General features: G+C 38.5%; 57 protein-coding genes and 1 tRNA gene (1 of these 58 running past the window's edge). 26 read left to right on the top strand and 32 right to left on the bottom strand.

The features are described from left to right. The 5 genes from B9N66_RS09295 to B9N66_RS09275 form a co-directional block, all read left to right on the top strand. Positions 1 to 499, top strand: the 3' portion of a protein-coding gene (locus B9N66_RS09295) for a phospholipase A (protein WP_087580797.1). Its footprint begins 467 nt before the window's first position; the window shows 499 of its 966 coding nt (coding positions 468-966); the start codon falls outside the window, past its left edge; it ends in the stop codon at positions 497 to 499. A 166-nt stretch (positions 500 to 665) separates the two neighbouring features. After that, positions 666 to 2,060, top strand: coding sequence for a GntP family permease (locus B9N66_RS09290; RefSeq protein ID WP_087580788.1), 1,395 nt, complete (start codon positions 666 to 668; stop codon positions 2,058 to 2,060). Then, positions 2,057 to 3,190, top strand: a complete 1,134-nt coding sequence (locus B9N66_RS09285; protein ID WP_087580787.1) for a glycerate kinase family protein — start codon at positions 2,057 to 2,059, stop codon at positions 3,188 to 3,190. The genes B9N66_RS09290 and B9N66_RS09285 overlap by 4 nt, the downstream gene beginning before the upstream one ends. A 193-nt stretch (positions 3,191 to 3,383) precedes the next feature. Next, positions 3,384 to 4,121, top strand: coding sequence for a 4Fe-4S dicluster domain-containing protein (locus tag B9N66_RS09280; protein ID WP_087580786.1), 738 nt, complete (start codon positions 3,384 to 3,386; stop codon positions 4,119 to 4,121). 13 nt (positions 4,122 to 4,134) lie between these two features. Beyond that, the gene (locus B9N66_RS09275) at positions 4,135 to 7,125 is read left to right on the top strand and encodes a molybdopterin-dependent oxidoreductase (protein ID WP_087580785.1); all 2,991 of its coding nucleotides are present in this window, start codon (positions 4,135 to 4,137) and stop codon (positions 7,123 to 7,125) included. Between the two features lie 222 nt (positions 7,126 to 7,347). Here the strand turns inward: B9N66_RS09275 and B9N66_RS09270 are convergent, their stop codons facing one another. The 11 genes from B9N66_RS09270 to B9N66_RS09220 form a co-directional block, all read right to left on the bottom strand. Beyond that, positions 7,348 to 8,409, bottom strand: coding sequence for a tyrosine-type recombinase/integrase (locus tag B9N66_RS09270; protein ID WP_087580784.1), 1,062 nt, complete (start codon positions 8,407 to 8,409; stop codon positions 7,348 to 7,350). Between the two features lie 76 nt (positions 8,410 to 8,485). Further along, entirely contained in the window at positions 8,486 to 9,346 is an 861-nt protein-coding gene (locus B9N66_RS09265) for an AMIN domain-containing protein (RefSeq protein WP_087580783.1), read from the bottom strand. A 5-nt stretch (positions 9,347 to 9,351) separates the two neighbouring features. Next, positions 9,352 to 9,642, bottom strand: coding sequence for a septum formation initiator (locus B9N66_RS09260; protein WP_141083442.1), 291 nt, complete (start codon positions 9,640 to 9,642; stop codon positions 9,352 to 9,354). Beyond that, positions 9,639 to 10,889, bottom strand: coding sequence for a phosphopyruvate hydratase (gene eno, locus B9N66_RS09255; RefSeq protein WP_087580782.1), 1,251 nt, complete (start codon positions 10,887 to 10,889; stop codon positions 9,639 to 9,641). Before eno ends, B9N66_RS09260 begins: the two co-directional genes overlap by 4 nt. Continuing rightward, positions 10,889 to 11,986: a recombinase RecA gene (recA, locus tag B9N66_RS09250; protein WP_087580781.1), complete on the bottom strand. Its 1,098-nt coding sequence runs from the start codon at positions 11,984 to 11,986 to the stop codon at positions 10,889 to 10,891. Before recA ends, eno begins: the two co-directional genes overlap by 1 nt. Before the next feature lie 62 nt (positions 11,987 to 12,048). Further along, positions 12,049 to 12,537 (bottom strand): addiction module antitoxin, encoded by a 489-nt coding sequence (locus tag B9N66_RS09245; protein ID WP_087580780.1) that lies wholly within the window; start codon positions 12,535 to 12,537, stop codon positions 12,049 to 12,051. 8 nt (positions 12,538 to 12,545) lie between these two features. Continuing rightward, positions 12,546 to 13,343, bottom strand: a complete 798-nt coding sequence (locus tag B9N66_RS09240; protein ID WP_087580779.1) for a UDP-N-acetylmuramate dehydrogenase — start codon at positions 13,341 to 13,343, stop codon at positions 12,546 to 12,548. Further along, positions 13,340 to 13,609: a flagellar biosynthesis protein FliQ gene (fliQ, locus tag B9N66_RS09235; protein WP_223154533.1), complete on the bottom strand. Its 270-nt coding sequence runs from the start codon at positions 13,607 to 13,609 to the stop codon at positions 13,340 to 13,342. Before fliQ ends, B9N66_RS09240 begins: the two co-directional genes overlap by 4 nt. Continuing rightward, a complete protein-coding gene (locus B9N66_RS09230; RefSeq protein ID WP_374057424.1) occupies positions 13,606 to 14,421 on the bottom strand; it encodes a menaquinone biosynthesis family protein in 816 nt (271 codons plus the stop codon). The genes fliQ and B9N66_RS09230 overlap by 4 nt, the downstream gene beginning before the upstream one ends. 111 nt (positions 14,422 to 14,532) lie before the next feature. Next, the gene (locus B9N66_RS09225; RefSeq protein ID WP_087580777.1) at positions 14,533 to 15,030 is read right to left on the bottom strand and encodes a chemotaxis protein; all 498 of its coding nucleotides are present in this window, start codon (positions 15,028 to 15,030) and stop codon (positions 14,533 to 14,535) included. Positions 15,031 to 15,038: 8 nt separating this feature from the next. Next, positions 15,039 to 16,127 carry a nicotinate phosphoribosyltransferase gene (locus B9N66_RS09220; protein WP_087580776.1) on the bottom strand — a complete coding sequence of 363 codons (1,089 nt, stop codon included), beginning with the start codon at positions 16,125 to 16,127 and terminating at the stop codon, positions 15,039 to 15,041. A 124-nt stretch (positions 16,128 to 16,251) separates the two neighbouring features. Here B9N66_RS09220 and modA (B9N66_RS09215) point away from each other — a divergent pair, with 124 nt between their 5' ends. Beyond that, a complete protein-coding gene (gene modA, locus B9N66_RS09215) occupies positions 16,252 to 16,950 on the top strand; it encodes a molybdate ABC transporter substrate-binding protein (protein WP_087580775.1) in 699 nt (232 codons plus the stop codon). 8 nt (positions 16,951 to 16,958) lie between these two features. Further along, positions 16,959 to 17,618 (top strand): molybdate ABC transporter permease subunit, encoded by a 660-nt coding sequence (locus tag B9N66_RS09210; RefSeq protein WP_087580774.1) that lies wholly within the window; start codon positions 16,959 to 16,961, stop codon positions 17,616 to 17,618. 8 nt (positions 17,619 to 17,626) lie between these two features. On the opposite strand, the gene B9N66_RS09760 is transcribed toward B9N66_RS09210, so the two are convergent. Beyond that, positions 17,627 to 17,724, bottom strand: a tRNA-Sec gene (locus B9N66_RS09760). A gap of 76 nt (positions 17,725 to 17,800) precedes the next feature. Between B9N66_RS09760 and B9N66_RS09205 the strand changes: the two genes are divergently transcribed. Beyond that, positions 17,801 to 18,376 carry a BON domain-containing protein gene (locus B9N66_RS09205; RefSeq protein ID WP_087580773.1) on the top strand — a complete coding sequence of 192 codons (576 nt, stop codon included), beginning with the start codon at positions 17,801 to 17,803 and terminating at the stop codon, positions 18,374 to 18,376. Between the two features lie 7 nt (positions 18,377 to 18,383). On the opposite strand, the gene B9N66_RS09200 is transcribed toward B9N66_RS09205, so the two are convergent. The 3 genes from B9N66_RS09200 to B9N66_RS09190 are packed head-to-tail and all read right to left on the bottom strand — an operon-like array spanning position 18,384 to position 22,143. Beyond that, a complete protein-coding gene (locus B9N66_RS09200) occupies positions 18,384 to 20,828 on the bottom strand; it encodes an efflux RND transporter permease subunit (RefSeq protein WP_087580772.1) in 2,445 nt (814 codons plus the stop codon). Then, a complete protein-coding gene (locus B9N66_RS09195) occupies positions 20,828 to 21,430 on the bottom strand; it encodes a Tgt2/MlaC family protein (RefSeq protein WP_087580771.1) in 603 nt (200 codons plus the stop codon). Before B9N66_RS09195 ends, B9N66_RS09200 begins: the two co-directional genes overlap by 1 nt. 2 nt (positions 21,431 to 21,432) lie before the next feature. Then, positions 21,433 to 22,143: an MlaA family lipoprotein gene (locus B9N66_RS09190; RefSeq protein WP_087580770.1), complete on the bottom strand. Its 711-nt coding sequence runs from the start codon at positions 22,141 to 22,143 to the stop codon at positions 21,433 to 21,435. A gap of 165 nt (positions 22,144 to 22,308) precedes the next feature. On the opposite strand from B9N66_RS09190, the gene B9N66_RS09185 reads away from it, so the two are divergent. Genes B9N66_RS09185 through B9N66_RS09155 form a run of 7 tightly spaced genes read left to right on the top strand, consistent with a single transcriptional unit; the run spans position 22,309 to position 27,878 of the window. Further along, positions 22,309 to 23,091 (top strand): TOBE domain-containing protein, encoded by a 783-nt coding sequence (locus B9N66_RS09185; protein WP_054197213.1) that lies wholly within the window; start codon positions 22,309 to 22,311, stop codon positions 23,089 to 23,091. Continuing rightward, positions 23,092 to 23,847: a molybdate ABC transporter substrate-binding protein gene (gene modA / locus B9N66_RS09180; protein WP_087580769.1), complete on the top strand. Its 756-nt coding sequence runs from the start codon at positions 23,092 to 23,094 to the stop codon at positions 23,845 to 23,847. Continuing rightward, complete coding sequence (locus tag B9N66_RS09175; RefSeq protein WP_087580768.1) at positions 23,844 to 24,239, top strand: TOBE domain-containing protein; 396 nt, start codon at positions 23,844 to 23,846, stop codon at positions 24,237 to 24,239. The genes modA (B9N66_RS09180) and B9N66_RS09175 overlap by 4 nt, the downstream gene beginning before the upstream one ends. Next, on the top strand, positions 24,236 to 25,093 hold the full coding sequence (locus B9N66_RS09170) for a sulfate/molybdate ABC transporter ATP-binding protein (RefSeq protein ID WP_087580767.1): 858 nt from the start codon (positions 24,236 to 24,238) through the stop codon (positions 25,091 to 25,093). Before B9N66_RS09175 ends, B9N66_RS09170 begins: the two co-directional genes overlap by 4 nt. Next, positions 25,090 to 25,767 carry a molybdate ABC transporter permease subunit gene (modB, locus tag B9N66_RS09165; protein WP_087580766.1) on the top strand — a complete coding sequence of 226 codons (678 nt, stop codon included), beginning with the start codon at positions 25,090 to 25,092 and terminating at the stop codon, positions 25,765 to 25,767. Before B9N66_RS09170 ends, modB begins: the two co-directional genes overlap by 4 nt. Before the next feature lie 48 nt (positions 25,768 to 25,815). Beyond that, the gene (locus tag B9N66_RS09160) at positions 25,816 to 26,313 is read left to right on the top strand and encodes a redoxin family protein (RefSeq protein WP_087580765.1); all 498 of its coding nucleotides are present in this window, start codon (positions 25,816 to 25,818) and stop codon (positions 26,311 to 26,313) included. An 8-nt stretch (positions 26,314 to 26,321) separates the two neighbouring features. Continuing rightward, entirely contained in the window at positions 26,322 to 27,878 is a 1,557-nt protein-coding gene (locus tag B9N66_RS09155; protein WP_087580764.1) for a class I SAM-dependent methyltransferase, read from the top strand. Positions 27,879 to 27,881: 3 nt separating this feature from the next. Here B9N66_RS09155 and B9N66_RS09150 read toward each other — a convergent pair whose 3' ends face one another. The 3 genes from B9N66_RS09150 to B9N66_RS09140 are packed head-to-tail and all read right to left on the bottom strand — an operon-like array spanning position 27,882 to position 31,128. Beyond that, the gene (locus B9N66_RS09150) at positions 27,882 to 28,688 is read right to left on the bottom strand and encodes a 3'(2'),5'-bisphosphate nucleotidase CysQ family protein (protein WP_087580763.1); all 807 of its coding nucleotides are present in this window, start codon (positions 28,686 to 28,688) and stop codon (positions 27,882 to 27,884) included. Then, entirely contained in the window at positions 28,685 to 29,962 is a 1,278-nt protein-coding gene (locus B9N66_RS09145) for a citrate synthase (protein ID WP_085658676.1), read from the bottom strand. Before B9N66_RS09145 ends, B9N66_RS09150 begins: the two co-directional genes overlap by 4 nt. Positions 29,963 to 29,964: 2 nt before the next feature. Beyond that, the gene (locus B9N66_RS09140; RefSeq protein ID WP_072595383.1) at positions 29,965 to 31,128 is read right to left on the bottom strand and encodes a cation:proton antiporter; all 1,164 of its coding nucleotides are present in this window, start codon (positions 31,126 to 31,128) and stop codon (positions 29,965 to 29,967) included. 117 nt (positions 31,129 to 31,245) lie between these two features. Between B9N66_RS09140 and B9N66_RS09135 the strand changes: the two genes are divergently transcribed. Further along, entirely contained in the window at positions 31,246 to 31,728 is a 483-nt protein-coding gene (locus B9N66_RS09135) for a hypothetical protein (RefSeq protein WP_087580795.1), read from the top strand. A 443-nt stretch (positions 31,729 to 32,171) separates the two neighbouring features. Here B9N66_RS09135 and crcB read toward each other — a convergent pair whose 3' ends face one another. From crcB to topA, 3 genes are all read right to left on the bottom strand, one after another. Next, the gene (gene crcB / locus B9N66_RS09130; RefSeq protein ID WP_087580762.1) at positions 32,172 to 32,525 is read right to left on the bottom strand and encodes a fluoride efflux transporter CrcB; all 354 of its coding nucleotides are present in this window, start codon (positions 32,523 to 32,525) and stop codon (positions 32,172 to 32,174) included. Next, on the bottom strand, positions 32,525 to 33,364 hold the full coding sequence (locus B9N66_RS09125) for a biotin synthase (RefSeq protein ID WP_087580761.1): 840 nt from the start codon (positions 33,362 to 33,364) through the stop codon (positions 32,525 to 32,527). Before B9N66_RS09125 ends, crcB begins: the two co-directional genes overlap by 1 nt. Before the next feature lie 687 nt (positions 33,365 to 34,051). Further along, positions 34,052 to 36,169 carry a type I DNA topoisomerase gene (gene topA, locus B9N66_RS09120; RefSeq protein ID WP_180382098.1) on the bottom strand — a complete coding sequence of 706 codons (2,118 nt, stop codon included), beginning with the start codon at positions 36,167 to 36,169 and terminating at the stop codon, positions 34,052 to 34,054. 188 nt (positions 36,170 to 36,357) lie between these two features. On the opposite strand from topA, the gene B9N66_RS09115 reads away from it, so the two are divergent. After that, entirely contained in the window at positions 36,358 to 37,863 is a 1,506-nt protein-coding gene (locus B9N66_RS09115; protein ID WP_021091720.1) for a flagellin B, read from the top strand. 314 nt (positions 37,864 to 38,177) lie between these two features. On the opposite strand, the gene B9N66_RS09110 is transcribed toward B9N66_RS09115, so the two are convergent. From B9N66_RS09110 to dcd, 8 genes are all read right to left on the bottom strand, one after another. Next, on the bottom strand, positions 38,178 to 40,199 hold the full coding sequence (locus B9N66_RS09110) for a motility associated factor glycosyltransferase family protein (RefSeq protein ID WP_087580759.1): 2,022 nt from the start codon (positions 40,197 to 40,199) through the stop codon (positions 38,178 to 38,180). Beyond that, positions 40,196 to 41,227, bottom strand: a complete 1,032-nt coding sequence (gene pseI, locus B9N66_RS09105; protein WP_087580758.1) for a pseudaminic acid synthase — start codon at positions 41,225 to 41,227, stop codon at positions 40,196 to 40,198. The genes B9N66_RS09110 and pseI overlap by 4 nt, the downstream gene beginning before the upstream one ends. Before the next feature lie 3 nt (positions 41,228 to 41,230). Continuing rightward, positions 41,231 to 41,689 carry a UDP-4-amino-4,6-dideoxy-N-acetyl-beta-L-altrosamine N-acetyltransferase gene (pseH, locus tag B9N66_RS09100; protein WP_087580757.1) on the bottom strand — a complete coding sequence of 153 codons (459 nt, stop codon included), beginning with the start codon at positions 41,687 to 41,689 and terminating at the stop codon, positions 41,231 to 41,233. Next, positions 41,674 to 42,546, bottom strand: coding sequence for a UDP-2,4-diacetamido-2,4,6-trideoxy-beta-L-altropyranose hydrolase (gene pseG / locus B9N66_RS09095; RefSeq protein ID WP_087580756.1), 873 nt, complete (start codon positions 42,544 to 42,546; stop codon positions 41,674 to 41,676). The genes pseH and pseG overlap by 16 nt, the downstream gene beginning before the upstream one ends. After that, positions 42,547 to 43,227 carry a pseudaminic acid cytidylyltransferase gene (pseF, locus tag B9N66_RS09090; protein WP_087580755.1) on the bottom strand — a complete coding sequence of 227 codons (681 nt, stop codon included), beginning with the start codon at positions 43,225 to 43,227 and terminating at the stop codon, positions 42,547 to 42,549. It abuts the gene before it with no gap. A 2-nt stretch (positions 43,228 to 43,229) separates the two neighbouring features. Next, a complete protein-coding gene (pseC, locus tag B9N66_RS09085) occupies positions 43,230 to 44,342 on the bottom strand; it encodes a UDP-4-amino-4,6-dideoxy-N-acetyl-beta-L-altrosamine transaminase (RefSeq protein WP_087580754.1) in 1,113 nt (370 codons plus the stop codon). Further along, positions 44,339 to 45,334 carry a UDP-N-acetylglucosamine 4,6-dehydratase (inverting) gene (gene pseB, locus B9N66_RS09080; protein ID WP_087580753.1) on the bottom strand — a complete coding sequence of 332 codons (996 nt, stop codon included), beginning with the start codon at positions 45,332 to 45,334 and terminating at the stop codon, positions 44,339 to 44,341. Before pseB ends, pseC begins: the two co-directional genes overlap by 4 nt. Before the next feature lie 217 nt (positions 45,335 to 45,551). Further along, the gene (gene dcd / locus B9N66_RS09075; protein WP_021091674.1) at positions 45,552 to 46,112 is read right to left on the bottom strand and encodes a dCTP deaminase; all 561 of its coding nucleotides are present in this window, start codon (positions 46,110 to 46,112) and stop codon (positions 45,552 to 45,554) included. Between the two features lie 119 nt (positions 46,113 to 46,231). Here dcd and B9N66_RS09070 point away from each other — a divergent pair, with 119 nt between their 5' ends. The 9 genes from B9N66_RS09070 (at position 46,232) to B9N66_RS09030 (ending at position 53,482) form a co-directional block, all read left to right on the top strand. Beyond that, entirely contained in the window at positions 46,232 to 47,074 is an 843-nt protein-coding gene (locus B9N66_RS09070) for a DUF3737 family protein (protein WP_087580752.1), read from the top strand. A gap of 109 nt (positions 47,075 to 47,183) precedes the next feature. Next, positions 47,184 to 47,630, top strand: coding sequence for an acetyl-CoA carboxylase biotin carboxyl carrier protein (gene accB, locus B9N66_RS09065; protein ID WP_087580751.1), 447 nt, complete (start codon positions 47,184 to 47,186; stop codon positions 47,628 to 47,630). Next, entirely contained in the window at positions 47,630 to 48,961 is a 1,332-nt protein-coding gene (locus tag B9N66_RS09060) for an acetyl-CoA carboxylase biotin carboxylase subunit (RefSeq protein ID WP_087580750.1), read from the top strand. Before accB ends, B9N66_RS09060 begins: the two co-directional genes overlap by 1 nt. A gap of 78 nt (positions 48,962 to 49,039) precedes the next feature. Then, complete coding sequence (locus tag B9N66_RS09055) at positions 49,040 to 50,398, top strand: MATE family efflux transporter (RefSeq protein WP_087580749.1); 1,359 nt, start codon at positions 49,040 to 49,042, stop codon at positions 50,396 to 50,398. Positions 50,399 to 50,445: 47 nt separating this feature from the next. Beyond that, positions 50,446 to 51,114 carry a CsgG/HfaB family protein gene (locus B9N66_RS09050; protein ID WP_087580748.1) on the top strand — a complete coding sequence of 223 codons (669 nt, stop codon included), beginning with the start codon at positions 50,446 to 50,448 and terminating at the stop codon, positions 51,112 to 51,114. After that, positions 51,099 to 51,503: a DUF4810 domain-containing protein gene (locus B9N66_RS09045; RefSeq protein WP_087580747.1), complete on the top strand. Its 405-nt coding sequence runs from the start codon at positions 51,099 to 51,101 to the stop codon at positions 51,501 to 51,503. The genes B9N66_RS09050 and B9N66_RS09045 overlap by 16 nt, the downstream gene beginning before the upstream one ends. Then, on the top strand, positions 51,493 to 52,170 hold the full coding sequence (locus tag B9N66_RS09040; RefSeq protein ID WP_087580746.1) for a DUF799 domain-containing protein: 678 nt from the start codon (positions 51,493 to 51,495) through the stop codon (positions 52,168 to 52,170). The genes B9N66_RS09045 and B9N66_RS09040 overlap by 11 nt, the downstream gene beginning before the upstream one ends. Before the next feature lie 5 nt (positions 52,171 to 52,175). Next, on the top strand, positions 52,176 to 53,063 hold the full coding sequence (locus B9N66_RS09035) for a DMT family transporter (RefSeq protein ID WP_087580745.1): 888 nt from the start codon (positions 52,176 to 52,178) through the stop codon (positions 53,061 to 53,063). Then, positions 53,060 to 53,482: a Sua5 YciO YrdC YwlC family protein gene (locus B9N66_RS09030; RefSeq protein WP_087580744.1), complete on the top strand. Its 423-nt coding sequence runs from the start codon at positions 53,060 to 53,062 to the stop codon at positions 53,480 to 53,482. The genes B9N66_RS09035 and B9N66_RS09030 overlap by 4 nt, the downstream gene beginning before the upstream one ends. A 9-nt stretch (positions 53,483 to 53,491) precedes the next feature. On the opposite strand, the gene B9N66_RS09025 is transcribed toward B9N66_RS09030, so the two are convergent. From B9N66_RS09025 to B9N66_RS09015, 3 genes are all read right to left on the bottom strand, one after another. Further along, positions 53,492 to 55,219 (bottom strand): peptidase M3, encoded by a 1,728-nt coding sequence (locus B9N66_RS09025; protein ID WP_087580743.1) that lies wholly within the window; start codon positions 55,217 to 55,219, stop codon positions 53,492 to 53,494. Between the two features lie 9 nt (positions 55,220 to 55,228). After that, a complete protein-coding gene (gene dcuC, locus B9N66_RS09020; protein WP_087580742.1) occupies positions 55,229 to 56,623 on the bottom strand; it encodes a C4-dicarboxylate transporter DcuC in 1,395 nt (464 codons plus the stop codon). A gap of 324 nt (positions 56,624 to 56,947) precedes the next feature. Further along, the coding region (locus B9N66_RS09015; RefSeq protein ID WP_141083441.1) for a toxin-antitoxin system YwqK family antitoxin at positions 56,948 to 57,671 on the bottom strand (724 nt) is incomplete at its 5' end.

Below are 57,671 nucleotides of genomic sequence, written 5' to 3'. Positions count from 1 at the left end.
AGCCCCGTTTCGTGAGACGAACTATCAGCCAGAAATTTTTCTAAATTTTGCTTCGCCAAAATATTTGGAGCAAATAGGTGTAAAAAACCTAAAATTTGGACTTTTGCATGAGTCAAATGGACGAGATGGTAGCAATTCAAGAAGCTGGAATAGAGCTTATTTGCAAAGTGATTTTGTTTTTGGCAAGCTTAGCATTTCGCCAAGAGCTTGGATAATAGTAGGCAATAAGGGTGATAATAAAGATATATTAAAATACATCGGGCACGGCGATGTAAGACTTAGCTACAACCTTAATGAACACATTTTTAGCCTAATGCTAAGAAATAACTTACATTTTGATAAAACAAATAAAGGTGCTGCTGAAATTTCATATATGTTTCCTATCTTCTCAACCGGAGTTTATGGCTATTTGCAGTATTTTACGGGATATGGTGAGAGTTTGATTGATTATAATAGGCATACTGATAAATTTGGTCTTGGTTTTGTTGTTTTAAAATAAGCTAAAAATTTTAAACTTATAAAATGGCTAAATTTAGGCAAATAATCATAAATTTACTCAAATATGTCAAAAAAATTTAATTAATCAAAAAACTTAAAAATATTAGAAAAAATACAAGCAAATTTTGCTAAAATCTTAAGCAAAATCTCAGAGCAAAGGAGTTTTTATGAGCGGAATCTCACTAATTGTCTGTTTTGTTGTAGCCATCATACTTATGATCGTTATGATCTCTAAGCTAAAAGTGCATCCATTCTTGGCACTTATGAGCATTTCTTTGGTTCTTGCGATCGTCGCAGGCATTGATCTGTCCAAGATCCCAGCGATGATAGGTGTCGGCTTTAGTGGCACATTTAAGAGCATCGGTATCGTTATTATCTTTGGAACGATCATCGGCACCGTGCTTGAAAAAACCGGAGCTGCTTTAAAGCTAGCGGATATGGTTGTAAAGCTAGTCGGACAAAAGCGTCCAGAGCTTGCTATGCTCATCATGGGCTGGGTTGTCGGCATTCCGGTATTTTGCGATAGTGGATTTGTCGTTTTAAACTCTATTCGCGAGGCACTTTATAAGAAAATTTCAGCAAGCCCAGTCGCGATGTCAGTCGCACTTAGTGGCGGTCTATACGCATCTCACGTCTTTATCCCGCCAACCCCTGGTCCAATAGCAGCAGCCGGCACACTTGGTCTTGGCGGAAATTTACTCCTTGTTATCATCATGGGAACAGTTGTTTCTATCCCAGTTTTACTAGCTGTCTATTTCTTTTCAAAGAGTATTGGCAAAAGCGTAACAATAAGCGACAAAGATGCTGACGCTACCATCATAGCTACCTACGAAGAGCTTTTAAAGAAATTTGGCACACTACCTAGCGGATTTTTGAGCCTTGCTCCTATTATCATGCCTATTATTTTTATGGCAATCGGCTCGATCGTTGATGTACTAGCAAAACAAGGTATGCTTGATAAGGCTTCTTTTTTACCAAAAGTACTTTTATTTTTAGGCAACCCTATTATTGCTCTTGCTATTGGTGTGATCTTTTGTGTATTTTTACTGGCCGAGTCTAAAAAGATAAAAGAATTTGACCATATCACGAATGAGTCTTTAAAGATCGCTGGTCCTATACTTTTCATCACCGCAGCTGGCGGTGTTTTGGGTAACGTTATCACGGAGGCTGGCTTTGTAAATTTCATAAAAGAAAATGCCTCTACTATAAAAGCGATAGGAATTTTCTTCCCATTCATCATCTCAGCCGTGTTAAAAACCGCTCAAGGAAGCTCAACTGTGGCAATCATCACAACAGCATCTATCATGGGTGCATTTAGTGCTGATAACTCACTTATGCAAACACTTGGCTTTACGAGTGAAATTTCAGCTGCACTTTGTGTCATGGCGATAGCATCTGGTGCGATGTGCGTATCTCACGCAAATGACAGCTACTTCTGGGTTGTGACAAATTTTAGCAAGATGAGCGCAGATCAAGGATATCGCACACAAACGGCTATGACATTTATAATGGGTATAGTTGGTATGATTAGCGTTTACATATTATCTTTGGTGCTTTTATGAGAATTTTAGTCGCGATTGATTCGTTAAAAGGCTCGCTTAGCTCACTGGAAGCGGGCCTTGCCATAAAAGAAGGACTAGAAGAGATTGGCTGCGAGGTCGTTGTCAAGCCCATCGCTGATGGCGGTGAAGGTAGTGTAGAGGCGATGGCTGATGCACTTGGTGCGAAATTTATAGATACGATAGTTAAAAATCCACTTGGTACTGAAATACTAGCCAGATACGCCCTAAAAGATGATCTTGCCATACTTGAGATGTCAAGTGCTTCAGGTCTCACACTAATAAATCCAGACGAGAGAAATCCACTAAAAACTAGTACATTTGGTTTTGGACAAATGATAAAAGATGCCATTAGCAAGGGTGCTAGAAAATTTATCATTGGCATTGGCGGAAGTGCGACAAATGATGCTGGTACAGGTATGCTTAGTGCACTTGGGTTTAATTTTTATGATAAAAACGGTATTTTGCTTGAAGGAAAAGGCGAGGATTTAGCCAAAATTTGTGAGTTTTCGGACGAGAATGTCTCAAAAGAGCTAAGAGAATGTGAGTTTTTGATAGCTTGTGACGTGGACAATCCACTTTATGGCACAAACGGAGCAGCTCACGTTTATGCTCCTCAAAAGGGTGCAAATGGCCGCATGGTAAAAGAGCTTGACGATGGACTAAAACACTTTGCAAGCCTCGTAAAAGAAAAAAATGGTACCAAATTTCACACACAAAAAGGTGCTGGTGCGGCCGGCGGACTTGGCTTTGCATTTGTGGCATTTTTAGGAGCAAAACTTCGACCAGGCATTGAGATCATCACGCAGACCATCGCACTTGAGGATGAGATCAAAAAGGCTGATCTGGTCATCACTGGCGAAGGCCGTATGGACTTTCAAAGCTCAATGGGCAAGACACCAACTGGAGTTGCAAAACTAGCCAAAAAGCATAATAAGCCAGTGGTTGCACTTGCTGGATGTGTACAAAAATGTGCCAAAGATTGCTACAAAAATGGGATTGATGCCTATTTTTGTATATTAAATGAGCCAGTAAGTCTTGAAGAAGCGATGAGAAAAGATGTCGCGATTAGAAATTTAAAGATGACAGCAGAGCAAGTCATTCGCCTTTATATACTAAACCACAAAGTATAAATTTAAGAAGATAGAAGTTTATTTTCTATCTTTTTCCTACTTCTTCCTAAATTTTACTATCCAAATTTTATCTTTTAAGTGCTACAAAAATTCTCAAAATTTAATACATTTTGCAAAAATATAAAATAAACTTTAGAAAAAATATTTACTATGTTAAAATAAGAAAAAATTCTAAAAAGAAAGGAGAATTTTTATGCAACAGACCTTAAATTCTCGTCGCAGTTTCATTGCAGCTGCAGGATTATTTTTTGCTACGACCGCACTAAAGGCTGCACCAAAGGACTTTAGTAGTAGTGGTGTTCGCTACGGCATGGCGATAGATCTAACAAGATGTGTTGGATGTCAGTCATGTACTATGAGCTGTATGTTAGAAAACGACGTTCAGCCAGGTGCTTTTAGAACCATTGTTTCCGAGTATGAGGCAAGAGATAAAAACGGTAAAATGGCAGTCATTGCGTCACTTCCAAGGCTTTGCAACCACTGCAACAATCCAGCCTGTATTAGCGTTTGTCCAACTGGTGCTAGCCATCAAAGAAGTAATGGCATAGTAAAGATTGATACAAAAGAGTGCATAGGCTGTGCGCTTTGCGTAGAGGCCTGTCCATATCATGCAAGATATCTTAGCCTGCATACCTACAAGGCCGATAAATGCACCTTCTGCGACCACAGACTAAGAGCGGGACTTCAGCCAGCATGCGTAGAGAGCTGTGTGGGCGGTAGCCGTATAATAGGCGATCTTAACGATCCTAACTCAAATATCAGAAAATTTCTAGCCACACACGAGACTATGGTTATAGATAGCCCTAAAAATACAAATCCACAGGTGTTCTACCACGGTGTTAGTAAAATTTTGGCTAAAAACAATAAAAAACTCGAGCTTGATAATGGATATAAAAAGGTTATCAGCTGGAACGAAGAGATAGCACAGTAAAAGGAAATAAGTAATGCAAAGAAGAGAATTTTTAAAAAGATCAGCCGTGCTCTCAACACTAACCACGAGTGCTATGCTGGCAGATGGAGATAAGGACGACTATAAACCGCAGGCAAACTCACTAGAGCCTGAATTTCGAGTAAAGGACGGCAAAATTTCACTTAGTGATGGACATAGCGTTATTTTTTCGATGTGCCATGGCTGTACGACGAAGTGCGGCATAAGACTCCACATAGACGACAAAAACGACCGAGTTTTAAGATGTAGTGGCAATCCATACCACCCACTTTCAAACGTACACTGGGCAAATTTTGACACATCGATAAATGACGCACTTCTTGCCACAACGGCAAGTGGTGAAGATGAAAAGCGAGCCACAGTTTGCGCTAGAGGAGCGATATTGCCTGAGATGATAGACTCACCTGCAAGGATACTAACGCCACTAAAAAGAGTTGGTAAAAGAGGCGAGGGTAAGTGGAAGAGCATAAGCTTTGAGCAGCTAGTAGAAGAGGTAGTGGAGGGCGGAGATCTCTTTGGTGAGGGGCATGTTGATGGGCTAAGAGCAATATATAGCGACGAGCTAATCGATAGCGAAAACCCAGAGTACGGTACCAAACGCAATCAATTTTTAAGTTTTTATCTATATGACGGACGCTCTGACATCGTTGATCGCTTTGTTAAAAAGTCATTTGGCACTATAAATCACTACTCTCACGGCGGAATTTGCGGTGGTGGCTTTAGGGTCGGCGGCAAGATCGCGCACAACGCAAAGGGCTTTGCACACACCAAGCCAGACTATGAAAATTCTAAATTTATCATCTACTGGGGCACTTCGCCGTCAAATGGTGGCAACCCTTTCCAAAAGCAAGCAAAAATGCTCTCTTACACAAGAGGCACTAGAGATGACTTTAGCTATGCGGTAGTCGATCCAAGCGTTACAAACGCAGTAAAATACGCCTCTTCGGACAAAGGCCGCTGGATAGCGATAAAGCCAGGCACCGACTCAGCTCTAGCTATGGCTATGATACGCTGGATCATAGAAAATGAAAAGTACGCCACGAACTATCTTATGCAGCCAAATTTAGATCAGGCAAAGCTAGCAGGCGAGATACACTGGTGCAACGCTACGCATCTAGTCATCACCGAAAAAGACCACAAAGACTATGGTAAATTTGCACTTATCAACAATGAATGGCAGGTCTGCTCGCAAGATGGCAAGATACAAAGCTACAAGGCAAATGAACCAGCCAAGCTCTACTACAAAGGTAAAATTTTAATAGACGGCAAAAAGGTCGAGGTAAAAAGCTCAATGCAGCTTTTAAAAGAATCAGCTTACAAGCATAGCTTAGAGGAGTACTCAAAAATTTGTGGTGTAAGCATTGAAGATATCATCTGGCTTTGTGAAAATTTCACCAAAAATGGCAGACAGGTGAGCACAAACGTGCATGGCGGTATGATGCATACGCAAGCTGGTATGACTACTTTTGCGATACTTTGTCTAAACACACTAATGGGCACTTACGGCTACAAAGGCGGCAACGTCAATGCAAGTGCCGGCACACACGAGTTTTTAAAAGGCAGATATGACCTTGAGAGCTTTGAGGGCGCTTATAAGCCAAATGGTCTAAATTTATCAAGATCAGGCAAATACTACGAAACAAGCTCCGAGTATAAGCGCAAAGTAGCAGCTGGCGGCAGCGGCTATCCATCAACTCAGCCATGGTATCCTATCTCTATGCCACTTGTAAACGAAACGCTTACAAGTCACAAGGCCGGCTATCCATACAAAGTAAAAGTTTTCATAAACTACATGACAAACGTACTTTACGGACAAGCAGGACTTGAAAGAGCGGTCTTAGACGTGCTAAAAGATAGTAAAAATTTACCACTTTTTGTGGGCATCGACGCCTTTATGAACGAGACAAACGCCTATGCTGACTACATCGTGCCAGACGGAGTAAATTTAGAAAACTGGGCACTTCCAAACTCTCTTTGGGGAACGATCGCTAAAACTTCAGTCGTGCGCTATCCGGCTGTTAGCTCAAAGCAGGCAAAGGATAAAAACGGCGGCACGATCGACGTTGAGGCATTTTATATAGCCGTGGCAAAGAAGCTTGGACTAAAAGGCTTTGGCAAAAATGCCTTCAAAGACAAAGATGGAAATTTCATGGACCTTGACGTAAAAGAGCAGTATTATGCGGCTGCACTAGCAAATTTAGCCTTTGACGGCGAGGGTGTGAAAGATATAAGTGACGAGGATAAAAAGCTTAGTAAGATATCAAGAGTGATGACAAAACTCGATCCTTATCTAAAAGACGAAGAGAAGCCAAAAGTAGCGCACATACTAGCAAAAGGCGGCAGATACGATAGCTACGAGAGCGCATATAATGGCGATAAAGCAACCGTAAAAGTGCCAGCGCCTACGCCAGCTTCGATCTACTATGAGCCACTCGGTGGGCATAGACACTCAATAACAGGCGAATATATGCCAGGAGTGCCAAGTCTGATGCTACCAGTAGCAAGTGACGGTACGCCGCTTGAGAAATTTTTCCCACGCTCTGAGTGGAAATACACAGTAAGCTCAAGAAAGTCAAATATCCAGCACTTCTACACCTTTGTTAGCCCAAGGCTAAGATCTGTTCATCCTAAGAATTTCATAAGGATATCGACAGATGTGGCTAGCGAGCAAGGCATACACTCAGGCGATAAGGTCAAAGTGACTACTCCTTATGGTGCGCAAGTTGGTGAGGCGTTTGTGACGGATGGCGTTGCTAGCGGAGTTATTAGTATCGAGCATGGATTTGGCCATGATGAGTTTGGTATAAGAACGCACACTGTCGATGGAAAGCCAGCTTTTGGGATCGCAAATTTAGAAAAAGGGGTCAATCATAATAAGCTTGGACTTCTTGATCCAAAAAGAAATGGCGAATTTAGTTTAAATGACTGGTTGGTTGGCACTTGCGCTAGACAAGCACTTCCTGCAAAGATAAGAAAGATCGGCTAGTTTGATATAAATTTGGCGAGTAGAGTAAAATTTGCTTGCCAAATTTCACTTTTTGTAAGAGCTTTTGACTGGTGGATTGTAAATTTAGATACAGAGCAAGCTTTTAGGCTGCTTGCAAGCTAAAATTTCCTCATATATTTATAGGGTTTCATAGTTAAATAATGTTTTAAATTTTGCATGAGTTAAATTTAGTATTGCTAGTTTGCTTTGGCTTTAAGTGCTCTAGTTTGCTAGATCCTCAGCTACTTTTGCAGCAAGTTTTAGCTTATCGCTATCAAAGTGAGTATAAATTCTTGAGGTATTTAAGCTTGCATGACCTAGAGCTTCTTGCACCAAAACAAGGTCCTTTTGCTTTTTGTAAAGCATTGTTGCAAAGGTGTGGCGCAGCATGTGGGCACCATTTTTCTCTTTTCTGATGCCAGCTTTAAATAAAATTTGCTCAACTATGCGGCTAACATAAGCCTGCGTAAGCCTGGTGCCTTTTTTATTGATGAAAAGATAGCCCTCTTTGTTGATGTAGTTTATTGCAATCGCATTTAGATGAGCTTCTATTAGGTGGCGTTTTATCATAACGATGCGGTATTTGTTACCTTTGCCCCGGATCCTAATGATAAAAAGATCGCCATCTTCAGTGATATCCTTTCGCTTTAAATTTAGAGCCTCGCTCACACGAATGCCAGTAAAAATTATCGTTTTTATTATGAGCTTATTGCGATTTGAGTTTTGCTTAAAGTCACTTTCTTCGATCACATCTAGAAATTTTTTGACCTCATCTTCGCCCATAAACTCAGGCAACTTTTGCCCTTTGTTGCCACTAACTCCGCCCCAGTTTTTTAAATTTATATCAAAAACATGGGCCTTGCCGTCCTCTTCGTTTTGTTTGTCTAAAAATGCAAAGAAATTTATCACCGAGATGCGGTAATTTTTCTTACTAGCGTCGCTTAGTCCGCCAGTCGTGCTAGCTAGTATTTCGCTTAACAGCTCTTCATCGATCTGTTTTAGGCTGCTAAGCTCGTAAAATTTCATCGTTTCATATATTTTTTTAAGCGGATTAAAGTAGGTATTTATGCCAGTAAGCCCCGCGTTTCTCGCATTTTTTACTAAGCCATCAAGCTGGTCTATGTTTTTTATCTCGCGGCTTAGAGCGAAATTTACACTTGCAAGTGCCTTTGGATCCCTAAGCTCTTTATTTGAAAGTGAGCTAAGTTTAAATTTGACATAGCGAGTGAGCCAAAAAATAAATGAGTTTTCAAAATTATCTTTGCAATCAAGTGGATATTTCAAACCAATAGCCTTAAATTTTTATTTTGAAAAGTATTATATTTGAAATTTTATAAAATCTACTCTTTTTAAAATTCAACTATAAAAGCTTAAGCAAATATCCATTTTCAACGGCTTCAAGCTTATATTTATGCATCTTATCAAGCTCTAAAACCACTCTGAAATATCTATCATGCCAGCCTATGATCACATTCTTAAAATGTTCATTTTCAAGTTTTAAGCTCTTGGTTTTAAAGCTTCTTGGCGGCCTTGCAAAGTCAAGAACGATCTTATTTTTCTCATAAGTAAAATGCTTTAAATTTTTAGTTTTTGTAGCGATTTTTAGCTCTTTGTTGTTGGCTAGAAAGCTTATAAAACCTAGAAATTTAACATCTTTTCCATTTTTGACACTATCAACGGGTTTTGCACTAGGCTCAATCTTTATCTCGACCACCTTTTGTTCAGGTTTTATGTTAGTTTCTTTTGCTTTATCTGTGCTAAGATCGATCACTACAACATTTGGAGTTGGCATATCTGAAGTTTTATTTCTATCTTTATTTGAAATTTTAGTTTCATTTTTTTCTATTATCACAGGAGTGCTTACTTTTTGGCTAGGCATATTTGCCATTGTGACCGAAACATCTAGCTTTTTTGCCACAACTGGTTCTGGATTTTTTACCTTATTTAAAGCAAATTCATCGCTGTAATCGATAGTTTTATTTATATCAGCTAGTCTTTTTTCCTTTATAGTGCCGTCATTTGCTCTATATCTTATAGTAACATCTAGTAAAAGTGCCGCATCGCTTGGAAATTTAAACGAAAGAGAATCAAATCTATCAAATTTTTCTATGATATTTGTTGTCATAACGCTTGTGTTTAGCTCGCTAATAGGCATAAATGGGTTCTCTCTAGCAAAGACGCTTGTTGCAAATATAGATAAAACTAACCAAAATTTTTTCATCATTCCTACTTTTTATTAAAGTCTGGCTCAAGGCCTTGTAATTCAAAATAATCTTTTTGCAGACGCGCATTCATTTTTTTTAAAATTTCCACGTCTTCGCTAAGTCTCTCTTTTTTACTCTGAAGGCTTAGCATAACATCAAGTGAGCGTTTGCCAAACATTATATTGCCCACATAAAAGGCAAACATAGCCACACAAATTGTGGCTATGATATATCGCAATGTTGGTCTAATATATTTTACAATTTTATGAAATATGCCATCAGTGCTGCCATATTCGTCTAAAATTTCGCTCAAATATTATCCCCCAAAAACTCTCCAGCCTCAAGTTCGATCTCAAGCAAGCGATTATATTTTGCATTGCGCTCGCTTCTTGAAGTGGCACCTGTCTTTATCTCGCCAGTGTTTAGAGCAACTGCGAAGTCAGCGATAAACGCATCTTCGCTCTCGCCGCTTCTATGGCTCATAACGCAGCGGTAGCCGTTTCTCTGAGCAAGTCGGACGGTTTGCATAGTTTGAGTGACTGAGCCTATTTGATTTGGCTTAATTAATATTGCATTTGCGATAGTTTTTTCAATGCCTTCGCGTAAAATTTTCTCATTTGTAACGAAAAGATCGTCACCTACTAGCTGCACCTTGCTTCCAAGCCTTTTTGTAAGCTCAGCCCAGCCGCTCCAGTCGTCCTCGCTAAGGCCATCCTCGATAGAGAATATCGGATATTTTTCGCAAAGTTTTTCGTAGTAGCTAATGAGTTCGTCGCTGCTAAATTTCTTGCCCTCAAGCTCGTATTTGCCGTCTTTATAAAGCTCGCTTGAAGCAACGTCAAGGGCTAGCTTTATCTGGCTGCCTAGCTCATATCCAGCCTCTTTTACAGCCTGTGAGATAAGTTTTAATGGCTCTTCATTGTCTTTTAAATTTGGAGCAAAGCCACCCTCGTCACCGACAGCTGTGCTGTGTCCGGCTGCGTTTAGGATAGATTTTAGCTTGTGGTAAATTTCAGTTGCAGCCCTTAGCGCCTCGCTAAATGTGCTAAAGCCAAATGGCATGATCATAAATTCTTGAAAATCGACGCTGTTGTTTGCGTGTGCGCCACCATTTATGATGTTAAACATCGGCACAGGCAAGATGCTAGCGTTTGCACCGCCAAGATAGCGGTAGAGCGGGATATTTAGGCTCTTTGCAGCTGCGCGAGCTACCGCCATAGATACGCCAAGTACTGCGTTTGCGCCTAAATTTGAGTAGTTGTGTGTGCCGTCAAGCTCAAGCATCTCTTCATCAACTGCTTTTTGATTATAAGCGTCAAGGCCAATGATCGCCTCGGCTATCTTTTCATTTACGTTTGAAACGGCCTTTAAAACGCCTTTGCCAGCGTATCTCTCGTCTTTGTCACGAAGCTCGAGCGCTTCACGCTTGCCAGTGCTTGCGCCGCTTGGTACGATCGCGCTTGCCTCAGTCCCGTCGCTAAGTCTAACTGTCGCACGAACTGTTGGGTTGCCTCTACTATCTAAAACCTCGTGAGCTTCTACATCTTCAATAAATACCATTATTCATCTCCTGCTTCGTTTGTTTCGTCATCTTCGTCTTTTGCGCCGCTGCTTATTAGGTGATCTATACCCATTGAGCCTTTGATCGCCGCTACTATCTCGTCAGAAATTTCTGGGTGCTCTTTTAGGTAGGCTTTGGCGTTTTCTCTGCCTTGACCTAGTTTTTCGGCTTTGTAGCTAAACCACGCACCTGATTTGTCGATGATGTCGAGTTTTACACCATAGTCGATGATCTCGCCCTCTTTGCTCACACCCTCGCCAAACATAATGTCAAATTCAGCCACTTTAAATGGAGGCGCGACCTTGTTTTTCACTACTTTTGCTTTTGTGCGGTTGCCGATAGGCTCGTCGTTTTGTTTAAGTGTGGCTATCTTTCTAACGTCTATTCTTACTGATGAGTAAAATTTAAGCGCATTACCGCCAGTTGTGGTCTCTGGCGTGCCATATCCCATCATACCGATCTTCATACGAATTTGGTTGATGAAGATAACAGTTGTCTTCATCTTGCTTAAAATTCCAGTTAGCTTTCTAAGCGCCTGACTCATTAGTCTTGCTTGCAGGCCAACGTGCTGATCGCCCATATCGCCGTCTATCTCGCTCTTTGGAGTAAGAGCAGCGACGCTATCAACTACGATAAGATCGATCGCTCCACTTCTTGCAAGTGTCTCAACGATCTCAAGTGCCTGCTCGCCAAAGTCTGGCTGAGAGACATAAAGGTTGTCGGTATTTACGCCTAAATTTGAAGCGTATTTTACGTCTAGTGCGTGCTCTGCATCGACAAATGCACAAATTCCGCCAGCTTTTTGCGCTTCAGCGATGATGTGAAGTGTGAGTGTGGTCTTACCAGAGCTCTCTGGCCCATAGATCTCGATGATCCTACCTTTTGGAACGCCACCTATTCCAAGAGCTAGGTCAAGCCCTAGCGAGCCAGTCGGTATCGACTCGATAGCCTCAACCTCTTTGTCGCCAAGTCTTAAAAGCGTGCCTTTGCCAAAAGCTTTATCGATCTGCTTTAGCGCAAGCTCAAGCGCCTTTTTCTTGTCCGCTTCGCTCTCTGGGATAGCTATCTTTTTGTCACTATCTTTTTCTTTTGCCATTTTTTACCTTATAGTTGAAATTTGGCTTGATTTTATCTAAAAAGAGATGAATTTTACTTGATTTACTCGCAAATTATAATATTTTCGCCAAGCAGCGCAGCGCTATCAATAAGAGCAAAAAGATGCTCTTTTTCAAACAAAAATCCATAAATTTGATCTTCGTTTTTTAGTATCGCAAAATTTAGCGGCTCTACAAGCGAGCTAGCACAAAGTGTAAGAAAGGCTTCATCGATATTATTTTGTGAAATTTGGGGTTTGGTTTTGAAATTCTCATCTTTTATAAAAGATATAAATTCCTCTTGTGAGGTTAATTTATTAAATTTAAAAATTAGTTTTTCTTTTAAGGCCTGGGCTAAAATTTCATCAAATTTAACTAGATCGATGTGATTTTGAACACCTAAAATTTTGGCAAAATTTAGCAGATTTTTATCGTAATCAGCCATATTTTTCTCATGCTCGCTTTGCGCCTTTTTAGCCCTATAAATGGCGTAAAACCCAATAGCTATAAATAAAAATGAAAGGGTAAAAACTTCGCTCAAAAACTCACTCATCATCATCCTTATAAAATGCAAACTTCAGTCTTAAGCTCTACTCCAAATTTCTCTAAAACTCTAGCCTTTGCCAAATTTATAAGGCTAGTGGCGTCCTCAAAGCTTGCGTGGTTAAAATTTATCAAAAAATTTGCGTGCTCCTCGCTAAATTTCGCTCCGCCTATCACGTATCCTTTTAGCCCAACTGCCTCAAGCAATGCCCCTGCAAAGTGACCATCAGGATTTACAAAGCAGCTACCAAAGCTAGCTCCTTTTGGCTGATTTGCCCTTTTTGCGCTGATAGCTTCAGAAATGCTTACGTCAAAGCCACTAGAAAGCTTAAATTTAGCCCCCAAAATGGCCTCATCTATGCCGCTGTGGCGGTAGCTAAAGTTTATCTCATCCTTGCTCACCCAGCCACGAGCCAGACGCACATGCGTGAGGTTGTCGCTTATGCTAAATTTAAGCAGCCCAGCGTTCATTTTTATAAGTCCGCCAAGCGTGCCTGGGATATTTTTTAAAAACTCAAGGTTCGCGATGTTATTTTGTTTGCAGAAGTTATAAATTTTAGCTGATTTTGTCGCAGCACCTATCTCAAGGTAAATTTTTTCATCACAAATTTCTAAATTTATATAGTCAAAACTTTTGCCGAACATCGCCATTTTTGGGGGATTTGGCGAGATAAGAAGGTTATTGCCTCCGCCTATCATCACAGCGCCTAAAAAGTAAGGTGAGCTTAGATCTTCAAGGCTAGTTACCTCAAAAACTTCATGCACGCCGCCTATCCTAACCGAGGTAAATTTAGAAAAATCAACAAGCCTCGTCACTGGATAAATTCCGGTATAAACTCAAACATGCGAGTGGTAAATTCAACCATCATCGAGATCATCCAAGGCATCAAAAATATGATAACAACGACGACTAGCAAAATTTTTGGCACAAAGCTTAGCGTGGTTTCGTTTATCTGTGTGGTCGCTTGAAAAATGGAGATGATAAGACCTGCGATTAGGCCGCTTAGCAGCATCGGAAGGCTGATGTAAAGGGCGATCTTAAAGGTTTCAACTCCAAGCGAGACAAGCGTACTTTGCATCAGCTAAACCTTACTTCGTTGTATTCAGTTGGGATTAGGTAGTCGTTTACGTCGATTGGCTTTTCAAAAAAGCCTTTGTCATAGCCTATTTGATAGAGCTTATTTAGCGCTTTTAGCTGCGTTTCGTTCATGCTTATTGACTCGTCATTTGCGTATAAATTTAGATACGCTTTAAGATCCTCTTTGCCAACTCTGATGAGGTTTCGCTCCATTAGCATGTGAGATAAAAATGGCTTGTGCGAAGTGGCGATCCTGACAGCCTCGCTAAGCACTCTCTCGCACTCGATCGCGTCGGTTATGGGCAGGCTTCGTCTAAGCGCCATGCCACCAAGTGGAAGTGGTAAATTTTCGCCGTTTAGCTCGCTCCAGATGTCCCAAATTTCACGCTCTACGCAGAGCTCGCCTGAGAAATTTAAGATACTTTCATGTATGAGCACGCCAGCATCGACTTCGCCGCTAAGTACAGCATTTTCGATCTCAAGGAAATTTTTATAAACGATCCTTGCCTCTGGGTAGGCTATGCGAAAGAGCAGTGCATTTGTCGTGTTTTTGCCAGAGAGTGCGACCTTGAAATTTCGCTTTAGCTGCTTGCCTTTTAGCTTGATAAGCTTTGGGCCATATCCATTGCCAAAGCTCACGGCGCAGCGTAAAAGTGCATACTCGTCGCAAATTTTTGGATAGAGTGCAAAGCTGATTGCTGTGGCCTCATAAGTACCTTTTAGCGCCTCTTCGTTTAGTGTTTCTATATCAAGTGCCTTTGATGTGAAGGCTAAATTTTTACTGCTAACCCAGCCAAATTTGACCGCGGCATACATGAAAATATCGTCAGCATCAGGCGAGTGAGCGACGTTTATATTCTTGAAATTTTGCAAAGATGATCCTTTTTTGATTACGCCATTTTAATGAAATTTATTTAAAATAAAGTTTTAAGGGCGACTTTGAAACGATTTTACCAGCTTTGCCTCTTTGAAATTTAGCACGTATTTCACGTCTATGGCGTCTTTAGCCCCTTTTCTTCGAGCTTGGAGCGTTGAGTAAAACGGATGTTTAAGCTCTAACATCTTAAGTAGCTTTTGATCGCTATCTTCTTTTTTTATATTTTCAACGATTATTGTCGTTAAAAATTTGCCCTCAAACTCGTAAAATGGCCACACTATTGCGCCAGCATCGCTTGTTTTAAAGTTATTTATTTTAGATTTTTTAGGGATATTTAGCATCGAGATGATCTTTTTGTGAGGAATTTCTGCGTTTTGCACAGAGATCACCTTTACAAGCAGGTCTTTTTTGACGCCAAGTCCATTTTTGCTAAAACGATAAACTCCGTCTTCAAAGATGCCAATCTTTTCAAAGGCATTAGCGTAGTTTGCGGCAGTGCAAGTAGTCAGCAAAAGTGACAGAAATATTAAAATTTTTATAAATTTCATCTTTTCTCTTAAAATTTCACTCTCTTTAGCTTATCTGAAGCGAAATTTTTCCTGCCAAATTTAGCCTCATTTTTGCCGTTTAGCTCGACTAGATCGCCAGTAAAGCCACAAATGTCATTTTTAACAAGATAACTTCCAACGCCATAAGTATCAACCGGCGTGTTATGAGCTTCAAAATCTTCTATAATCTTAGGACTAAAGCCTGAGCTAACGACGATTTTAACGTATTTAAAGCCAGCTTTATCAAGCGCCTCTCTTAGAGCAAATATAAGCTCCTTGCAAACGCCATGTGGGTCAAACCCGCTAGTATCCTTATCATCAAAATATTTATCAATCAAATTTTTACTAGTATCGACTCTAACCGCGCCAAGCCTCTCTTTTAAGGCATTTGCAGCCTTTAATGCATCTATGATCACGTCGTTGTTATAGTCCACCAATGCCGTGATCTTCTCATTTTCAAAGGTTTTAGCATAAATTTCTGAGGCTTTTACTATATCTCCACCGCACATTTGAATAAGCGCATGAGGCATGGTGCCACCACCTTTTAGCCCAGTAAGCTCGCCCTGAGCATCTGTAGCGACCTTTTTGATGCCGCCTACAAATGATGCATAGCCGTCGCCTGGTTGCGTGCAGATGTCATCTTGCCTGTCTGCCATGCTAAAGACGTCCTTGCCATTTGCCGCTCTTATCACGTCTCTTGAATTTGTCGCCACGCAGCTTCTTCTAGTAAGGGTCGCGTCGATCACGTTTTCTAAAAAGCCAAAATTTTCATACTTGCCGCTTATCTTTAAAACTGGCTCGTTTGCATTTATTATATCGCCATCATTAAGTGCATAAATTTCAAGCTCGCTTGGGTCTTTGGCAAATTTATTAATGACGGCTAAAACCTCGTCAATGCCGCAAAGCACGATATCATCGCGCCTTTGGAAAAACTGCATCGTCACATGCTGATCGGGTAAATTTTGCTTAATTATCTCATTTACTTTTAGAAAATATTTCGCCGTGAAATAACCCTCACCGATCCTTGGATCTAGCCTAAAGGTCTTGTCTGTTAGCCTATCTATCTTGCCTTGCAACTTTAGCTCAAGTTCGTTCATATTTGTCCTTTTTTGGTGTGATTATAGCATTTTGGTAGAAAAGTAAAAATTATAAAAATATATTTTAAGAATGTATAAGAGTATATTTTATAAAATCTTGAAATTTTACTTTTAAAGGAAAAATATGAAAAAGTTCTTACTTTTAATGGTTGCAATTTTTGCATTTGGTAATGAAAATTTGCTAGTAAGTGCGGGCGGCGGATATAAAAAGATAGTTGAGGCAGTCGCGCAAAATCTCAAAAAAGATGGCGTAAATATCGACACTTCTTTTGCAAACATCACAGCTATCATGGCTCAGGCAAAAGAGGGCAAAACTGACGTGATCGTGGGCGATGAGGACTTTTTGAAAAAGTCTGATCTAAAGATCGCCGAGTATGTAAATTTAGGCTCAGGTGCTTTGGTGCTGGCTACCAAAAAAGGTGTGAAAATTGAAAAAGTTGAAGAGCTAAAAGCGCTTTCTAAGATCGCTATGCCAGATGCTGTAAAGACGGTTTATGGCAAAAGAGCGAATGAATTTATGCAAAAAGCAAATTTAAGTGGCGAGCTAAAGGATAAAATTTTAGCGGTTGCCGGCGTGCCACAAGTCGTTACTTATGTATTAAACGGCGAAGTTGATGCTGGATTTATTAATCAGACCGAACTAAATGCGCACAAAGATGAATTTGGTAGTTTTATCTTGATAGACAAAGCGCTTTACGCTCCAGCAAACATCGTAGCGGCAAAGCTTGAAGGATGCGACAAAAAGGCTGATTGTGAGAAATTTTTAAATGAGCTAAAAAGTGAGAGATCAAAAGAAATTTACACTAAATTTGGCATAAGATAAGGCTAAGCTTGCAAGAGCTCTCTTGGCTTTTTGATCCGCTATTTTTAAGCATAAAGGTCGTTTTGTGCCAAGGGGCTTTGCTTATCGTTTTTGGGCTGGCTCTGGCTTATTATTTAGCTTTTAGTAAGGCTAAATTTAAAGCTATTTTAGAGGTGATCGTAACTTTTCCGCTCATCTTTCCGCCCATTGCTACTGGATTTTTACTGCTTTATCTGCTTGGCAAAAATGGTATCGTCGGCAAGGCTTTAAATTTAGAAATTATTTTTAGTTTTAAGGCTCTTGTGCTAGCTGCTTTTATAGCCTCTTTACCACTATTTGTAAAGCCTGTCGCTTCTGCTCTTGGCTCACTTTCAAAAAGCCTAAGTGAAGCAGCATACAGCCTTGGGAAAGATAAATTTCAAACAGCTATTTTCGTGCTCTTTCCATGCGTTGCGAAAAGCGTAGCATCAGCTTTTATTTTAGCGATCTCGCGTGGACTTGGCGAGGTTGGCATAACACTAATTTTGGGTGGCAATATCATAGGCAAAACAGACACTATTTCGCTTGCTATTTATAATGCCGTATACGATGGTAAAAGCGATGAAGCACTAGTTTTAAGCCTTGTTTTGGTTGTATTAAGTTTTATTTTGTTTGGGATTATAAATTTGCTTGATAAAAGCAAAATCTAAAATGAGAGTGGCGAGAGGATGAGAGAATCGAACTCCCCACCAGACAGTCAACCGCCCAGTCATCGGGTTTGAAGCCCGTGAGCATCACCAGATTACTTTATCCTCCGTGCGCGTTATTTTAGCAGATTTAGATAAATTTTAGCCCATTTTATATAAACTTTTTTGAAATTACAAAAGGATTTCTGATTTTAAAATTTAGCGTTTTTGCATTTTTGGCTCTATTTTTTTGCTCTTGTTCCTCGGTTCTTTCTCCAGCAACTGCGCCGCTAAATGTATATGATGCGTACTCTATTTCGCGTGATAAACGTGGTATTTACTCGATCACAAGAGATAAATTTATACAAAGCAAATTGCAAAGCAAAATTTTATTTTCAAAAGGTCTTAGTAATATCGACATCGAGATAGAGGTTTTTTACGGAGATGCTTATCTTATCGGACTCGTTGATAGTAAAGAGCTTGAAGATAAGCTAGTAGAATTAGCCAAAAGCACAGATGGAGTGCGGAAAATTTATACCTATCTTCGTATCAAAAAGCCAGAGTATCCATGCGATAGTCTAAAAATTCTTGCAAACTTAAAGCAAAATCTTTTTAAAGATAGTATAGTTGAGGGCACAAATGTGCGTGTTAGCATAGTTGGCTGCGATGTTGTATTTAGCGGCGTAGTTGATAGCATTGAACAAGAAAAACATGCTATTTGGTATGCTAAGCATATTGATGGCGTGGCCGATGTCTACTCGTTCATCAAAGTTATCAAATAAATTTAGTTTAAATATCGCTCTTTTTTACAAAGCTTGCTATTAGGCTTGGTAAGATGATTAGCGCGCCAAGAAGCATAAAAACCATAACAAGATCGGTTAGTAAGCCAAAATATATAGTTGGAATAAAATTGCTAGTTATCATCACACTAAAGCCAAGAAAAATGGTGAACGATGTGTAATACATCGCATATCCGATGCTTGCATGAGCAGCTTTAATACTCTCAAAAACACTTTTTGTAAGCATTTCTTCTTTAAAGCGGTGTATGTAGTGAATGATATCATCAACACCGATACCAATACTAATGGCTGCGATCGTTATACTCATCACATCAAGCGGAATGCCAAAAAATCCCATCACGCCAAAGAGTGTGCAAAGTGGGATTAAATTTGAAACTATCGCAATGGTTGCTAGCTTTATGCTTCTAAAAATAAAGCAAAATATGACAAAAAGTATAGCGACAGTTAGCCCAAAAGTATCAACTTGCGAGCTAAGTAAATTTTGAAGCATATTGTTATAAAGCACCATCATGCCGGCAACTTCTATGCTTACATTGTCATTTTTAGTAAGCTCTAAAAGCCCTTCTCTAAGCTCTTTTAGAAATAAATTTCGTCTAAGCTCAGAGTCACTATCGACGATCCTTATACTAAATCTAAGTTCATCATTTTCAACGCTTACATAAGGGCTTAATAAGATATTTTTATAATTTTGTGGTAATTTCTCATACATCGCAGCTAATAAAAAATCATCACTCGCGCCGTTATTTAGCTCTTTTATGGCTTTTATAAGGGTTGCTAGTGAGCTTACATGTCCGACAAATTTTTGCTCTTTTAGATAATCGTGAATCTTCTCAGCAACCCTTGTGTGATAGCTATTAAACCAGTATTTTGCATCCTTAGCGTTGCTTTCAAACTCATTTTCAAACTCATCTTGCTCAGCATTTTTATCTTGTTTTTGTTCTTTAAATTTCACTATCACATCAACTGGTATCGTGCCACCAAGCTTAGTATCAATGACTTGCATTCCTTGGCGAATTTCTGTGCTTTCTTTAAAATAGCCAATGAAGCTATTTTCAACCTTTATCTTACTGATACCATAAATGCCAAAACAGACAACTAGCACACAAACTACGTAGATGATCTTTCTTGAGTTTAAGGCTAAATTTGCGCAGTATTTTGTAAATTTAAAGCTATTTTCAAAGGTTCTAATGGGAGCTAATTTTTCTAAATTTACATTTATCGCGCCAAATAGCAAAAACGCAAGCACAAGCGAAACGCTAATGCCAGTACTCATCATAACGCCAAGCATGATAACTGGCTTTATGTTAGCACTCATAAGCGAGCTAAAGCCAATAACCGTGGTAAATATCGCCCAAAAAGATGGAGAGAATTTATCACGAAGCGTTAGATAAATTAGCTGATTTTGGCTATATTTTGGATGCTTTGCGAAAAATTCTCTATAGCTAACGACTAGATGGATGACTGTTGAAATAGTAATGATGAGCTGAAGTGCGATGTAGTTTGAGCTAATGACCGTCACTTCCCAGTCAAATATACCAAAAACTCCGGTCGTAAAAATAGCACTTACGGCACATATAAACATCGGTAAAACTATCCATCTAACCTGCCTGAAAAATAGCCACAAACTAAAGCTAAGAAGAGCAAGTACGCTTAAGCCATAGACCAAAAGATCGCTCTTTATAAAGCCTATCATATCATCAGCAATCATATTTGCACCGCCTAAGAATAGCTCGTCATTTGCGTTAAATTTAGCTATGGTTGCTTTTATGGCCTCAAGGTTTTCGTGATCGCTCTTTCTAAGCTCGTCTCGGTAGGCTTTAAACTCATAGGCAAGAGCCTCTAGTTTAAGTCGCTCAGCTTGTGTGATAGTACCGTTTGACTCTTTTTGGCTAAGTAAATTTCTTTCATTTACAAGCTCATTAAATTTCTCATCTTGCTTTAAATTTAGAGCAATAGCTGTGGTTTTTAGATCTTTGCTTATCAAATTTCCGCTGTAAATCGGGCTTTTGGCAAACTCGAGCTTTGCTTTTGAAATATTTATATCTTTATCTTGCAGCGTTGGGGTATGATCTAAGATACCAGTAATCCCGCCTTTTACACTATTTAAAAGCGGAATATTTATTATAGAGATGACGCTATTTACCATATCGTTTTTAGCTAGTTCATCACCTAAATTTTTGATAAGTTCTAAATTTTTAGGTGAAAAAAGATCATCTTTTGGAGTAAAAGCAACCACTAAAAATCCAGGTGAGTCGTAGCGTTTGGCTATCTCTCTATAAGCTTTTAAGTCAGGATCATGCTCAAGCAGTAGCGTTTCAGCTGATGCATCAACACTAAGCTTGGTACTAAGATAGCCAAAAACTACGCTTAAAGCTAAAATTAGAGCAATAATAAGCTTGTTTTTAGCAATGATAAATTTAAAAATTTGTCGCATTAAGGGTTAGTTTTATTTTGATCAGGCAAAACAGCTTCGTTTAGCTTTTGTAAAAGAGTATTGAAATCAGCGTTATTTAGCACATCGCCAAACTGACTTCTATAAGTTTGAATGATGCTTACACCAACGATATCAAGATCGTAAATGAGCCAACCACGCTCTTTAGCGTCATAAAATTTATAGACAAATTCGTAGCTCTTGCCATCATTTATAAGCTCAGATGTGAGCCAGTATCTATTTTTCTGAGGCTCACTTTCTCCAGTGATGTGGATCTGTTGGTCTTTGTAGCCTAAAAGTTTATCTATGTATGAGCTTTTTAGTTTTTGCTCAAATGCTGCGTCAAATTTAGCTTGCTCGTCGCTACTTAAGCTGTTGTAGCGTTTGCCAAGGCTTATCTTTGCCATTTGTTTATAGTCAAAAAATGGATCAAGAAGAGCAAAAATTTCTTTTGTCTTTGCATTATTGTCTAAATTTGTATCTTTTAAAATTTCAATAACCTTTGTTGTTTTCATCTCTACTTCAGGCTTGATCTGCTCTTTTGAAATAGCAAAAAGGCTAGTTGTAAAAAGTAGAATCATAGTTAGAATTTTTAAAATTTTCATATTTACTCCTTGATAAGCTTGTCGCGTCTTTGCTCGTAAGCATCGCGTAAAAATGGATAAAGATCAATAGCATCTTTTCTTAGTTTTTCATAAGCAGTTGGATCTTGTGAAAAGCTATTAAACGCTCTATATGACTTGATACCAGTTGATAAAAGTATAGGATCAATGTAGCTAATAGGATCAGCAAAATAATCTCCGACCATGCCACCAGTATCTCTTAAATTTGATGGTCCAATAAGTGGCCAAACGATATGAAAACCACCGCCAAGCCCCCAATATCCAAGCGTTTGTCCAAAATCTTCATCGTGAGCTTTGAGATTGTAGTATTTTGCTCCGTCTGTTAGTCCGCCAAAGCCTATTATCGTATTTGCTAAAAATCTCAATGTCTCTTCGCCAGCATTTTGAAATTTAAACTGAAGTAAGTTATTTACAAAGCGAACTGGGAAAAGAAGGTTGTCAAAGAAATTTGAAACCATTGTTCTAGCTGTTTTTGGCACAACGTATGCATAGCCTTTTGCCACCGGAGTTAGCATATTTACATAGATAAAGTCATTTGCATGTGTCATCATTCTATTGTAGCCACTAAGCGGGTCAAAAACATCTTTTCTTGCTTCAAATTCAACATCAAATTCATCGCTTTCGCTATTCGTATTTATGTCCGTATTAGCACAGGCTAAAAGCAAACTAAAAAAGATAGAAAGCAAAAATTTCATACTAAGCCTTATTTTTATTTATAAAATGTAGCTTGATTTTATCTTTTAAAAACTTTACAAGAAATTAAGAGAAATTTATAAATCGACTTAAATCTTTAAGCTTAAGGATTAATATAATTAGATATACTTCACAAATTATTCTCTAATATAGTAAAGGTAAAAATTTTGAAAGCAGATATAAATTTAGAACTATTTTTAGGCGAAGATACACAGGTTTTAGCTAAACATATTACATTATTAAAGGCCATAAAAGAGACAAAAAGTATCACAAAAGCAGCAGAATTGGTTGGCATATCATACAAAAATGCTTGGGACTGCCTTGATACGATAAATAATAAAAGTAGCAAGCCGCTTATTATTAGAGCTGATGGAAATAAAAAAAATAGTGGCTCCGAGCTAAGCGAGTATGCCAATAAACTGATAAAAATTTATGATGCCATTCTTGAGACTCAAAAGGATTTTTTGCAAAAAATTTGTCAGAAAGTAGATTTTGAGGATGTAGATATTGTAAATCTTCAAAGAATGAATATGAACTTAAGTGCCAGAAATCAGCTCTCTTGCGAGATTATTGGCATAAACCGCGGTGCGGTAAATTCTCAAATAATTGCAAAACTAAGTAATGGCTGTACGCTTGAGTCAAACATTACAGTCGAGAGTGAGAAAAATTTAGGACTAAAAGTTGGACAAAAAGTTATTTATATTTTTAAAGCTCCAGCTGTCATTTTGGCTAAGGATCTAGATATAAAAATAAGCACAAAAAATCAATTAAAAGGCGAAGTGATCGAAGCAAAGATAGGTGCTGTAAATGCCGAAATCACTTTAAAACTAAGTGATGAACAGACTTTAACTGCTATCATCACAAAAGACAGTGCTATCCAGATGAAAATAGGCGTTGGCGATACACTTTTAGCAATAGTAAAATCATCTCAAATCATTATAGGAGTATAAATGAGAAAAGTTTTTAAATTTTTATGTGTGGCAGCTTTGCTTGCCATAAACGCATTTGGTGCTGAAGTAAATGTATATGCTGCAGCAAACACAACATACGCATTTCCAGAGCTTATAAAAGAGTTTAATAAGCTTCACCCAGATGCTAAGATCAACCTAACTCTTGGCGCAAGCGGTGGTCTTGTTACTCAGATACAAAATTCAGCTCCAGCTGATATCTTTATGGCTGCTGATATGGGCTTTGCACAAAAAGCTTATGACACAGGATTTGCAGTAGCTGCTCCAAAAGTTTATGCACAAGGCGCTGTTGCTATCTTTTCTATTAGAAATGTTGATTTCAAAAAAGGTATTGAAGTTGTTCGTGGCTTAAAAGCGATCTCTATCGCAAATCCACAAACTGCACCATACGGCAAAGCTAGTATAGAGGCCCTTAAAAACGCAAAGCTTTATGATGAAGTAGAAAAAAATATCGTTTATGCTCAAAAAATTTCTGAGACTCTATCTCAAGCATTAAGTGCTTCTGATGTAGGCTTTATCGCTGCTAGTGCACTTTTTGATGAGAAAATGGCAAAATACAAAGAGGGCGTTAATTACATCTTTGTTCCACAAGAGCTATACACTCCGATCGATCAAGGCATAGTTCTTCTAAAACATGCTGGAAAAAATGATGATGCAAAAGCATTTTATGAGTTTATCTTAGGTGATAAATCAAGAGAAATTTTCAAGAAATTTGGTTACAACGTTCCAGCTAAATGATAAGAGCAAAGATCGTTGGGATTTTAACTAAAGATGACGTTAGCTTATTTGAGCTAAAGGGTCTAAATTTAGAGGCAAATTTATTTATGCTAGTCTTGAATGAGGCTAGCAAATTCGCCTTAGATGACGAGATTGGCTTAGGCTTTAAAAGCTCGGATGTCGTCTTGGCAAATAATAAACTTGACACTAGCTCGTTTGAGAATGAATTAAGATGCGTAGTAGAGGCTATAAATTTTGGTGAAGTTTTAAGCGTTGTTGGTCTAAAGTGCGATCAAATTAACTTCGAAGCCATCATTTCAAATCACGCTTTAAAAGCATTAAATTTGAGCAAAAATGATAGTGTTTTTGCCTATATAAAATCTACTAGTATTCATATAAGTACTCAAAAATGATAGAAATTTCTTGTAAAAAAGAGCTAAATGGCGGCGATGGTAAATTTATGCTTGAGGCAGACCTTAGCTTTGAAAATGGCGATTTTGTCGCACTTTATGGAGCAAGTGGCGGCGGAAAGACCACTATTTTAAGATTGATTGCCGGTTTTGAAACACCACAAAGCGGTTTTATAAAAGTTGGGGATAAAATTTTCTTTGACGATAAGATAAATTTAGCTCCACAAAAGCGAAATATCGGCTTTTTATTTCAAGATTATGCATTGTTTGAAAATATGAATGTCTTTAAAAATTTGCTCTTTGCAAAAGATGACGTAAGCCTAGCAAATAAACTCCTTGATATCTGCGGTCTAACAAGTCTCAAAAATGCAAAGATCAGCGCTCTTTCTGGTGGTCAAAAACAACGCGTAGCACTTGCACGTGCCGTCATGCGAAGGCCTGAAATTTTACTGCTTGATGAGCCACTAAGCGCACTTGATAATGCTATGCGTGAAAAATTGCAAGATTATCTATTGGCACTTCACGACGAATTTAAAATGAGCATTGTCTTAGTAAGCCATGATATCGCAGAAATTTACAAGCTTTGCAATAAAGTATTTGTTCTTGAAAATGGCAAAATTTCAAGATCTGGCACAGCTAGTGAGATATTTTTAAAGACTGCCGGATCTCAAAAAATCGCCTTCAATGCCAAAATTTTAGAGATAAAAAAATGCGATGCGATCTTCGTAGCAAACGTACTAATAAACCGTCAAATTTGTGAAGTTGTGCTAAGTAGCAACGAAGCAATAAATCTAAAAGCTGGCGATATGGTGGTAGTTAGCACAAAAGCATTTAGCGTAAATTTGGAAAAAGCATGATAGACGAGCTTAAAAATATCGATTACGAGCCGTTTTGGCTCTCGTTAAAACTATCTTTTATAACTACTTTTATTTTGTTTTTTGCCTGCATTGCGCTTGCTTATTTTATGTCGCAGAAAAAATTCTTTGGCAAATCATTTTTAGAGTCGGTAATCTCACTACCTTTGGTTTTGCCGCCAAGTGTTCTTGGCTTTTATCTGCTCATTTTTCTTTCACCTTATTCCACTTTTGGTAAATTTATCGAAGAAATTTTTGGGGTTAGGTTGGTTTTTAATTTCACAGGTCTTGTTGTGGCAAGTTGCATCTATTCATTGCCATTTATGTTTGGACCGATTTACGCTGGACTAAATAGCCTAAAAAAGAGCCTTTTTGAAGCGAGTTATAGTCTTGGTAAAAACAAACTCACAACTATTTTTAGGGTGATTTTGCCAAGTATCAGATCAAATTTATTAACAGCTACTGTCGTTAGCTTTGCTCACACCATGGGTGAGTTTGGTGTTGTTTTAATGATAGGTGGTAGCGTAGCTGGAGAGAGCAAGGTTGCAAGTATTGCGATATTTGAAGCGGTTGAAATGCTTGATTACACCAAGGCTCATGTCTATGCACTTTTGATGTTAATAATTAGCTTTTTTGTCCTTTTTATAGTTTATCTTTTAAATTCTAAAAAAGCTTAAGACAAAGCTTATAGAGTTATAATAGTAAAAAATTTTAAAGGATGAAGTATGATAAAAGTGCCTACAAGTATATATTTAAATACCCTAGACGGTAAGGAATTTGATTTTTCTGCGTTTGCAAGGACGCACGACTGCGTTATTTTTATCTACCCAAAGATAGGCGAGGACTTTGAGCTTTTAAGCGAGGAACTGCAAAATACAGCTGGCATGAAGGGTTGCACCAAACAAGCGATAAACTACAAGAAATTTTTAAAAGACTTTAACGATCTTGGTTTCATGGTAGTGGCTGTTGGCTCCCAAGATATCGCAGCTCAAAAGAAATTTCAAGAAGAAACTTCGGCTGGAGTTATGTTCTTAAATGATAGTGAGTTTATGCTTGAGAGAGCACTTGAACTTCCGGTTTTTTCTGCATCAAATGGCCATAAATTTTACTTTAGACAAACGCTCATCATAAAAGATGGCAAGGTAAGGCACGCATATATAGTGGATGATCCTGAGAATGATGCTAAAAATATGCTAGAAAAACTCAAAGAAAAAGACTACTAGGAGCTAAAATGAGTCAAAATAGCAAAATTGAAAAGTCTTATGACGAACTAACTTATAAATCAATAGCTTTTGCACAATCATCGCCTTACAGGCTTGAAGCTTGTGCTACACTTCTTGGGGTAAATCCGCCGCCATGCAAAAATGCAAGAGTTTTAGAGATAGGATGTAGCTTTGGCGGAAATTTGATCCCATTTGCAGCAAATAATAAAAACGCAAAAGTAGTTGGCATAGACCTTAGTGGAGAGCAGATAAGGCGTGGGCAAGAGATTGTTAAAGAGATGGGGCTTACAAATTTAGAGCTTATCCATGGCGATATTTGTGAGTTTAAGAGCGACGAGAAATTTGACTATATAATTGCTCATGGTGTTTTTAGCTGGGTACCTGACTTTGTAAAAGAAGCTATATTAAAAGTCGTAAGAGAGAATTTAAGTACAAATGGCGTGGCATTTATCTCTTATAATGTTTATCCTGGCTGGAAAGTAAAAGATATCGTAAGAGACATAATGCTACTTGCCGCAAAAGATAAAGAGAGCATGCAAGAGAGGTTAAAAGCAGCCAAAGAAGCACTTTTAGTCTATAAAGAATATTTGCTAACAAGAAATGAAGAAATTTATGAGGGGAAAATACCCCTTAAGATGCTTCTTTTCATAACAGAACATGTACTCTCAAAAGATGACTTTTACATAGCTCATGAGTTTTTAGAATACACAAATGATCCGTTTTATTTTAAAGATTTTAATGCCATGCTTGCCAAAAATGATCTTACTTATCTTTGTGAGTATACGCTTGATGATATTTTTACCCCAGATGTTGGCACAGCCGTAGTAGATGAATACAAAAATAATAAATTTAAAGACAGGATCGATCTAGAGCAATTCATGGATATGATTAGCAACAAAGTCTTTAGACAAAGCCTAATAGTCCATAGCAAAACTTATGAGAGTATAGCCAATAAACAAATAGGTCCAAGCGATATTAATAAAATTCACGTTGTGGCAGATTTTATAAAGAAAGATAACCAGTGGCAAGATAGTTATGGCGCTATGCCACAAGATATATCATGGCTTTGCGAAGTCTTTTATAAGATGTACCCAGCCAGTATAAACCTTTCTCAGATTTTAGAAATTTTGCCAGAAGATAAGCTTATGGTTTATAGCGCTTTTGTAAGAATTTTAACAAACTCGTCTGATGCAATGATTTTAAAAGATGAGCAAAAAAATATCGAGTATAGGCCTGGCTATTCAAAGCTTAGTCAAAATTTAATAAATTATGTCAGATATTTTTTAAATCATAAAAATAATGCCGATGTTGTTTTTGCTAATAAATTTAGCATCTCAAGGAAGCTTAACAATATTGATTATTACATACTTTTGTTACTTGATGGTAAAAATAGCTTAGAAGATGTCGCAGCAAAAACCTTAAAATTTATCAAAGAGAACAACGAAGATATATTTGACATAAATGGCAAAGTGCTTAAAAAAGACAAGGTCGCAGCAAATATAATGAGTTACGTGCTAGGCACAGCAAAAATAGCTAGTCTGCTTTATCTACTAGAAGAAATTTAAGGTTTAAGTTTTACTTTGTTTATATAGTTGTGTAATTTTATCTTTTAGATTTAGTGTGTTTTTTGAGAGAGCTATGAAAAATGGACTTTTTAAATCAGCAAGCTCGTAGCTCATCTCTTTGCTACTATTAGCGTCAAATACTTTTCCACCACAAAAATTTACTAGTGCATCTCCTGCAGCATTGTCCCAAAGGTAGCTTGGGGCAAATCTCAAATAAGCTCCGCCAAATTCAACCAAACGGCAAAATTTTATGGCTGAGCCGATGCACCTTTGCTCAAAATTTAAGCTCTGTTCTATAAATTCTATCTCCTTGGCATCGCCTCTTCTGCTTGAAAAGATTAGATTGTCTAAATTTTTATCTTTTTTATTTAAATCAACTCTCTTTATGATTTCACCATTGTCATCTAAAATTTCTTTAAAAGCGCCATTTTCATCAGCGTAAAAAAGCTCTTTACTAACTGGGATAAATATCACGCCAAGCACCGGTCTAGCTTTTTTTATAAGCGCTATGCAAACGCAAAATTCGCCATTTCTAGCTAGAAATTCTTTCGTGCCATCAAGAGGATCTACGAGCCAAAACTCGTCTTTGTCTCTTTCTTGCAAGATACTCTCTTCAGAGCAAATTTTTATCCCGCTTTTGCTTAGAATTTTTATTATCGCTTCATTTGCAGCTAGATCAGCGCTAGTTAGTGGCGAGCTGTCATCTTTTAGGCAGACTTTAAGAGCCGTATTATCTGCAGAGTAAAATCTCATTATTTGCGCTCCAGCATTAACGGCTGCTTTTTTAGCTAAATTTAGAAGCTCACTCATTTTGGTGTTCTGTTTGTCTCTCCAACATAAAGCTGTCTTGGGCGGACGATCTTTATCGTATCTTGCTCTTTTAGCTCGATCCACTGGCTGATCCAGCCTGGAGTCCTGCCGATGACGAAGATTACGGCAAACATATTATTTGGTATGCCAAGCGCCTTTAGGATGAGCCCTGAGTGAAAATCAACGTTTGGATATAAATTTCTACTCACAAAATAGTCATCATTTAGCGCGATCTCTTCGATGCGGTTTGCGATTTTAATAAGCTCTGAGTTGATGCCTATCTCATCCATAAGCTGATCTCTCATCTTCTTAAGCACTTTTGCACGAGGGTCAAAATTTTTATAGACCCTGTGGCCAAAGCCCATTAACCTAAATGGATCGTTTTTATCCTTTGCTCTAGCGATGTATTTATCGACGTTTGCGACCGAGCCAATCTCTTCAAGCTGACGGATGACACCCTCGTTTGCCCCGCCGTGAGCCCAGCCCCAAAGTGCGCCGATGCCCGCACTTATACATGCGTATGGGTGAGCGTGCGTTGAGCCAACGGTTCTAACAGTCGTTGTTGAAGCGTTTTGCTCGTGATCTGCGTGCAGCATAAAGACCGTGTCAAGTGCTTTTATCTCGATTGGTTTAAGATCGACGTGCTCGTATGGATAGCCCCTCATCATGTAGAGGAAATTTTCAGTAAAGCCACGATCTAAATTTGGATATATAATAGGAAGACCGCGTGAGTAGCGGTAGCTAAAGGCCGCTATTGTTGGAATTTTAGCGATTATACGCATAGCCATCTCGTGATACTCTTCAGGTTTATCCATATTCAGATGATCTGAGTAAAAGGCACTTAGGGCTGATACTGCTGCCTGCAAGATTGCCATAGGGTGAGCTTTATCTGGGAATGCGTCAAATAGCTTCATCATGCCCTCATGTATAAAGCTTCTTTTTTTAAGCTCGGTTTTAAAATTTATATACTGATCATTTGTTGGAAGCTCTTTGTTTAAGAGTAAATATGCCACGTCTAAAAATGTCTTATTTTCAGCCAAATACGCGATATCGTAACCTCTATACATTAGTTCGCCTTTTAAGCCGTCTATATAAGTTATCGCCGAGCGACACATCGCAGTTGAAGTATAACCTCTATCAAAAGTAAACATTCCAGTATCACTAAAAAATGTCGAGATGTCTATCACATCAGGTCCCATAGTGCCTTTTAGTATAGGAAACTCGTAACTCTTGCCAGTTCTGTTATCAGTTAGCGTAGCTGTATTTGATGACATTTTTACTCCTTACTTCTTGATTGCATTAGAAATTTTATAATTATTGTCCCTATTATAGCTTGAGCTAGGCTTGCTAGGATAAAAGATGAGTAAGAATAATCACTTATCTCACCTGATCTGTGTGCGATAGTAGCAACTGCTACTAGAAGCGTTAGTGGCATGGACTGTGAGAGAGAAAACAAAAATATCCCCTTAAATCCTAATTTTCCTACAAATAACACACTTGAGAAAAGCCTTGTGGCAAGCATCGCACAAAATATAAAAATAGCATCTTTTATCACTTCATTTGAGCTTAGGCTTGAGAGCTTAAAGGTTGAGCCTATGTGTATAAAAAATATCGGTACCAAAAAACCAAATCCAAAGCTTGAAAGCTTGTGCGGTAAGTCCTTTTTATGATCAAAAAATGTTGCTATAAACATACCCGCGATAAACGCACCAAAGGCAACTTCTAAATTCAAATAAAGCATAAGTGCAATCATCGAAAAAAACACCGCAATGCTTAGTCTAATGTCTTTTTCGTCCTTATCGTAGTGCGGCATAAGGATCACTTTAAGCCCCGGATACCACCAAAAAAGCACATCTAAAATTTTAAAGCTAAGCACGCTGATAGCTAAAAATAAAATCAAATAGCCAATCGTTAGCCATAAATTTATACTAGCTCCAAACTGCAAATAGGCTGCTATAAATGTCAAAAGCGTAATGCTTATAAGCTCACCAATAGTTGCAATAAGCATGCTTAAATTTAGCCATTTTACATCTCTACCATACTCTTTAAATAGCGTAAATATCATGCCAACGGCCATTATCGGGATAATGATAATATAGAGCAAACTAAGATCAAAACTAAATGTAAGTGCAGTTGCTAGCGAGTAGATGAGCGCAAGATAGATAAGCCCCAGGCGTAAAATTTTGCGGTCAATATTTATAAGCATTCTAAGGTCGATCTCCATGCCAGCTAGAAACATCAAAAAGAAAAAGCCAACTTCGCTAATTAGCTTAAACATCTCATTTTCGCCGACAAGTCCAATGTAGCTAGCCAGTGCTCCAAGTATTATCTCAGCAGGAGCGACAGGAATGCGTAAAATTTTAGAAATATAAGGCGAAGCAAAGACGATAAATGCCAAAACGACAAGAATACTAAGCTCGCTAGCTTGATGTAACTGCAAAAAGATCCTTAAATTAAAAATGTTTGATTGTATAAAAAGCTTTGTTATTTTTTGATTAAGCTAAGCGATTTTTGGGCAAAATGGCAACAAATTTTTAAAAATTTGGAGTGCAAATTTATGCGTAAATTTCTATTTTTTGTCTTGATGTTTTTTGGAATTTTTAGCTTTGCGGATGAGCTAAGTTTGGTTCAAAGTTTTAAATTTGATGGAAGCATTTTTTATAAGAAAAATACAGCCAGAGATGAGAGTTTTTACTTTTTAAAAAATGAAAATTTTGATGAGCATTTCGTAGGCTTTAGAGTAAAATTTGACAAAAATATAAAAAGTGAAAGTATGCTTGCTGAGCTAAAAAAGAAGATAAAAGAGGCTAAAGAGGTGCTTTATAGCGATGAGAATGATCAAATTTTAGCTCTCATAAAAGATGAAACTAGCAGTAAAAATATAGAAATAATCCACTTTTTACTTAAAAAAGATGGAGTCTTAATACTTTCATATGAGAGAATTTATGATCCAAAAACTCTGGTAGATGGGCTTAAGCCTGTACTTTTAAGTGAAGCTAGAAATTTTATGCTTCAGATGCCAAAGGTAGAAGCTAGGTAGAAAGGTGGATGTGGCGGTATTTTGCACTGCATGCGGTTTTGTTAAATTTCATCAAATTTTACTAGCCAATTCTTGTGAGTGAGTGAAGTTTTAAAATTTGTAAAATAGTAAAATTCTATTTTTGAAATCACAACTTTAAATTTATAAACCCTTTTATTCAAAAGGGAGACAAGAGGACTCGAGTTACGAGGCCGTCCCCTTATCTCCCTTTAGATCCCTCAATTCCCTCGCACGTTAGAAGTGGCATGCAATAGTGCTAGCGCACTGCATGCGCTTAAAACCCTATAAAATTTTAAAATTTATGAGCGAGCATATCACGGCTCTAAATTTAGTGCTAAACGAAGCGAAGCCCAAATCTAGTAGTCTGCTAGGGCAAGCGAGCAAAGTTTTAAAATTTGTAAAATAGCACAAACAAAGCTATTTTACTACACGCCTTAAAAACCTCACAAACTCTTGCCAAGTAAAATACCAAGATAGCTTGCAAGTAGGCAAAAAACAAGGTTTAAAAAGATATTTAAAAAGCCTTTTACCAGCTCGCCTTCTAGTAAAAATTTCACACTATCAAGGCTAAAGCTTGAAAATGTTGTAAATCCGCCAAGTATGCCAATGACCAAAAATACTCTCACGCTTTGGCTTAAATTTAGACAAAACAAGACGCCGATAATGAAGCTACCAAGCGTATTTACGCCAAGCGTGGCTAGCGGAAAGTGGCTAAATTTTAGCAGCTCACCGGCTAAAAACCTGCATCCAGCTCCGATAAAGCCTCCAAGCCCTGCGAAAAGCAAATTTGCAAGCATTAGTGACAGATACTAGCGAAGCTAAAACCGCGCTTTGCAAGCTCCTCGATATCTTTGCTAGCTTTCTCGCCTTTTGCGGTGAGGTAGTCGCCTATCACGATCGCATCGGCGCCATTTTCAAAGATCTCATACTGTCTCTCGCTTAAAATTTTCTCTCTGCCACCAGCTATCATGACTCTAGTTTCTGGAAGAGCGCTTTTGGTGTCACGTACGATCTTTAGGGCTTCATCCACACTAAGAGGGGGCAGATCAAGACTCAATGCTTCATTTTTAATGAAAAAATTTATCGGTGACGAAAACGGCTCAAGCTCTTTTAGACTAGCTCTAAAGCTTACCCTGTCAGCTTCACTCTCGCCAACGCCGTAAATACCACCAGTGCAAAGCATGAGCCCAGCCCTTTTTGCATCTAAATTTGTCTGATATCTCTCGTCCCAAGTGTGTGTTTTACAAATTTTTGGGAAAAATTCTCGGCTTGTTTCAAGGTTGTGGTTGTAGCTAAAAACGCCAGCCTTTTTGAGCTCACAAAGCTGCTCGTAAGTAGCCATGCCATTACATGCGATGAGCATCAAATTTGGCACTTCTTTGCTCACGGCTCTTGCTAAAGATGCGATATAGTCGGTTTTTTTGTCATTCAGTCTAGCGCCGCTTGTGACCAAACAAAAGCCAAGAGCGTGGTTTTTATAAGCCATTTTGGCTTCATCCACCACCTGCTGCACACTTTTTTCTTTAAATTTTGAGATATCGGCGCCGGCTTTGGCACTTTGTGTGCAGTAAGCGCAGTCCTCGGCGCAGTTTCCTTGAGTGACTGAGCATATCGCACAGAGCATAATTGTTTTCATTTTTCATCCTTTTTTGGGGCGTATTATAGCTTTGATAGGTTTAAAATTTAAGTAGGATGGTTTATAAATTTGCAAAAATAGTTTGATGAAATGTATAAAATTATTTTTATTCAAAAAAAAAGGGGGGGGGGAGACAAGGGGGCTTGAGTTACGGTCTGCTTGCAGCTGCGAGCTAGCGAAGCAAAGAGCCGTCCCTTTATCCTCATTTAAATCCTCTAAATCCTTCGCACGTTAGAAGTGCATGTGATAGCGATTTTACACTGCATGCGTTCGTATATATGGCAAGTGTCAAGTAAATTTTAAAATTTCAAGAATGAGTAATTTCGGCTCTAAAATTTGAGTTAAATTATAAGCGAAACTAAATTTTAGTAGTCAACTCTTGCGAGTGAAATTTTAAAATGTGCTCTAAGATATAAATTTATTAAAAACTATACAAAAAAACTTAAATTTTATGACATTACTTTTTCTTATAAAAAGGTAGTTTTTAAAATTAGTAGGGTCTAAGCTCGCCAAAAAGTCCAAAAAGTGGGTGCTACGATGTGAAGCTACCCTCTAACTAAGTATAGTTGATGACGAGGTTTTTGCCCTTTATGCTGGCTAAGCTTAGCGATGTTATCAGACACTTTTGAAGCCCAAATTTATAAAAGCCAAATTTAGGCCCAGGGACTCAAATTTGGCTAGAAGTTTTTAGTTTTCAGAGATGAGCGTCTTTTTCTTACACTTTGTGCACTCTATAAATGTGCCTTTTTTAAGCTCTTTTTTGATCATATCGCCGCCACATTCGTCGCATTTTTGCTCAACTGGCTCGTAGTTTGAGATGAAGTCACATTTTGGATAGTTGGCACATCCATAAAATTTACCGCGCCTGCTAAATCTCTCGACGATCTCGCCGCCGCATTTTGGACATGGCACATCAAGCTTTTTAAGCTCACGTTTTGGCTTAGCAGCCGTTGCAGTGTCAGTTTCTGCGCTCTTTTCATTATCTTTTGCGACGTTTCTTGAGTATTTGCATTTTGGGAAATTTGAGCAAGCGATAAACTCGCCATATCTGCCCTTTCTAAGCACTAGCTCGCTTCCACACTCTGGGCACTTCTCGCCGATCGGAGTGGCTGTTTTTAGGCTTTTTATGCCAGTTTTGCCAGCGCTAATTTTTTCCATAAATGGATAGTAAAAGTCACTTAGCACCTTTTGCCAATCAGCCTTGTCAAGTGCGATTTCATCGAGCTTTTCTTCAAGATGTGAGGTAAATTCGCTATCAACTATATTGCTAAAGTGCTCTTCCAAAACGCCTATCATGCTAAATGCGATCTCGTTTGGTATGAGCTGCTTTTTCTCGACTCTCACGTAGTCTCTTGAAGTTAGCAGTGTGATAGTCGGTGCATAGGTACTTGGGCGGCCGATGCCTAGACTTTCAAGCTTTTTAACAAGGCCAGCTTCTGAGTACCTGGCTGGTGGCTCGGTGAAATTTTGCGTGCTTTTTATGCTTTGCAAGCTCATCTCGTCGCCCTTTTTTAAATTTGGCAAAATTTTATCCTTATCAAGCTCGCCATAAACTTTGTAAAAGCCGTCAAATAGTACCTTTCTGCCGCTTATCTTAAACTCGCCTTTTTCGCTTGCGACATAGACATTTTGCGTTTGGCTCACACATGCGCTCATTTGGCAGGCCAAAAATCTATTGTAAATGAGCGTGTAGAGTTTAAGCGCGTCTTTTTCTAAAAATTTAGCGGCAATTTGCGGTGTGAAGTTTAAATTTGTAGGGCGGATCGCTTCGTGGGCTTCTTGCGCGCCTTTTGAGCTTGTCGTGTAGCTTATCGCTTTGGCTGGCAGATACTCTTTGCCATAGTTTTGCAATATATGCTCTCTAGCGGCTGCGACGGCCTCTTTGGCTAAATTTAAGCTGTCCGTTCTCATGTAGGTGATCGCACCCATGAAGCCTTCGTTTGTTTGCACGCCCTCATAGAGGCTTTGTGCGATCATCATCGTCTTTTTAGGGCTAAAGCCAAGGCGGTTGCTCGCACTTTGCTGAAGTGTTGAGGTCATAAATGGCGGACTTGGCTGGATCTTTCTATCCTTGCTCTCGATCTCACGGACGCTAAATTTCTCATTTTGTAAATTTTCAATGATGTATTTTGCGCGGTCTGGGTTTTGGATAGTGAGCTTTTCGATCTTTTGGTTTTCAAATTTAACCAGCTCAGCGTCTAGGTCTTTTTTAAAAACGGTATCAATGGTGTAGTATTCAACTGGTTTAAACGCCTGGATTTCACGCTCTCGGTCGACTATTATCTTTAGCGCTGCACTTTGCACACGGCCAGCGCTTAAGCCTTTTTGTATCTTTAAATTTAAAAGTGGACTTAGCTTGTAGCCAACGATACGGTCAAGCAAGCGCCTTGTTTGCTGGGCATTGACGCTGTTCATATCGACTCGTCTTGGGCTTTTTAGAGCGTTTTGTATGGCGCTTTTGGTGATCTCGTGAAAGACGATGCGAGGCAAGCTAGTTGGCTCTTTGCCGATGGCATTTGCGATGTGAAATGCGATCGCCTCACCCTCTCTATCCTCATCGGTCGCGAGGTAAATTTCATCAGCACCTTTGGCAAGCTCTTTTATCTCTTTTACGATGGCGGAGTGATCGCTGCTGACGCGGTATTCTGGGGTAAATTTATCATCTTCTATCTTGATACCAAAGCTTGTTTTTGGCAGGTCTCTGATGTGGCCTTTTGAGGCGATGACGTTGTAGCTTTTGTCTAAGAAATTTTTGATGGTCTTTGCTTTTGCGGGAGATTCCACGATGATTAAGCTTTTCATTATATATAGCCTTTAATTTTTTTGGCGTAATTGTAGCAAAAATAATTTTTAAAGTATCAAGGCATAAAAAATCAAACCCAGGATCTATCTTTTAAAAATTTTTCATTCATACCTATAAAGTTTTTAAAAAAAATCACGATATAGTTTTCGTGCGACAAGAAGTCGTAACTAAAAAATTAAAAGGATTTACAATGAGTTTTCGTATTAACACAAACGTAAACGCACTTAACACACATGCTAACGCAGTTAGCAACAACACTGACCTATCTAAGTCACTTAACAAACTTAGCTCAGGTCTTAGGATTCAAACAGCTGCAGACGATGCTTCAGGTCTATCTATTGCAGATAGCTTAAGAAGTCAAGCTTCAGCTTTAGGTCAAGCTATTGCAAACGGTAATGATGCTATTGGTATCATTCAAGTTGCCGATAAAGCTATGGACGAGCAGCTAAAAATTCTTGATACTATCAAGACAAAAGCTACTCAATCAGCTCAAGACGGCCAAACAACTCAATCACGCCAAGCATTGCAAGCTGATATCGTTCGTCTAATGGAAGAGCTTGACAATATCGGTAACACTACTTCATTTAACGGTCAGCAACTACTAAACGGAACATTCTCTAATAAAGAGTTCCAAATAGGTGCTTACTCAAACCAAACTGTTAAAGCAAGTATTGGTGCGACTACGTCTGATAAGATCGGTCTTACACGTTTTGAGAGTTCAAGACTACTTACAGCTATGGGTACAGTAAATCTTAAATTCTTAAACGTTGATGGTGTAAATGATGTTGGCGTTACAGCTGCTACTATCTCAACAGGTATCGGTAAAGGTCTTGGTGCTCTAGCTGAGAATATCAACAAAGTTGCTGATAGAACTGGTGTTAGAGCTACAGCTGACGTTACTTGGAAAGCAAGCGCTGCTATTGGCGGTGGTTTAATTCAGTCTTTAACAATCAACGGTGTTAAAATTGGTGATCTAGAGGTTAAAGCAAATGATGCAAACGGTGCACTTGTAAATGCTATCAACTCTGTAAAAGACCAAACTGGTGTTGAAGCTTCTGTTGATGCTGAAACAGGTAAAATGGTACTAACAAGCCGTGATGGCCGTGCTATCGTAGCTTCTGGTAAAGACATCTCAAAGGGTCTTGGCGGTAAAGGTGCAGCTGCTAAAGGTACATCTTTAACTGGATTTGTAGGTAGACTAAACCTAGTTCGTCTTGATGGTAGAGATATCAAGCTAAATGCTGGTGGTGTTGCTAAACTATCTCTAGCATTCTCTGCTAATGGTGGTGCTCAACAATCAGTATCACTAAGAGATATAAGAGGTCAAATAGATAAAACTCTAGCAACAGCTATGGGCTTCCAAAGAATGAGTGGAGCTTTATCAGTAGCTCAGTCTGCTGGTGTTATGACACTTCGCGGTGCGATGGCTGTTATGAGTATCGCTGAGTCTGCTCAAAAAACACTTGATCAAGTTCGTTCAGACCTTGGTTCAGTTCAAAACCAACTTCAAGCTACAGTTAATAACATCACTGTAACTCAAGTTAACGTAAAATCAGCAGAGTCTCAAATCAGAGATGTTGATTTTGCTAGCGAGTCTGCTAACTTCTCAAAACATAACATCCTAGCTCAATCAGGTGCTTATGCTATGAGTCAAGCAAACAGCGTACAACAAAACGTAATGAAGCTTCTACAATAGTAGGAGCTGAGTGAAGTTTCCTCGAAAACGTAATGAAGCTTCTACAATAGTTTCATTAAGGTTTTAGATAGAGGCTTTGTCGCAGTAACAAAGCCTTAAGAGTGTTAATGCTTTTACAATACGCAAACCCACGCCCCAGAGTTTAACTTTGGGGCTTTATCTACTAAAAATAAATAGTAATGTATCTATTTTGTCTTTGCTCTAGTGGTTTATAATGGGTTGTGTTATAAATTTATAATTGTGACAGAGGCTTACTAAAACTAGTAAGCCAAATAAAAAGATCGTAAGTAAAATAATTCTACTTACAAATTAGCTTATATACTCAGTATAAAATTTTCTTTTGCTTTTCCTATCTCATTTTTAGTTATTAGTTTTCTCTTTTTTAGCTCAGCAACAAGTGCTTTTGAAGCTTTTTTAGTAACTTCGATGTCGGCATTTAGTCCGCCAGCTGCGGAGAACATCCAGTACTTGTGCATATTTACCCACATAAGAAGCTTGTTGGTTTTTTGGATGGTTGTGTCACTTGGTGCTACAGAAATTTTTGCAAGCTCAAGTTCTTGATAGTAGACTGAAATTTGCAATATATTATCTACATATTTTTGATAATTACGTTTTGCGATTACATCTTTTAGCTTATCTATCTTTTTTGTTATTTTAAGAAGCTCATCAAAGTGTTTCTTTTCTATTTTATTTTCTTTATTGAGCTCAAGCAATTTATCTATACTAGGCACTACTTCTAAAAAGACTTTTTCTATTTGTTGTTTGACTTCACTTTGAGCTTTTATTTTTGCAAGTATGACTTTATAAGCTTTTAAAAGGTTTTTATTTATCGTCGTTTCACTATCTTTTTTTATATTAGGCAGTTTTTTAATCTCTTTGCCTTTGCAAAGCTCATGCATTACTTCTAAAAACGGCTTTTCTATAGTGCCTTCTATTCTAGCACCACCTTCGGTACAGTTATATGATTTTATATTCTCTAAGCTTGATTGGGCGATATCATTTTCAAACTGATTTTTAAATAGAGTCCAAACATATGTTGTTTTAACCTCTCCCTCTCCGCCATAGGCTTTAACATATAAATTTTCATCCGCTTGTGCAAAAGCGTGACCTTTTGCATGGCTCGCCCCATCTTTACCAAATGCTAGATCCTGTCCTATGAAAACGATATTTTTATGTCCTAAGACATAGGCTAGCTGGTAGGCCATGTTTGCACAACTATGTCCCACGCCCAAATATCCATATCTTTTTAGACCAAACATATACTCCTCTTGTTGAGGTCTCATAGTTAGTACTAGTTTTCTTGGCAAGATATTTTTAATGGTTTGCTTGTGTGTAACTGAGGCAACAATAAAGTGTATATTGTCATCAATATTTGGATGCTTTTTTTCAAAAAAACTAGAAGTTGGTTCTATTCTTTCAATCGACATTACATAATCAGGCTTGATATCATGCCTTGCAAGGATTGGATAAGAGGCATCAACACTTATAATGCTAACATATGGAGCAAATTTTTTAAGCGTATTAAGCTGTTTATCTAGGCTTGGACCAGTTGATACAATTATAGCTGTATCCATAAGACCATATCTTTTTTTAACAAGACTTGTGTAGCAATAATTGCTAATCATAGGCACTAAATTTTCACAATTTTGTCTTGTGCCTAATAAAAGATCGTCTATGCTATTGCCGTGAGCAACTACTATTTGAGAAAATGCTCTTGTAATCTCTTTATTTATTCTTATGTAGTCCTCTTCAAATTGATCATAAAAAGGCATATGAATCATAAGATTATCATAGGTTTTTGCATATGAGTTTAGTTTAGCTTCCGTAACCAAATAATAAAAATGTGTATAGGTTGCAAATTTTGAATAAAAAAGTATTATCTGCCCACTTTCTAGTTCGCTTGATAGATCAATAACATTTAAAACAAGATATATGATCTCGATCTCTGGCTCTATGACTACGATTTTTTGATGCGTTTCATTTTTTGCTAATGCTTTATAGAGTACGCCATTGCCCAGTCCATAAAAAAATAGTATCGGATAACGTTTATAGTCACTTTCTATATCTTCAAGCAGCTTTAAAATGTCTGCTCCAGGATTTTCATAGATATATTTAAAAGTATGCTTGTTTATTAAATTTATATCAATCGGATCTTTTCCTATAAAAATTTCATAGTCTTCATTTCCAGCAATAGACCAAAGCCTTGCTGCTAGAATTTCATCTTGTTGAAATAGTGCTTGAAGGTTTTTTTGAAAGATAGGATTTTGGATATTTGATACATTATCTTTAGATAGTTTTGCCTTTTTATTGGATGCCTTATCGTTTTTATTGTTCATATCAAATCCTCCTTTGTTAATCTCTCGCTAAATTTTATATCTCTTTTTGCTTTTTTGCCGATCAGCTCTTTTAAAAATTTAGGGTGCAGGCCGTACCCCGGACGCACGCTCCTTATATTTTGCTCGCTAAAAATTTCACCTTTTTTTATATCTGCACTCGCATAAAGTGAACGTGAAAATCTCCTGTTTAAAACCGCTTTTTCGTCTAGCTCGTAGGTTGCCTTGCCCAAAAGCTCCTCAGCCTCTCTGACACACTTTGTCATAAGAGCAAATTCGCTCTCATCAAGACTAAATGCGCTATCAACGCTTTTTACGCTTTTATCAAGTATAAAATGCTTTTCAATTATCCTAGCACCCAAACTAATCGCAACAACTGGAGCTGTCACGCCTAATGTATGATCTGAAAAGCCGACCTCTACGCCAAATTTCTTTCTCATATCAGCTATCGTTTGCAAATTCATACCATTTAGCGGTGCTGGGTAGCTTGAAGTGCATTTTAAAAGGGCGATGTCGCTATTGCCTGCATTTTTACAAATTTGCACCACGTCTCTTATCTCTTCTTCATAGGCTATACCAGTTGAGATGATGATGGGCTTGCCTTTTTTGGCTACAAACTCCACAAAATCATAGTCCGTCACTTCAAAGCTTGCGATCTTATAAGCTGGTGGGTTAAACTGCTCTAAAAAGTTGGTGTCATCCTTGCAAAATGGACTTGAAAAGCAGACAAGTCCTTCTTCTTTTGCTACTTTAAAAAGCTCGGCGTGCCACTCTTTTGGCGTTAGCGCCTCTTGATAAAGCTCATATAAATTTCTTCCATCCCAAAGTCCGCCCTTTATGACAAAGTCGTCTAGGTGCGAATTTAGAGTCAAACTATCAGGCGTATATGTCTGAAGCTTTATCGCGTCAGCTCCAGCGCGCTTGGCTGCCTTTATCGTATCTACCGCCGTTTTTAGGCTGCCGCTGTGATTAGCGGAGAGTTCTGCTATTATAAAGACCTTTTTGTCTGTATCAAAATTTCCTATTTTCATCCGTTAGTCCGTTTCGTTTTTAAGCTCAAGATAGCTAAATTCATCATCTTTTGCATAAATCTTAAAGCCAAAATTTTCATAAAGTGCGAGCGCTTTTTCGTTGTTATTATAAGCTTTAGCCTTTAGCGAGCCAACTTTTAACGTAAAAAATGCGTACTCTTTTATGAGATCAAGCAGCTTTTTACCCACCCCTTTTAGCTCTGGGTTTTTATAAACGCCAAATTCGCAGCTTTCTTTCGTGATATCAACAAAGCTCACCACTCCGACAAATTCACTCTCGTCTTTTACTAGAAAATAGATCTTATCTTGAATGCTCTTTAATCTCTCTAAAAAAGCAAAATGCTCCGCTTTGCCAACACTTTTGTTTTTCATAAATTTAGCTATACGCTCGTCATTTCGCCACTTTAACACCATCAGCTTTTGCTCGCCATTAAGCGAGGTAAAATTTATAAGCTTAAGCAAATTTCATCTCCCCAAAAAGCTTCATAGCCATTTTCTTTGAGCCAGGCAAATATCTCTTTTTGATTATCCGCTACGCAAATGGCTTTAAATTTAGCTCCCAAAACGTAAGCTTCATTTACGAGCGAGCTTGCTGTTATGATGAGCATTTTGGCCTCATTCATCAGCCTTGCTACGTTTTTACTATCTACAAAAAGGCTGAAATTTTCGCTCTTGCTTGATAGCTCTTTTAGAACGCTTAAGTTTTTATTTCCACTTGTTGTTATGACAGCTGTTTTTAGGTTTTTAAGGAGCAGTTTTTCTGAAATTTTTGCACTTAGCCCTGAGATATCAGTGCCTCCAAGAATGATAGTATAGTCGTAAATTTTCTCCCTTTTTACCTGCACTTCTTCATAAAACTCATCTCTAACTAGCAAAAACTCACTTCCGCAAAATACCTCGCAGCTTTTTTCTACCAGCCTCTCATATTTTGCCTTTTGCGCATATAAATTTACGTTTAAAATGTAGTCTGAGCAATGTTTTTCATAAGTGTCGTCAAATGATAAAATTTTAACGCCAGTTTTTTCTTTTATGGCTCTTTCGTCTTCAAAGCTAAAGCCGTAGTGGTCGATGATAAGAAGCTCAAATTTATTATCTTTTATAAGCTCGCAAAGCTCATCTATCTCGCCACTTGTTAAGCTAAATTTAGGGTAGTTTATCTCATCAAAAATGTCACCATCTAGCCTCAAAGATGCAAATGAGATGTCGCTAAATTTTTTAGCAAGCAAAAGGTCTCGTCTAATGTGCCCATGGCCTATCTTGCTGCTACTATCAGCACGCACGAGTGTTTTTAGGCGTGAGAGTCCTTTAAATACTTTCAATCAGATCTTTCCATTATTTATCAAATAAAGCTTTTTAGCAAACTCAAAATCCTCTAGTGTATCGATGTCGCAGACTAAATTTCTTGGCAATAAATACGCCTTTGAGTGTGGCGCAAACAAAGCACTACACTCCAGCCAAGCCTCTTTTTTACCAAAATAAAATGCTCCAGCGTCATGAAACGCAGGCTCAAGATCTTGCGAGCGCGTCTTTTCAAACTGCGGGTAAAACATGCTAACTCTAGCATTTTCATCAAGTTTTATCGCCCTTTGTATAGGGAAATCAAACGCAGTCGCTGAAAATAAAAATTTACACTCCTGCTTTTTAAACTCGTCTGCGGCATCTTTTAAAATTTCAGCCGTTACAAGCGGTGCTGTGGCATAAAGGCAACAGACGTCACTAAAGCCAAAATTTACGCGCCTTATAGCGTCTTTTATTACGTCAGTACTTGTCGCGTAGTCATCACTTAGGTTTGCATCTCTAAAAAATGGCACGTTAGCTCCAAATTCTCTAGCCACATTTGCGATCATTTCGTCATCAGTGCTTACGATCACTTTGCTAAAAACTTTAGAATTTAGCGCAGCCTCGATACTATATGTGATTAAAGGCTTACCTAAAAAGTCTTTGATGTTTTTGCCAGGTATTCTCTTGCTGCCGCCTCTTGCTGGGATGATACAGATCATTTTTACTCGCTAAAACTTTTTAGCACGTCAAAAAGCATGCTTGCAACAAATTTAGCATCATCTATGCTCATGTCATGGTGGCACGGCAAGCTAAGCTCGGCGTTATAAAATTTCTCCGCATTCGGTAGTGAAATTTCGCCAAGTAGCGCTTTATAAAAGCTAAATTTATATGTTGGCTTGTAATGCACCTGCACGCCAACGCCTTTTTGTAAGAGTGCTTCAAAAATTTGCTCTTTTTTATCCCAAAGTTTCTCATCCAAAAGCACTGGATATAGGTGCCTTGAGCTAGTTGTATTTGCTGGGATTTTTATGGTTTTAAAGTATTCACACCCGCTAAATTTCTCATCATAAAATTTAGCTATCTCATTTCTTTTAGCGATAAAGCTATCCAGCCTTTTTAGCTGGCTAAGCCCCAAAGCGCAGGCTACGTCTGTGATCCTGTAGTTGTATCCAAGCAGGCTCATGTCGCTATCCCAAAGCTTTGTTTTGGTGATGCCGTGGCTTCTATATAGCCTTGCTAGTCTTGCTAGCTCATCGTCGTTTGTAGCAAGTGCGCCGCCCTCAAGCGTGGTGATAGGCTTTACTGGATGAAAGCTAAATATGCTAATATCAGCCTTAACGCCAACTTTTACGCCATTTTGCACGCTACCAAGGGCGTGAGAGGCGTCGTCTATCACTTTTATGCCGTGTTTTTTAGCTAAATTTATGATCTTATCTAGCTCCACTGGATTGCCACCGTAATCAACCGCAGTTATCACCTTTGTCTTTGGTGTGATTAGAGCTGGAATTTTCTCTTCATCGATGTTACCATTTGCTTTTACGTCGCAAAATTTGACCTGCGCTCCTGCCATCAAAGCTGCATTTGCAGTGGCTGCAAAGGTGATGGGCGTCGTAATCACTTCATCGCCAGCCTTTACGTCAAGGCTAAGATAGGCTACGTGAAGGGCCGAAGTGGCTGAGTTCATAGCGATCACGTGCTTTACGCCAACATACTTTGCCAGCTCCTCTTCAAATTTACTGACCTTTTGGCCACCTGTTAAGATGTCGTCCCTTAGCGCATCTGCTACTACTTTTATATCTTCTTCTGTGATCTGCTGACGGCTGTAAGGTATCATTTAACATCTCCTATCATCTCAAGAAGGCCTGCTCTATCGAGCCAAATTTTATTTGTATTTGAGCTATACTCAAAGTCCTCGCTCACTGGTTTGCCCTTTTGATTTAGCGCATTTGTTGAAAAGTCCTGTGCTGTTGTGAACTGAATAGACGGGCTTATCACATAATAATCATCAAATTCATAGGTTAAATGTGCGTCATCTCTTGAGATCATCATCTCATGCATCTTTTCCCCCGGGCGAATACCTATGATTTTGATGCCAAGATCTGGTGCAAGGGTCTTTGCAAGATCAATCATCGTCATAGAAGGAATTTTTGGTATGAAAATTTCGCCACCTTTCATCCTCTCAAAGTTTTTAAGGACGAAATTTACACCTTGCTCAAGCGTGATCCAAAACCTAGTCATCTTTTCATGAGTGACTGGCAGCTCTTTTTCTCCTTGTGTGATTAGCTTTTTAAAAAGCGGTACGACTGAGCCACGTGAGCCAACGACGTTTCCATATCTCACGACACTAAATCTAGTCTTTTTCTCACCGACGATGTTGTTTGCAGCGACAAATAGTTTGTCGCTCGCTAGTTTTGTAGCGCCGTATAAATTTACTGGGTTGCATGCTTTGTCAGTTGAGAGTGCGATGACCTTGCTCACGCTGCACTCAAGCGCCGCGTCGATGACATTTTGAGCACCGTTGATGTTGGTTTTGATGCACTCCATTGGGTTATATTCTGCGATTGGTACGTGTTTCATCGCAGCTGCGTGAATGACGTAGTCTATGCCACTCATCGCAGTTCTTAAGCGCTTATAATCTCTCACATCACCTATAAAAAAACGCATAGCCTTGTCTCTAAATATTTGAGCCATTTCATACTGCTTTAGTTCGTCGCGTGAGTAGATAACTAGCCTTTTTGGCTTATATTTTTTTAGCAAAATTTCGGTGTATTTTTTACCAAAACTTCCTGTTCCGCCAGTGATCAATATCGATTTGTTGTTAAACATTTTACGCCTTTTTGCTAGTCATTTTTTTAATTTATAAATGGCTAATTTGAATTATTTTTTATAAATTTTTAAGCAAAAGCTGTGCCAAAATTTAGCAATTTATCCATCAAAACTTTACTATTTATAGCTTATATTTCGTCAAAATTTAATTAACTTTTAGAGTTTTGCAAAAAAGTGGGTGATAAATTTAGCCTTTGCAAAGTAGCAAAGGCTAAATTTATTTCAAAATTCTAGGTAGTGTGATACCTTCTTGGGCTTGGTATTTGCCATTTTTGTCAGCATAGGTTACCTCGCAAGGCTCATCACCCTCGATAAATAGCACCTGCGCGATGCCTTCGTTCGCATAAATTTTTGCAGGAAGTGGCGTTGTATTTGATATCTCGATCGTGATGTGCCCCTTAAATCCGGGCTCAAAAGGCGTGACGTTTACGATGATACCGCACCTTGCGTAGGTGCTTTTGCCTAGGCAGATGGCTAGTACGTTATCGGGCATGTTAAAGTACTCGATCGTGCGCGCTAGAGCGAATGAATTCGGCGGAACGATGCAGACGTCGCCCTTAAAATCGACCACGTTTTTTTCGTCGAAATTTTTTGGATCGACCACGGTCCCGCCGATGTTTGTAAAAATTTTAAATTCATCACCAACGCGGATATCGTAGCCGTAGCTAGAAACGCCGTAACTAACGACGCCACGACCCACTTGCTCCTCGGCAAATGGCACTATCATATTTTTCTCAACCGACATTTTTCTTATCCAAGAGTCTGACTTTAAACCCATTTTTGCTCCTTTTTTGGGCGATTATAACGCTTTGCGTCTTTAAAGTAAATTTAATAAAGCGAATAAATTAGATGAAAATTAGTATAATTTTAACAGTAAAAATTAATAAAGGGGCAAAAATGCAAGAACGAAAAGAAGAAATTTTCACCGGCGAGCGTGCGATGTTTGGGGCAAAAAGTGTAAATTTTACAAACTGTATCTTTGAAGATGGCGAATCGCCGCTAAAGCACAGCTCAAATTTAAAGCTAAATGAGTGCGTTTTTGCCTACAAATACCCACTTTGGTACGCAAACGACATCACGCTAAATGGCGGATACTTGGAGTCTCTAGCAAGGGCTGGCATGTGGTACAGCACAAATTTAAGCTTCAAAGACGTGGTCATCAACGCTCCAAAAAGCTTTAGAAAAAGCTCGCAAATTTTGCTAGAAAATGTAAATTTTTCAGACGCTGGCGAGACACTTTGGGGATGTACGGGCGTTAGGATAATAAACGTCTTTGCTAGAGGCGATTACTTTGGGGCAAATAGCGAAAATTTAGAGATCGATGGGCTAAATTTAGACGGAAACTACTGCTTTGATGGTTGTAAAAATATCCATATCACAAACTCAAAGCTCATTTCAAAAGATGCATTTTGGAACTGCGAAAACGTGACCGCACAAAATTGTCTAATCTCAGGCGAATATCTAGCTTGGAACTCAAAAAATGTGACGCTTATAAACTGCACGATAAAGAGCTTGCAAGCCCTTTGCTACGTGGAAAATTTGGTCGTAAAAGATTGTATTTTTATGGATACGAGTCTTGCGTTTGAATATTCAAGTGTCGATGTGAGCACAAGCGGAGCGATAAAAAGCATAAAAAATCCAAAAAGTGGCGTGATAAGGGCAGCAGAGATAGATGAGATCATCATCGATGAAAGTTTAGTGGATACTAAAGGCATTAAGATAATTATTACTGAAAAATAACTTAGTAAAAAAGAGTAACATTGAGTTCTCGTTTTTGCTTCATAAAAAAATTTTTTATCTAATTTTCGCTACAATTAGAAGCTTATATAAAAATTTAGGAGAATTTTCTATGAAAAAAGAAGATATAAAAGAGCTTATCGAATTTTTTAATGATATGGAGATGAATCATATCAAAATAAAAAGTGGTGATTTTGAGGTAGAGCTTGAAAAATTTTCAGATTATTGCGCACCTGCTAAACCAGCAGCACAAGCGCCAGCTCCAGCACCTGTAAATGTAGTCGTTAGCTCAGAGGTAAAACCAGCATCAAATACGCCAAAAGATAGCATAAAATCTCCTATGGTAGGCACTTTTTACGCTGCTCCAAGCCCAGGTGCTGCTCCATTTGTAAAAGTAGGTCAAAGAGTGAGAAAAGGCGATGTAGTAGGTATCATCGAGGCAATGAAGATAATGAACGAGATCGAGGCTGAGTTTGACTGCCAGATCACTGAAATGCTAGTCTCTGACGGACAGCCAGTTGAGTTTGGATTGCCGTTATTTGGCGTGGAGAAAAATTAATGGAATTAAAAAGAATTTTAATCGCAAACCGAGGCGAAATCGCTCTTCGTGCTTTGCGAACGATAAAGGAGATGGGTAAAGAAGCCGTTGTAGTCTATTCAACCGCTGATAAAGACGCACTTTACGTAAAATATGCTGACGTAGCCATTTGCATCGGTAAAGAACGCTCAAGTGATAGCTACCTAAATATCCCAGCTATCATAAGTGCCGCTGAGATCAGCGAAGCAGACGCTATCTTCCCAGGTTATGGCTTTCTAAGTGAAAATCAAAATTTTGTTGAAATTTGCTCACACCACAAGATCAAATTTATAGGACCAAGTGTCGCTGCGATGGCTTTGATGAGCGACAAGAGCAAGGCAAAACAGGTCATGCAAAGAGCTGGCGTGCCAGTCATCCCTGGCTCAGACGGCGCTGTGGCTGACACAAAAGCTGCAAAAGAGCTAGCTAAAAAGATCGGCTATCCTGTCATCTTAAAAGCTGCTGCAGGTGGCGGCGGACGCGGTATGCGCGTGGTTGAACGTGAAGAGGATTTAGAAAAAGCGTTTTGGTCAGCTGAGAGCGAGGCTATGAGCGCATTTGGCGATGGAACAATGTATATGGAAAAATATATCCTAAACCCACGCCACATCGAGGTTCAAATCATCGGCGATAGCCATGGCAATGTGCTTCATATCGGCGAGCGTGACTGCTCTATGCAGCGTCGCCACCAAAAGCTGATCGAAGAAAGTCCAGCTATTTTACTTGATGAAAAGACAAGAGAGAGACTTCACGAAACTGCTATAAAAGCGGCAAAAGCAATCGGCTACGAGGGAGCTGGTACGTTTGAGTTTTTAGTTGATAAAAATTTGGACTTTTACTTCATCGAGATGAATACAAGGCTTCAAGTTGAGCACACAGTAAGCGAAATGGTAAGCGGACTTGATATTATCGAACTTATGATAAAAGTGGCTGAAGGCGAGGCACTACCATCACAAGAGAGCATCGAGCTAAAAGGTCATGCGATCGAGTGTAGGATAACAGCTGAAGATCCAAACACCTTCACACCGTGCCCTGGCAAGATCACAAAATATGTCTGCCCAGGCGGCCGCAACGTGAGAATGGATAGCCACATCTATCAAGACTACTCTATACCGCCGTATTATGACAGTATGATCGGTAAGCTCGTAGTTTGGGATACTGATAGAAACAGAGCGATCCACAAGATGAAAGTAGCTCTTGATCAGCTCATAATAAGTGGCATCAAAACAACAAAAGACTTTCACATCGCTATGATGGAAAACAAAGACTTTTTAAGCAATAACTACGATACAAATTATCTTTCAAGACACTAAAATTTTTAAGTCAGGATTTGCAAAAAGCAGATCTTGGCTTAAATATATTAAAATTTTTAAGTTTATCTTAGGGGAAGCATGGTAAACAAAATCAAAGATCAAAATACAAAATTTTTCTCAAATGCCGACCTTGCAAAGCTATTTTTCCCTATTGCGGTTGAGCAGTTTTTAGAGTATAGTCTAGGGCTTGCAAACTCGCTAATGGCAGCAAGTGTTAGTGAAAGCGCTGTAAGTGCAATTAGTCTTGTGGAATTTGTCATGGCGCTTTTTATCAGTATTTTTACAGCTATCGCTACTGGCGGCTCAGTGGTTGCTAGCCAGTATCTTGGTAATAAACAAAGTGGCAACGCCAAAATCACAGCAAATCAGCTCGTCTGGTTTAGTTTTATCTTTGCCCTTTTTATCGCAGCAGTCATCATAGTTTTAAAAGATATTATTCTAGATTATGTCTTTGGCGATATTGGAGAGCAAGTAAGGCATGATGCTAGCCACTATCTTGTTTTCTCGGCCATTTCCGCGCCATTTTTAGCAGTCTATGCAGCAGCTGCGGCGATCTTTCGCACGATGTCAAACGCAAAGCTACCTATGTATATTATGGCGGCTGCAAATTTATTAAACATACTTCTAACTGCCATTAGTATTTATACATTTCATACTGGTGTTTTAGGTATTGCTATTAGCACGCTTATAGCCAAGATGCTTGCTTGCTTTGTTATAGTCTATTTGCTTCTTGATATAAGGCTAAAACTTCACATAAGAAAGAGTCTTATCTATAAATTTGACTACGAGATCATCAAGAAAATTTTAAATATTGGAGTGCCTTATGGTTTTGAAAATTCGATGTTTTACGTAGGGCGCATTATTGTTTTAAGTTTAGTTTCTCTCTTTGGTACGGCAAGTATCGCTGCAAATGCCGTGGGAGGGACGATCGTGATGTTTCAAGTACTTCCTGGTATGGCGATAGGAACAGGGCTTAGTGTGGTTATCTCAAGGTGTGTTGGCGCAAACGACTTTGCTCAGGCTAAATTTTACGTAAGAAAGTCGATGATAAGTATCTATATTGTCCAGCTTTTTAGCACAGCAGTAATTTTGCTTTTACTTGAGCCATTGCTTCTTGTTTATAATCTCTCGGAAGAAGCCATAAATTTAACAAGACAGATCGTCTGGTATCACGGTATCGCTATGTGTCTTATTTGGCCACTTGCTTACACATATCCGACCGTTTTTCGTGCTGCTGGGGACGCTAAATATCCAATGATTGTAAATTTAGTTTGTATGTTTGCTTGTAGAGTCATCTTGGCCTATGTCTTTGCACTTACGTTTGATCTTGGTATGATAGGTACTTGGTTTGCAATGTTTGCTGACTGGGCTGTAAAGGCGGTGCTTTTTACGATTAGATATCTAAAAGGTACATGGATGAAATTTAAAGCTATTTAAAAAGAAATTTAGTAATATACAAGCGATTTTGTCGTAAAGGATAAAAAATGAAAAGTGTATTTAAATTTGGTGCAGTTTTGCTTACAGCAGCTCTTTTTGCTGGATGTGCGAGTGAGAGTTCAAGGGTTGTTGAGACTCCAAAAGTAGCAAGCTACGGCACAGTTTACAATGGCCAAAAAATTTCGGTTTCGATAGGTCGATTTAATAATCAATCAGCTTACCAAAATGGTGTATTTGCTGATGGCGAGGATAGGCTTGGTAACCAAGCTCAAAGTATTTTGATCACAAATTTACAGCAAAGCGGTAGATTTTTAGTGCTTGATAGATCAAATATGAAAGTGATCAAACAAGAGAGCGAGCTAAGTAAAACCGCTCAAAATCTAAAAGGCGCAAGATACGTGATAACCGGTGATGTAACCGAGTTTGGACGAAAAACTACGGGCGATCATCAGCTATTTGGCATACTTGGCAAAGGTAAGCAACAAACTGCCTATTCAAAGGTAAATTTAAATATCGTTGATACCAAAACAGCTGAGGTTGTATATTCGGTTAGCGGCGCTGGTGAATATACCCTTTCAAACAGAGAGATCATAGGCTTTGGCGGCACAGCAGGATACGACTCTACGCTAAATGGCAAGGTTTTAAGCCTAGCTATTATTGAAGCGGTAAATAATCTCGTAAATGGCATAGAAAGTGGAGCATGGCAAGTAAAATAAAGCTTGCCAGCCTTGCGCTTTTTGCACTATTTTTAGCGGGTTGCGGCCATTCAAACGGCCCAAGATCACTTTATTATTGGGACGGATCATATAGTAGCTCGCTATATAGCTACCTAAACGAAGAGGGCGATACAAACGAGCAAATTTCACGCTTAGAAAATTTGGTGCAGATATCAACACAAAAGGGCTACAAGATCGCTCCTGGCGTATACGCACACCTTGGACTTTTGTATCTAAATAATGGAAATTTAGGCGCTGCAAATGTAAATTTTGACAAAGAGGTGCAAAATTTCCCAGAGTCAAGGGAATATATAAATTTCATTAAAGGCTCTAAAAATTTAACTCCGAAAAAAGTAGAGCAAAAAGAGGGGGCGAATAATGAAAAATAGCCTGAAATTTATAGCCGCTATATTTTCGGTAGTATTTTTTACGGGTTGCTCTATAAAAGAGCCTGAGCCATACGACTACTCAGAATTTTTACAAAAAAGACCTCACTCTATCTTAGTGCTTATGCCAACAAATGATAGCACAGAAATTTCAGGTCCAGCAGCAGTTTTAGCAAATGCAGTCGCACCACTAAGTGAGGCAGGATACTATGTATTTCCAGTGGCTCTTGTAAATGATACCTTTAAGCTAAATGGTATAACCGAGCCAAGCGAGATCGCAGCCGTACCACTAAATAAGCTTGATAAAATTTTTCATGCTGATAGTGTGCTTTACATAAACATAAAAGATTATGGTACGAGCTATGCAGTCATCTCAAGCTCAACAAAGGTTGTCCTTGAAGCAAAGCTTATCGATATAAAAAGCGGTGCTACTCTTTGGCAAGGTAGTGCTATGGCAGCAGAAGATAGTAGCAGCGGCCAAAGTAGCCTACTTGGCATGTTAGTCTCAGCCGTCATCTCACAGGTGGCAAATACCATCTCAGACAGATCCTACGACCTAGCAGTAAGAGCTGATGCTTATTTATTTTCAAGAAATTGTCGCAACTGTATACTTTATGGACCATATTCGCCATATTATGGCAAAGATGCACAGCTTCATAAAGACAGATAAATTTAATGAATACTCATCGTCTTGGGATACTCCTTACTTTAGTTGGCGGTATCCTTTGGGGATTTAGTGGGGTTTGTGGGCAGTATCTATTTTCACTTGGTATAAATTCTGATTTTTTAGTGCCATATAGACTGATGCTAGCTGGCATTGTTATTGTGATTTTTTATGCTTTTAAAGAACCAAGTGCCGTTTTTGCTCCGATTAAAGATATAAAGCTTCTTGGTGAGTTTTTAGTCTATGCCCTGCTTGGGCTTATGATGACGCAGTACGCTTATTTTTACTCCATTGAGCTTTCAAATGCCGCAGTTGCGACTGTTATTCAATACACTGCTCCTGCTTTAATTTTAATGGTCATTTGCATAAAAGAAAAACGCGTCCCAAGAAAACTTGAAATTTTAGCTCTATTTTTAGCCATGCTTGGCGTATTTTTCCTAAGCACACATGCGCAAATTTCATCTCTTGCCATCTCGCCAAAAGCGCTATTTTGGTGCTTGGTGAGCGCCGTTTGCGTCTGCGTTTATAACCTAGCTCCAGCAAGGCTGAATGCTAAATATTCAGTCACTCTCACGCTTGGCTGGGGCATGGTTATGGGCGGAGTAGTGCTTGCTTGCTATATGAGAGTTTGGGATTTTGCTGGGCTTAATGGTATAAATCAATGGCTGGCATTTATTGCTGTTATTACGCTTGGCACCATTTTTGCATTTAGCTTTTATATGATAGGTGTTAAGTTAATAGGCGCAGCAAAAGCTAGTTTATTAGCCTGCATAGAGCCACTAAGTGCGGCCTTCTTTGGCTACTTTTGGCTTGGAACAAAATTTGTATTTTGGGATTTTTTAGGATTTGCTCTAATAATCTCTTGTATATTTTTACTATCAAAAAGAGAAAAATTATGATATTTCTAGCACAAACCGATACGACAGCTGGCTTTTTGAGTAAAGATTATAAAGAGATAAACAAGGTCAAAATGCGTGATGAGAATAAACCTTGCCTTATCACGACGGCAAAATTTAGCGTTTTAAATGAGCTTGTTAGAGTGCCAAAAAAGTATAAAAATTTTATACGCCGTTCAAGAAAAGCCACATTTTTGTATCCAAATTTAAAGGCTATTAGAGTCGTAAAAGAGTGTGAGCACGAAAAATTTTTAGCTAAATTTGACTGGTTTTATTCAAGCAGTGCGAACAAGAATGGACAAAATTTTAATGAAGCTTGGGCTATGAGCGTGGCTGATGAAATAGTAGATGATCATTTTTTCGAAGATGCCCCATCAAAAATTTATAAAATTTCTCGAAAAAAAATAAAACGTTTAAGATAACTAGTGAATTTATACGGTCACTACCTTTTTAAACTCATCTAAATTTTTTAGCGCTTCATCTATGCCAATCAGCCAAAATTCGCACTTTGTTGTATCTTTTTTAAAGTGTTTTTTTATTAGTTCTTCCACGCTTTTTGTGCCACACTCTATTAAAAATTGTTTATAAATTTTGCAAAATTTTGCTTCGTCTTTTTTAAACTCACTTAGAAAAAATTGTGATAGCAGATAGCCGACACTATAAGGATAGTTGTAGATGTAGTTATCTGTTTTATAAAAATGTGGCTTAAAATATGGCAAAAATTCTTCAACATCGCTCGTGCTGTCTTTATAAAATTTATCCCAAGCTTGTTTTAAAAGATCATTTGCATCTTTTTTGCTAACTTGACCTTTTTGTCGCAACTTTATAAAACCAGTTTCGAACTCGTATCTAACGTTTATATGAAGTAAAAAATTTGCAGCGCTTTTTAGCTCCTGCCATAAAATTTCTACTCTAAGTGAGTCATCTTTTTTTAGTTCATTTCGTAAAAGAGTCTCATTAAATGTGCTTGCACTCTCAGCTAAGCTCATTGGAAAATTTGCGCTTAAAACCGGAAGATCACGCATTAAGTAGTAGTGCCAAGCATGCCCAAGCTCATGAGCTTGCTGGATTAAGTGCGAAAGAGTATTCATGTAGGTGGTAAAAATTCTTGGTTGCTTAAATTTTGGCAAACTCACAAAAAATGCTCCACCAGCTTTATTTTCTCGTACATCGCTTTCTATCCAGTGTTTGTCTATCATAAGCTCGATAAAATTATCTTCGCCCAGTGGTTTTAATGCTTTTTTGATGATTTTAATAGCCTCGTCATGAGAAATTTCACTATGCTTGCTAAGTGGATAAGGTGCCAAAAGATCGCAACTTCTCATACTTTTACCACCTAAAAAGCTAGCTCTTATTCTTACGCATTCTCTTATTTTTTCCACTCTTTTGCTAATGGCTTCTTGCATGGCGTTTAAAGTGTCAAGGCTCATTTTATTTTCTTCAAGGCTTGGAGTTAAAAAATCAACTTTTGCTGCCTTAAATTTAGCCAGTCTAAATCCATGAAGCATATTTAAGATATCAAGATAAAGATCGGCAAATTTATCATAGTGAGAACTCAGAGCATTAAACACATTTTTGCGTAAAATTTCATCATCTGATCCTTTTAATATACCCATACATTTTGCAAGATTATAGCTTTGTGTCTTTGCATTTTTATTGGTAGTAGAGATATTTATTAAATTATTTAGATGTCTAAAATTTGCAAAAAGTGGAAAAAAATTTGTGAGCGCTAAATTTGCAAAAAACTCTCTTTCGCTCTTTTTTCGTATTTTACTCTTGCTATTTTTATGCTCTAAATATAGAAATTTTATATGTTTAAATTGAGTGCTTTGAAAAATTTTATCATCACTTTTTAGGCTATCAAATTTATCAAAAAGTATCTCCTTTGCCGTATCAAGTTTAGCTTTTTGCTCTTTTATTTTTAGCTCAAATTTACTAGCTAGCTCATCTTTTGTATTATCGCTACTTTTGCAACGACAAAATGCGAGTAGGCTAGTTGCTTCTTTGTATGCTTCTTCGTATGAGATGATAGCTTTGGTAAGCTCACTATTGTTTAAAAATTTAACCAAATTTTCATTTTGTGCTTTTAGATTTTCAAACGATGAGGTAAAAATTTCGTTATCAAAATCTACGTAAGAATCATCAAAGCTCCATCTCATATTTTCTCCTTAAAATGATAGTAAAAATACAAATATATGGTGGCTTATAAGACCTAAAATAGCTGGCACGCTACATCTTTTAATGAGCGAAAGTGGGCTAATGTGAAGCATGCCTGAAATGGCTACCACTACGCCAGAGACAGGTGAAAGTGGTCTAGCTATTGTGGAGGCTTGATGCATAGGAAGCACGAGCATAACAGAGTTGATGTTTAAACTCTTAGCTATATTTGGCACCATATTTAAAAGCGGATAAAAGCTTGCACCATTTGAGCCAGCTATGATTGTAACGATGGTTGTTATAAATACAAAAAGTATAGACATGCCAAGCCCTCCAAAACCTATGCTTTTTGCCAAATTTACAATAGCATCAAGCATACCAAGAGCTTTAAACCCTTCAGCAAATATACCAGCTGCTACAACTAGCATAACAACACCACTTAAGCTTTTTGCCATGGCATTAAAAAATACTTTTAGCCCTTCGCCAAGCTTTTCAAAGCTAAATTTATGCCTAAATGCTTCAAAAACCATAGCAATTATCATAGAAAGGATTATGACGCTTGATATGTTTAGTTTTATAGTTTTTAAACAATATGGCGAAAAAACTACTACTAAAATCATCGGTAAAAATGGTAAAAGAGCATAGATCATAGGTGCTTGCTCTTTTGGAACATCCACCTTATCGTCAAAACTAATGCTCTCTCCTACATGCTCGCTACAAACCCAACCTTCTTTTTTGTCTAAGTATCTATTCCAAAGAACTAATGCAATGCCGATCACGAGCACAGTTGGAAGAGCCGCTGGAATTTTATAGATAAAAACATAATCAAGCACCTCAAGTTCAGTTGCTTTTGCAGCAGCAGCTGTCGATGAGCCAAGAAGTACCATTGAGCTAGCTCCACTCATCGCACAAATACTACCAACGCTTAGTTTATTTAGTCCTAGTGATATAAGAACTGGTCCAAGAAGCGCAAGACAAAGCACGCCAAGCCCAACCGCACTGGTTATGACCATGCTTATAAGTTTTGCTACGCAAAAAGCTATGAAGATCATAAAATATGGGCTTTTTATGGCTTTAAACCTTTTTGTGGCGATGCCCACAAAGGCTTGATTTGCTCCGATATGAGTCATATAACTTGCAAAACCTACCATTAACATGATTAAAAGTCCAAGTTGTGAAAAATTATTTGAGAGCATATAGTGGATAAACTCAACTACATCCAGTAAGGAATTTCCAGTGCTCTTTACCTTTTCTGGTAAAAATTTTCCAGTATCAAGAATGACTGAAGAGACAAGCATGATAACGCCAGAGAGTAAGAGCACGAAAGTGGCGTATTTGCCTTTTAAAATCGCCCAGCCTACAACAAAAAGCGTAAGTAGGGCTATGATTAGACCAAGAGTATGCATTTTTGCTCCTTATTAAGATATTTAAAAACCAGAATACAAAAATCAAAAATACGCTTAAAATATAAAAAATAATATTTACATGCTTGCAATTATACTACTTGTTATATTGAAATTTTGCTTTTATTTATAAAAATATTATCGATTTTATAAATGAGATCGCTACTTTTATGGCTAAGATGCAAAAGATAAATATAAAAATTTTAATATTAAGTACGACTATTGTAGTGTTATTTAAAGCTAATTAAAATATTCAAAATACAAAAGGACGTAAATATTTGGTTTGGTAAAAATTCAAATGATGCCAGTAGTAACTTATTTTAGTATTTACTCCCTCGGCAGTCCGTTTTTATCAGACTTGTCGCTGATTAGCTTACCCGCTTCGTCATATTTTTTAGCTCGGATGAGCCTGCCGCGCTCAAATTCGCCCTCGGCTTCGAGTTTGCCGTTTGCGTAGTAGTGGCGCGCCTCGCCGACCTCCAACCCGTCCTCAAACATCACTCTGGCCTTTAGCGCGCCGTTTTCGTGATACTCCTCATATAGCCCGTGATAGCGCCCATTTTTAAACATCACTTTCGCCGCCAGTGCCCCGCTCTCGTAGTAGTCCAGCCCAGCACCTGTTTGGCGACCGTCTTTGTACTCGTATTCGCCTCGTAGCTTGCCGCTTGGATAGTATTCGCGCGCGACGCCGTCCTTTTCGCCGTCTTTGTAATTTTCTACCACGCGCGTTTTGCCGTTTTCGTAAAATCGCTTCCAAACGCCGTTTTTGCGGTCATTTTTGTATTCGCCCGTCTCCTCCACGGTGCCGCTTTCGTAGTACCACGTTTCCGCGCCCTCTCGCTTGCCCTCTTTGTAGGTTCGCACGCCTCGAATTTTACCGCTTTTGTAGTAGTCGAAGTCCTCGCCGTTTCGAAGCCCGCCCGCGTATGGGCTACGTGCGCTAACCTCGCCGCTAACGTAATAGTCGGTAAATACGCCCTCTCGCTTGTCCGCCTTGTAGGTGCCATCTTGCTTTAACGCGCCGCCCTCGTCAAAGTAGTAGCGGCGGTAG

It is taken from the genome of Campylobacter concisus, from assembly GCF_002165775.1.
Lineage (GTDB): Bacteria > Campylobacterota > Campylobacteria > Campylobacterales > Campylobacteraceae > Campylobacter_A > Campylobacter_A concisus_E.
This window is presented reverse-complemented; position numbering and strand designations above follow the sequence as displayed.

Coding starts and splice junctions, on each gene's coding strand:
- B9N66_RS09290 (WP_087580788.1), top strand. CDS start 666: ATGAGCGGAATCTCACTAATTGTCTGTTTTGTTGTAGCCATCATACTT.
- B9N66_RS09285 (WP_087580787.1), top strand. CDS start 2,057: ATGAGAATTTTAGTCGCGATTGATTCGTTAAAAGGCTCGCTTAGCTCA.
- B9N66_RS09280 (WP_087580786.1), top strand. CDS start 3,384: ATGCAACAGACCTTAAATTCTCGTCGCAGTTTCATTGCAGCTGCAGGA.
- B9N66_RS09275 (WP_087580785.1), top strand. CDS start 4,135: ATGCAAAGAAGAGAATTTTTAAAAAGATCAGCCGTGCTCTCAACACTA.
- B9N66_RS09265 (WP_087580783.1), bottom strand. CDS start 9,346: ATGAAAAAATTTTGGTTAGTTTTATCTATATTTGCAACAAGCGTCTTT.
- eno (WP_087580782.1), bottom strand. CDS start 10,889: ATGGTATTTATTGAAGATGTAGAAGCTCACGAGGTTTTAGATAGTAGA.
- recA (WP_087580781.1), bottom strand. CDS start 11,986: ATGGCAAAAGAAAAAGATAGTGACAAAAAGATAGCTATCCCAGAGAGC.
- B9N66_RS09245 (WP_087580780.1), bottom strand. CDS start 12,537: ATGAGTGAGTTTTTGAGCGAAGTTTTTACCCTTTCATTTTTATTTATA.
- B9N66_RS09230 (WP_374057424.1), bottom strand. CDS start 14,421: ATGTATGCCGCGGTCAAATTTGGCTGGGTTAGCAGTAAAAATTTAGCC.
- B9N66_RS09225 (WP_087580777.1), bottom strand. CDS start 15,030: ATGAAATTTATAAAAATTTTAATATTTCTGTCACTTTTGCTGACTACT.
- B9N66_RS09220 (WP_087580776.1), bottom strand. CDS start 16,127: ATGAACGAACTTGAGCTAAAGTTGCAAGGCAAGATAGATAGGCTAACA.
- modA (WP_087580775.1), top strand. CDS start 16,252: ATGAAAAAGTTCTTACTTTTAATGGTTGCAATTTTTGCATTTGGTAAT.
- B9N66_RS09200 (WP_087580772.1), bottom strand. CDS start 20,828: ATGCGACAAATTTTTAAATTTATCATTGCTAAAAACAAGCTTATTATT.
- B9N66_RS09195 (WP_087580771.1), bottom strand. CDS start 21,430: ATGAAAATTTTAAAAATTCTAACTATGATTCTACTTTTTACAACTAGC.
- B9N66_RS09190 (WP_087580770.1), bottom strand. CDS start 22,143: ATGAAATTTTTGCTTTCTATCTTTTTTAGTTTGCTTTTAGCCTGTGCT.
- modA (WP_087580769.1), top strand. CDS start 23,092: ATGAGAAAAGTTTTTAAATTTTTATGTGTGGCAGCTTTGCTTGCCATA.
- B9N66_RS09175 (WP_087580768.1), top strand. CDS start 23,844: ATGATAAGAGCAAAGATCGTTGGGATTTTAACTAAAGATGACGTTAGC.
- B9N66_RS09170 (WP_087580767.1), top strand. CDS start 24,236: ATGATAGAAATTTCTTGTAAAAAAGAGCTAAATGGCGGCGATGGTAAA.
- modB (WP_087580766.1), top strand. CDS start 25,090: ATGATAGACGAGCTTAAAAATATCGATTACGAGCCGTTTTGGCTCTCG.
- B9N66_RS09160 (WP_087580765.1), top strand. CDS start 25,816: ATGATAAAAGTGCCTACAAGTATATATTTAAATACCCTAGACGGTAAG.
- B9N66_RS09155 (WP_087580764.1), top strand. CDS start 26,322: ATGAGTCAAAATAGCAAAATTGAAAAGTCTTATGACGAACTAACTTAT.
- B9N66_RS09150 (WP_087580763.1), bottom strand. CDS start 28,688: ATGAGTGAGCTTCTAAATTTAGCTAAAAAAGCAGCCGTTAATGCTGGA.
- B9N66_RS09145 (WP_085658676.1), bottom strand. CDS start 29,962: ATGTCATCAAATACAGCTACGCTAACTGATAACAGAACTGGCAAGAGT.
- B9N66_RS09135 (WP_087580795.1), top strand. CDS start 31,246: ATGCGTAAATTTCTATTTTTTGTCTTGATGTTTTTTGGAATTTTTAGC.
- crcB (WP_087580762.1), bottom strand. CDS start 32,525: ATGCTTGCAAATTTGCTTTTCGCAGGGCTTGGAGGCTTTATCGGAGCT.
- B9N66_RS09125 (WP_087580761.1), bottom strand. CDS start 33,364: ATGAAAACAATTATGCTCTGTGCGATATGCTCAGTCACTCAAGGAAAC.
- B9N66_RS09115 (WP_021091720.1), top strand. CDS start 36,358: ATGAGTTTTCGTATTAACACAAACGTAAACGCACTTAACACACATGCT.
- B9N66_RS09110 (WP_087580759.1), bottom strand. CDS start 40,199: ATGAACAATAAAAACGATAAGGCATCCAATAAAAAGGCAAAACTATCT.
- pseI (WP_087580758.1), bottom strand. CDS start 41,227: ATGAAAATAGGAAATTTTGATACAGACAAAAAGGTCTTTATAATAGCA.
- pseF (WP_087580755.1), bottom strand. CDS start 43,227: ATGATCTGTATCATCCCAGCAAGAGGCGGCAGCAAGAGAATACCTGGC.
- pseC (WP_087580754.1), bottom strand. CDS start 44,342: ATGATACCTTACAGCCGTCAGCAGATCACAGAAGAAGATATAAAAGTA.
- pseB (WP_087580753.1), bottom strand. CDS start 45,334: ATGTTTAACAACAAATCGATATTGATCACTGGCGGAACAGGAAGTTTT.
- dcd (WP_021091674.1), bottom strand. CDS start 46,112: ATGGGTTTAAAGTCAGACTCTTGGATAAGAAAAATGTCGGTTGAGAAA.
- B9N66_RS09070 (WP_087580752.1), top strand. CDS start 46,232: ATGCAAGAACGAAAAGAAGAAATTTTCACCGGCGAGCGTGCGATGTTT.
- accB (WP_087580751.1), top strand. CDS start 47,184: ATGAAAAAAGAAGATATAAAAGAGCTTATCGAATTTTTTAATGATATG.
- B9N66_RS09060 (WP_087580750.1), top strand. CDS start 47,630: ATGGAATTAAAAAGAATTTTAATCGCAAACCGAGGCGAAATCGCTCTT.
- B9N66_RS09055 (WP_087580749.1), top strand. CDS start 49,040: ATGGTAAACAAAATCAAAGATCAAAATACAAAATTTTTCTCAAATGCC.
- B9N66_RS09050 (WP_087580748.1), top strand. CDS start 50,446: ATGAAAAGTGTATTTAAATTTGGTGCAGTTTTGCTTACAGCAGCTCTT.
- B9N66_RS09045 (WP_087580747.1), top strand. CDS start 51,099: ATGGCAAGTAAAATAAAGCTTGCCAGCCTTGCGCTTTTTGCACTATTT.
- B9N66_RS09040 (WP_087580746.1), top strand. CDS start 51,493: ATGAAAAATAGCCTGAAATTTATAGCCGCTATATTTTCGGTAGTATTT.
- B9N66_RS09035 (WP_087580745.1), top strand. CDS start 52,176: ATGAATACTCATCGTCTTGGGATACTCCTTACTTTAGTTGGCGGTATC.
- B9N66_RS09030 (WP_087580744.1), top strand. CDS start 53,060: ATGATATTTCTAGCACAAACCGATACGACAGCTGGCTTTTTGAGTAAA.
- B9N66_RS09025 (WP_087580743.1), bottom strand. CDS start 55,219: ATGAGATGGAGCTTTGATGATTCTTACGTAGATTTTGATAACGAAATT.
- dcuC (WP_087580742.1), bottom strand. CDS start 56,623: ATGCATACTCTTGGTCTAATCATAGCCCTACTTACGCTTTTTGTTGTA.